Origin of the sequence: Trichocoleus sp. FACHB-40 (assembly GCF_014695915.1) — a bacterium.
Classification (GTDB): domain Bacteria; phylum Cyanobacteriota; class Cyanobacteriia; order Cyanobacteriales; family FACHB-T130; genus Funiculus; species Funiculus sociatus.
On sequence record NZ_JACJPF010000101.1, the window covers coordinates 114,041 to 171,711 of the forward strand.

The 57,671-nt window shown below is 43.9% G+C and carries 48 protein-coding genes (1 of these 48 cut by a window edge); 19 read left to right on the plus strand and 29 right to left on the minus strand.

The window, feature by feature from the left end; genetic code table 11:
- The first annotated feature begins 82 nt into the window (after positions 1–82).
- The gene (locus tag H6F63_RS23670; RefSeq protein WP_199298236.1) at positions 83–667 is read left to right on the plus strand and encodes a nucleoside monophosphate kinase; all 585 of its coding nucleotides are present in this window, start codon (positions 83–85) and stop codon (positions 665–667) included.
- A gap of 185 nt (positions 668–852) precedes the next feature.
- Positions 853–1,581 (plus strand): ribonuclease PH, encoded by a 729-nt coding sequence (gene rph / locus H6F63_RS23675; protein ID WP_190639822.1) that lies wholly within the window; start codon positions 853–855, stop codon positions 1,579–1,581.
- Position 1,582: 1 nt separating this feature from the next.
- Here rph and H6F63_RS23680 read toward each other — a convergent pair whose 3' ends face one another.
- A complete protein-coding gene (locus H6F63_RS23680; RefSeq protein ID WP_190639823.1) occupies positions 1,583–1,936 on the minus strand; it encodes a DUF29 domain-containing protein in 354 nt (117 codons plus the stop codon).
- A 213-nt stretch (positions 1,937–2,149) separates the two neighbouring features.
- Entirely contained in the window at positions 2,150–2,590 is a 441-nt protein-coding gene (locus tag H6F63_RS23685) for a DUF29 family protein (protein ID WP_190639824.1), read from the minus strand.
- 375 nt (positions 2,591–2,965) lie between these two features.
- Between H6F63_RS23685 and bchB the strand changes: the two genes are divergently transcribed.
- Together bchB and H6F63_RS23695 are read left to right on the plus strand one after the other, a co-directional pair.
- Positions 2,966–4,492, plus strand: a complete 1,527-nt coding sequence (gene bchB / locus H6F63_RS23690; RefSeq protein WP_190639825.1) for a ferredoxin:protochlorophyllide reductase (ATP-dependent) subunit B — start codon at positions 2,966–2,968, stop codon at positions 4,490–4,492.
- A 110-nt stretch (positions 4,493–4,602) separates the two neighbouring features.
- Positions 4,603–5,457, plus strand: coding sequence for a DUF4351 domain-containing protein (locus H6F63_RS23695; protein ID WP_190639826.1), 855 nt, complete (start codon positions 4,603–4,605; stop codon positions 5,455–5,457).
- Positions 5,458–5,626: 169 nt separating this feature from the next.
- Here the strand turns inward: H6F63_RS23695 and H6F63_RS23700 are convergent, their stop codons facing one another.
- Positions 5,627–6,013: a hypothetical protein gene (locus H6F63_RS23700; protein ID WP_190639827.1), complete on the minus strand. Its 387-nt coding sequence runs from the start codon at positions 6,011–6,013 to the stop codon at positions 5,627–5,629.
- A gap of 244 nt (positions 6,014–6,257) precedes the next feature.
- Here H6F63_RS23700 and H6F63_RS23705 point away from each other — a divergent pair, with 244 nt between their 5' ends.
- Genes H6F63_RS23705 through H6F63_RS23715 form a run of 3 tightly spaced genes read left to right on the plus strand, consistent with a single transcriptional unit; the run spans position 6,258 to position 7,299 of the window.
- Positions 6,258–6,659, plus strand: coding sequence for a helix-turn-helix domain-containing protein (locus H6F63_RS23705; RefSeq protein WP_190639828.1), 402 nt, complete (start codon positions 6,258–6,260; stop codon positions 6,657–6,659).
- A gap of 33 nt (positions 6,660–6,692) precedes the next feature.
- On the plus strand, positions 6,693–7,028 hold the full coding sequence (locus H6F63_RS23710; protein WP_190639829.1) for a DUF6883 domain-containing protein: 336 nt from the start codon (positions 6,693–6,695) through the stop codon (positions 7,026–7,028).
- A gap of 4 nt (positions 7,029–7,032) precedes the next feature.
- Positions 7,033–7,299: a DUF4926 domain-containing protein gene (locus H6F63_RS23715; protein WP_190639830.1), complete on the plus strand. Its 267-nt coding sequence runs from the start codon at positions 7,033–7,035 to the stop codon at positions 7,297–7,299.
- Positions 7,300–7,428: 129 nt separating this feature from the next.
- On the opposite strand, the gene H6F63_RS23720 is transcribed toward H6F63_RS23715, so the two are convergent.
- Entirely contained in the window at positions 7,429–8,211 is a 783-nt protein-coding gene (locus H6F63_RS23720) for a PRC-barrel domain-containing protein (protein WP_190639831.1), read from the minus strand.
- A 309-nt stretch (positions 8,212–8,520) separates the two neighbouring features.
- Positions 8,521–10,563: an AarF/ABC1/UbiB kinase family protein gene (locus H6F63_RS23725; RefSeq protein WP_190639832.1), complete on the minus strand. Its 2,043-nt coding sequence runs from the start codon at positions 10,561–10,563 to the stop codon at positions 8,521–8,523.
- A 273-nt stretch (positions 10,564–10,836) separates the two neighbouring features.
- Between H6F63_RS23725 and recN the strand changes: the two genes are divergently transcribed.
- Both recN and H6F63_RS23735 read left to right on the plus strand, forming a co-directional pair.
- Positions 10,837–12,621: a DNA repair protein RecN gene (recN, locus tag H6F63_RS23730; protein WP_190639932.1), complete on the plus strand. Its 1,785-nt coding sequence runs from the start codon at positions 10,837–10,839 to the stop codon at positions 12,619–12,621.
- Between the two features lie 240 nt (positions 12,622–12,861).
- Positions 12,862–15,381: an adenylate/guanylate cyclase domain-containing protein gene (locus H6F63_RS23735; RefSeq protein WP_190639933.1), complete on the plus strand. Its 2,520-nt coding sequence runs from the start codon at positions 12,862–12,864 to the stop codon at positions 15,379–15,381.
- A 439-nt stretch (positions 15,382–15,820) separates the two neighbouring features.
- Here the strand turns inward: H6F63_RS23735 and H6F63_RS23740 are convergent, their stop codons facing one another.
- Positions 15,821–16,222 carry a response regulator gene (locus H6F63_RS23740; RefSeq protein WP_190639833.1) on the minus strand — a complete coding sequence of 134 codons (402 nt, stop codon included), beginning with the start codon at positions 16,220–16,222 and terminating at the stop codon, positions 15,821–15,823.
- 821 nt (positions 16,223–17,043) lie between these two features.
- Here H6F63_RS23740 and H6F63_RS23745 point away from each other — a divergent pair.
- The 6 genes from H6F63_RS23745 (at position 17,044) to cheB (ending at position 29,268) form a co-directional block, all read left to right on the plus strand.
- Positions 17,044–20,892 carry a PAS domain S-box protein gene (locus H6F63_RS23745; protein WP_190639834.1) on the plus strand — a complete coding sequence of 1,283 codons (3,849 nt, stop codon included), beginning with the start codon at positions 17,044–17,046 and terminating at the stop codon, positions 20,890–20,892.
- 126 nt (positions 20,893–21,018) lie between these two features.
- Positions 21,019–22,626, plus strand: a complete 1,608-nt coding sequence (locus H6F63_RS23750; protein ID WP_190639835.1) for a CheR family methyltransferase — start codon at positions 21,019–21,021, stop codon at positions 22,624–22,626.
- Positions 22,627–22,631: 5 nt separating this feature from the next.
- Positions 22,632–23,690 carry a chemotaxis protein CheW gene (locus H6F63_RS23755; RefSeq protein ID WP_190639836.1) on the plus strand — a complete coding sequence of 353 codons (1,059 nt, stop codon included), beginning with the start codon at positions 22,632–22,634 and terminating at the stop codon, positions 23,688–23,690.
- A gap of 155 nt (positions 23,691–23,845) precedes the next feature.
- Entirely contained in the window at positions 23,846–25,426 is a 1,581-nt protein-coding gene (locus H6F63_RS23760; RefSeq protein ID WP_190639837.1) for a methyl-accepting chemotaxis protein, read from the plus strand.
- 229 nt (positions 25,427–25,655) lie between these two features.
- On the plus strand, positions 25,656–28,112 hold the full coding sequence (locus H6F63_RS23765) for a hybrid sensor histidine kinase/response regulator (protein ID WP_190639838.1): 2,457 nt from the start codon (positions 25,656–25,658) through the stop codon (positions 28,110–28,112).
- A gap of 46 nt (positions 28,113–28,158) precedes the next feature.
- Complete coding sequence (cheB, locus tag H6F63_RS23770) at positions 28,159–29,268, plus strand: chemotaxis-specific protein-glutamate methyltransferase CheB (protein WP_190639839.1); 1,110 nt, start codon at positions 28,159–28,161, stop codon at positions 29,266–29,268.
- A gap of 35 nt (positions 29,269–29,303) precedes the next feature.
- Here cheB and H6F63_RS23775 read toward each other — a convergent pair whose 3' ends face one another.
- The 20 genes from H6F63_RS23775 to H6F63_RS23870 form a co-directional block, all read right to left on the minus strand.
- Positions 29,304–30,512 (minus strand): glycosyltransferase, encoded by a 1,209-nt coding sequence (locus tag H6F63_RS23775; protein WP_190639840.1) that lies wholly within the window; start codon positions 30,510–30,512, stop codon positions 29,304–29,306.
- A 286-nt stretch (positions 30,513–30,798) separates the two neighbouring features.
- On the minus strand, positions 30,799–32,052 hold the full coding sequence (locus H6F63_RS23780) for a glycosyltransferase family 4 protein (RefSeq protein ID WP_190639841.1): 1,254 nt from the start codon (positions 32,050–32,052) through the stop codon (positions 30,799–30,801).
- A complete protein-coding gene (locus tag H6F63_RS23785) occupies positions 32,012–33,418 on the minus strand; it encodes a hypothetical protein (protein WP_190639842.1) in 1,407 nt (468 codons plus the stop codon). The genes H6F63_RS23780 and H6F63_RS23785 overlap by 41 nt, the downstream gene beginning before the upstream one ends.
- Positions 33,415–34,452: a glycosyltransferase family 4 protein gene (locus tag H6F63_RS23790; protein ID WP_190639843.1), complete on the minus strand. Its 1,038-nt coding sequence runs from the start codon at positions 34,450–34,452 to the stop codon at positions 33,415–33,417. Before H6F63_RS23790 ends, H6F63_RS23785 begins: the two co-directional genes overlap by 4 nt.
- Before the next feature lie 57 nt (positions 34,453–34,509).
- Positions 34,510–35,202 (minus strand): methyltransferase domain-containing protein, encoded by a 693-nt coding sequence (locus H6F63_RS23795; protein ID WP_190639844.1) that lies wholly within the window; start codon positions 35,200–35,202, stop codon positions 34,510–34,512.
- Positions 35,192–36,292: a glycosyltransferase family 1 protein gene (locus tag H6F63_RS23800; protein ID WP_190639845.1), complete on the minus strand. Its 1,101-nt coding sequence runs from the start codon at positions 36,290–36,292 to the stop codon at positions 35,192–35,194. The genes H6F63_RS23795 and H6F63_RS23800 overlap by 11 nt, the downstream gene beginning before the upstream one ends.
- A gap of 31 nt (positions 36,293–36,323) precedes the next feature.
- The gene (locus tag H6F63_RS23805) at positions 36,324–37,139 is read right to left on the minus strand and encodes a methyltransferase domain-containing protein (protein ID WP_190639846.1); all 816 of its coding nucleotides are present in this window, start codon (positions 37,137–37,139) and stop codon (positions 36,324–36,326) included.
- 40 nt (positions 37,140–37,179) lie between these two features.
- Positions 37,180–37,743, minus strand: a complete 564-nt coding sequence (locus H6F63_RS23810) for an acyltransferase (protein ID WP_190639847.1) — start codon at positions 37,741–37,743, stop codon at positions 37,180–37,182.
- Entirely contained in the window at positions 37,740–38,894 is a 1,155-nt protein-coding gene (locus H6F63_RS23815; RefSeq protein ID WP_190639848.1) for a glycosyltransferase family 4 protein, read from the minus strand. Before H6F63_RS23815 ends, H6F63_RS23810 begins: the two co-directional genes overlap by 4 nt.
- An 83-nt stretch (positions 38,895–38,977) precedes the next feature.
- Positions 38,978–40,069 (minus strand): glycosyltransferase family 4 protein, encoded by a 1,092-nt coding sequence (locus H6F63_RS23820; RefSeq protein ID WP_190639849.1) that lies wholly within the window; start codon positions 40,067–40,069, stop codon positions 38,978–38,980.
- Positions 40,066–40,605 carry a methyltransferase domain-containing protein gene (locus H6F63_RS23825; RefSeq protein ID WP_190639850.1) on the minus strand — a complete coding sequence of 180 codons (540 nt, stop codon included), beginning with the start codon at positions 40,603–40,605 and terminating at the stop codon, positions 40,066–40,068. Before H6F63_RS23825 ends, H6F63_RS23820 begins: the two co-directional genes overlap by 4 nt.
- Before the next feature lie 19 nt (positions 40,606–40,624).
- Positions 40,625–41,362, minus strand: a complete 738-nt coding sequence (locus H6F63_RS23830; protein WP_190639851.1) for a methyltransferase domain-containing protein — start codon at positions 41,360–41,362, stop codon at positions 40,625–40,627.
- Positions 41,363–41,367: 5 nt separating this feature from the next.
- Entirely contained in the window at positions 41,368–42,573 is a 1,206-nt protein-coding gene (locus H6F63_RS23835; RefSeq protein WP_199298238.1) for a hypothetical protein, read from the minus strand.
- Positions 42,574–42,765: 192 nt separating this feature from the next.
- A complete protein-coding gene (locus tag H6F63_RS23840; RefSeq protein ID WP_190639853.1) occupies positions 42,766–43,425 on the minus strand; it encodes a DUF4114 domain-containing protein in 660 nt (219 codons plus the stop codon).
- 16 nt (positions 43,426–43,441) lie between these two features.
- Positions 43,442–43,894 carry a hypothetical protein gene (locus tag H6F63_RS23845; protein WP_190639854.1) on the minus strand — a complete coding sequence of 151 codons (453 nt, stop codon included), beginning with the start codon at positions 43,892–43,894 and terminating at the stop codon, positions 43,442–43,444.
- 11 nt (positions 43,895–43,905) lie between these two features.
- Positions 43,906–45,258, minus strand: coding sequence for a hypothetical protein (locus H6F63_RS23850; RefSeq protein WP_190639855.1), 1,353 nt, complete (start codon positions 45,256–45,258; stop codon positions 43,906–43,908).
- Between the two features lie 177 nt (positions 45,259–45,435).
- Complete coding sequence (gene trpA, locus H6F63_RS23855; protein ID WP_190639856.1) at positions 45,436–46,230, minus strand: tryptophan synthase subunit alpha; 795 nt, start codon at positions 46,228–46,230, stop codon at positions 45,436–45,438.
- A gap of 145 nt (positions 46,231–46,375) precedes the next feature.
- Entirely contained in the window at positions 46,376–46,690 is a 315-nt protein-coding gene (locus tag H6F63_RS23860; RefSeq protein WP_190427434.1) for a DUF3007 family protein, read from the minus strand.
- Between the two features lie 63 nt (positions 46,691–46,753).
- Positions 46,754–46,960 (minus strand): NAD(P)H-quinone oxidoreductase subunit L, encoded by a 207-nt coding sequence (ndhL, locus tag H6F63_RS23865; RefSeq protein WP_190427431.1) that lies wholly within the window; start codon positions 46,958–46,960, stop codon positions 46,754–46,756.
- A 590-nt stretch (positions 46,961–47,550) separates the two neighbouring features.
- A complete protein-coding gene (locus H6F63_RS23870) occupies positions 47,551–48,096 on the minus strand; it encodes a TetR/AcrR family transcriptional regulator (RefSeq protein ID WP_190639857.1) in 546 nt (181 codons plus the stop codon).
- Between the two features lie 97 nt (positions 48,097–48,193).
- Here H6F63_RS23870 and H6F63_RS23875 point away from each other — a divergent pair, with 97 nt between their 5' ends.
- Together H6F63_RS23875 and H6F63_RS23880 are read left to right on the plus strand one after the other, a co-directional pair.
- Complete coding sequence (locus H6F63_RS23875; RefSeq protein ID WP_190639858.1) at positions 48,194–48,790, plus strand: glutathione S-transferase; 597 nt, start codon at positions 48,194–48,196, stop codon at positions 48,788–48,790.
- A gap of 11 nt (positions 48,791–48,801) precedes the next feature.
- Entirely contained in the window at positions 48,802–49,701 is a 900-nt protein-coding gene (locus H6F63_RS23880; protein ID WP_190639859.1) for a pyridoxamine 5'-phosphate oxidase family protein, read from the plus strand.
- A 299-nt stretch (positions 49,702–50,000) separates the two neighbouring features.
- Here the strand turns inward: H6F63_RS23880 and H6F63_RS23885 are convergent, their stop codons facing one another.
- From H6F63_RS23885 to pgl, 3 genes are all read right to left on the minus strand, one after another.
- A complete protein-coding gene (locus H6F63_RS23885) occupies positions 50,001–50,456 on the minus strand; it encodes an FHA domain-containing protein (RefSeq protein WP_190639934.1) in 456 nt (151 codons plus the stop codon).
- A gap of 454 nt (positions 50,457–50,910) precedes the next feature.
- Positions 50,911–51,678 (minus strand): FHA domain-containing protein, encoded by a 768-nt coding sequence (locus H6F63_RS23890; RefSeq protein WP_190639860.1) that lies wholly within the window; start codon positions 51,676–51,678, stop codon positions 50,911–50,913.
- Between the two features lie 81 nt (positions 51,679–51,759).
- The gene (pgl, locus tag H6F63_RS23895; RefSeq protein ID WP_190639861.1) at positions 51,760–52,479 is read right to left on the minus strand and encodes a 6-phosphogluconolactonase; all 720 of its coding nucleotides are present in this window, start codon (positions 52,477–52,479) and stop codon (positions 51,760–51,762) included.
- 184 nt (positions 52,480–52,663) lie between these two features.
- Here pgl and H6F63_RS23900 point away from each other — a divergent pair, with 184 nt between their 5' ends.
- The gene (locus H6F63_RS23900; RefSeq protein WP_190639862.1) at positions 52,664–53,998 is read left to right on the plus strand and encodes an N-acetylmuramoyl-L-alanine amidase; all 1,335 of its coding nucleotides are present in this window, start codon (positions 52,664–52,666) and stop codon (positions 53,996–53,998) included.
- A 536-nt stretch (positions 53,999–54,534) separates the two neighbouring features.
- Positions 54,535–57,671: the 5' portion of a PAS domain S-box protein gene (locus tag H6F63_RS23905; protein WP_190639863.1), read on the plus strand. The gene runs 337 nt beyond the window's last position; 3,137 of the gene's 3,474 nt are visible here — the first part of the coding sequence; its start codon is at positions 54,535–54,537; the stop codon falls past the right edge of the window.

Here is a 57,671-nt window from a genome sequence, read left to right on the forward strand (position 1 = left end):
CAATAGGTGGGTGTGATGTTGCTGCTTGCCAAAGCAGTCACGCTCGGTACGCGATAGATGGCAAAATAGCCAATACTTAAGCATGATTCCATCGCAGCAGGAGCAAGGTGCAGTGAGACTGGTAATTTTGGGAGGGCCAGGGGCAGGTAAGGGAACGCTGGCGGCAAGGTTATGCACCCAACTGAATATCCCTGGCATTGCTACTGGGGACATATTGCGACAAGCGATCGCTACTGCTACTCCACTAGGTCTAGAAGCCCAACCTTATGTGGACAAGGGTGAGCTAGTACCCGACCCAAATATGATTGAATTCATGCGCCAGCGCCTCCTACAACCGGATGTAACGGCTGGTTGGCTGTTGGATGGATATCCGCGTACCGCTTTCCAAGCAGAAGAGTTAGATTTTCTGTTGGACGATTTGGGGCAACATCTAGACTGGGCAATTTGGTTAGAGGTGCCAGAATCAGTGTTGATGAGCCGTTCCTTAGAGCGATCGCGTCCCGATGATTTACCAGAAATCGTACAGCGCCGCATCGATTTATTCCAAGAGCGCACTATCCCCATATTGGAATATTACGAACATCGTCAGCGCCTGTTAACCGTCAACGGCGACCAAACTCCAGAGCAAGTACAGCACGAGATTTTACAAAAACTTAATCTTAGTTAGCTTTCAGCAGAGAAGATTTTTAAACGCAGAGGTAGCGCTGTCGCGTCGCTTTGCTAACGCAAAGGTTCGCAGAGTCCTTTGCGTATCTTTGCGCTTAAAAAGTAATTTAAGCCTGCAAAGGATATAGTTACGCTAAACTGACCACTAACTGCTGTATTCTAATCAAGGATTTTGAGGCAAGTGCGATGTCTTGGCAACGTCCTGATGGTCGGCAACCTGATCAACTTCGTCCGATTCGTTTTGAGCGAATGTTCACCCGATTTGCCGCTGGTTCGGTTCTGACTAGCTGCGGCGATACCCATGTTCTGTGTAGCGTGACCATTCAAAAGGGTGTTCCCAAGTTTTTAGAAGGTAGCGGTAAAGGCTGGCTAACTGCTGAGTACCGAATGTTACCCAGCGCCACACCCCAACGCCAAGAACGGGAATTTCTCAAGCTGTCTGGACGCACTCAAGAGATTCAGCGATTGATTGGGCGCAGTCTCCGGGCATCTCTGGATTTGCAGGCGCTGGGAGAACGCACGGTGACTGTGGATGCGGATGTTTTACAGGCGGATGCGGGAACCCGTACAACGTCGATTACAGGCGGTTTTGTGGCGCTTGCAGATGCTTTGGATAAATTGGTGCAGATAGGAGAGTTGGAGCGATCGCCTATTCGTCATCAAATAGCTGCCGTGTCTGTCGGACTTTTAGAAGGTGAGCCATTTTTGGATTTGAACTACGTTGAAGATGTTGGCGCTGAGGTAGATTTCAACGTGGTGATGAACGAACATCTGGGCGTAATTGAAGTTCAAGGAACTGCGGAGGAAGGAACTTTTAACCGCACTCAGATGAATCAAATGTTGGACTTAGCAGAAAAGGGTATTCAAGAAATGCTAATAGCACAGCGCGAAGCTTTAAAAATTGTGTTTAGCTAAATTAATATTCTGCTAACAAGCTGTATTCTTCCTCAAATACCTCTTCCCAAGAAAGTGAAGTAATTTCGCACTTTATATTCATTTCATCCTTAGCATCTTTGACCGCTTTAATAAAGCATTTTTCCCAGATAGATTCAAGAAATTCTCGATTTAAGCTAGGTTTTGCCTCTTGAGTATCTTTAATTTCTCTACGAGCAGAAGTAATAGTGATAACCCAGCTAGAACTTCGACCTTCTGGTTGACATTTCCATTTTATAGTATGACTTATTAACCGAATTAATTGACTTTTGACAGCTCGTTTTTCTACTTTTCCCATTTCCTCGATTAGATTATATAAACTCTCGGTAACTTCCATATGGACTTTCCTCCTGTAAGAGTTTTTGTAGTGAGAGGAACCGCACCCCGCCATAGCCTACGGCTATGTGTGGCTTACGGGCTGGCTTGCTCTCTAAGGGCTGTTCTTGTGGGGTTCCGGGTTCTAGAGATTTGTGGGTAATCAACCGGATTTGATATAACGCCTAAAGTTTATAAGGGTAGATTTGCACGCAACGGGATGCTCCTAATATGTTCATCGTAATAAAGTGTACTCATCCTCAAACACTTCTTTCCAAGAAAGTGATGTAAATTGAGATTTATTACCCATTTCGATTTCAGCTTCTTTCAAAGCTGCATCAAAGCATTTATCCCAGATGGATTTAATAAAATCTTGATTTAAGCTAGGAACTTCCTCTTGACTGTCTTCAATTTCTGTACGCGCTGAACGAATAATAAGACTCCACTCTGAAACTCGACGTTCAGGTTGACATTTCCACTTAAGAATGTGACGCATCAGCAAGATTAGCTGGTTTTTTATTACCCGTTTTTCGACCCCTTCTAAAGCTTTTATTAACTCATCCAAACCCTCGCTTGATTCAATCAATTTTCCCTGATTCAAAAGTTGCTGAACAGCCACCGCAGTTTGATAGTGAGAACTAGCTGTTAACCATTCCCATTCATGTTTCGTTGACATTGCCACTTCCTATCTATAAATTAATGGTTAGCTATTGACTTTTTAATATATTTATGATTTTAAAGTTGCTTCCACTACCGATTATATAGATATCAGCCTATAGTTACTATGGAAATACTAGGTGGTAATTGAAACGGAATGTGGAAAAAAATTAAGATTAATTGCGATGACAGGGAAGCGCGATCGCGCTTTCCTAACCTTGCATCCTAGTCATCAAGCACATTACAACCTCTTTTCCATGTTGACGAGGTTAACAATTTCTCTAAAGCACAGCCGCATTGATGTTTGAGAGAATCTGAGACAATAAGCCTTTGCAATCAACTATTTCAGCCGCCTCCAGACACAAAATTAGGAATCACCATAAGGGAGAAATCTATGAAATTGGCTTACTGGATGTATGCAGGCCCAGCTCACATCGGCACCCTGCGCGTCTCTAGCTCCTTCAAGAACGTCCACGCCATCATGCACGCGCCGATTGGGGATGACTACTTCAACGTCATGCGATCGATGCTAGAGCGCGATCGCAACTTCACCCCAGTTACCATCAGTTCCGTTGACCGGAACGTTTTGGCGCGTGGCTCCCAGGAAAAGGTGGTGGACAACATCACCCGCAAAGACGCTGAGGAACACCCAGACCTGATTGTGCTGACTCCCACCTGCACTAGCAGCATTCTCCAAGAAGACCTGGAAAACTTTGTGGAACGAGCTTCCATAGAAACCAAGTCAGACGTGATGCTGGCGGATGTGAACCACTACCGCGTCAATGAACTGCAAGCAGCCGACATCACCCTGCGGCAAATTGTCCAGCTTTACATCGAAAAAGCCCGGAAAAAAGGCGATTTACCAGAAGGGAAAACGGAAAAGCCCTCAGTTAACATTCTCGGAATTTCCAGCCTCGGATTTCACAATCACCACGACTGCACCGAGTTGAAGCGGTTGATGGTTGATTTGGGAATTCAGGTAAACGAGGTAATTCCCGAAGGCGCATCAGTTCACAATCTCAAGAATTTGCCTAAAGCCTGGTTTAACCTGGTTCCTTACCGCGAAATCGGCCCAATGGCAGCTCGTTACCTAGAGCAAGAATTTGGGATGCCTTATGTAGATATTACGCCGATGGGTGTGGTAGAAACAGCGCGTTGCATCCGCAAAATTCAGGAAATAATTAACGCTCAAGGCGCAGATGTTGACTACACAGACTACATCAACGAGCAAACTTTGCACGTTTCACAAGCCGCTTGGTTCTCCCGTTCAATTGACTGCCAAAATTTGACTGGTAAGAAAGCTGTGGTGTTTGGCGACAGCACCCACGCCGCCGCTATCACCAAAATTCTGTCAAGAGAAATGGGGATTCACGTTGTTTGGGCAGGTACTTATTGTAAGTACGATGCTGAGTGGTTCAAAGAGCAGGTGGGCGAATACTGCGATGAAGTGATTGTCACCGAAGATCATGGTCAAATTGGGGATGCGATCGCTCGTGTGGAACCTTCTGCCATCTTCGGCACCCAAATGGAACGTCACGTCGGTAAGCGTCTAAATATTCCCTGCGGCGTAATTGCAGCACCGATTCACGTGCAGAATTTCCCCATCGGTTACAAGCCATTCTGCGGCTACGAAGGCACCAATCAAATTACAGATTTGATCTACAATTCCTTCACTTTGGGAATGGAAGATCACCTCTTGGAAATCTTCGGCGGACACGACACCAAAGAAGTGATTACCAAGGGAATTTCTGCTGATTCTGACCTCGGTTGGAACAAAGAAGCACAAGCAGAACTCAACAAAGTTCCTGGTTTCGTGCGCGGCAAAGTGAAGCGCAACACCGAGAAATTTGCACGCGATCGCGGCTTCAACGTCATCACCCTAGAAGTTATGTACGCAGCTAAAGAAGCAGTCGGCGCGTAATTCAGCAGTCAGCCATTAACAAATAGCAGCCAGTTTTTAGGGCTGGCTGCTATTTGTTAAAAAATTTACTATTAAATTTATTTCCTGTTTATTAATAAAAGGTAAATTATATGACTCAAACTCAAGTAGCAATTTCTAAAACATCCTACACTATCAAGTGGGAAAACTTACCCGATGACTTTCAATTACCTGACGATCCAGTGGAAAACATTTATCATCCTTTATTAGCATCGGCGCTGCGAGAAATTCTGGAAATCGCAGATTTTATTACTGCATCCATGATTATCGCTTCCAACTTTGGTATCTGCGCCACTGTGAACGAGAAAATAGTTGTAAAAGCACCTGATTGGGTTTACATTCCCAATGTGTCACCCGTCGCAGCAGGAGTCATTCGCCGCAGTTATACGCCTCATGCGGAGGGTGATATCCCAGCAGTTGTTATGGAGTTTCTATCAGATACCGAACAGGGTGAATATTCCGCTAAATCTACTTATCCCTATGGAAAATGGTACTTTTACGAGCGCATTTTACAAGTACCAATTTATGTAATTTTTGACCCTAATCATGGGACATTAGAAGTCCATGACTTAGTAGAGGGACACTATCAACTGCGACAACCCGATGCGAATGGACGTTACTTGATCGCATCAATAGGTTTATTTCTGGGAGTTTGGCAGGGAACAAAGGCAGAAGTAACTGCTAATTGGTTACGGTGGTGGGATGATGGAAATATGCTACCTTGGGGAGTCGAGCGAGTAGAACAGAGTTTACAGGAAGGAATTCAACAAGGAAAGTTGACAATTGTTAATCGTTTGCTGGCTCGAAGAATCGGCGCGATCGCTCCCGATTTACAATCAACAATAAACAGCTTATCTGCAACCGCTCTCGATGAATTGAGCGAAGCTTTATTAGACTTTTCAGATGAAACAGAACTAGCGACTTGGCTAGCGCAGCATCAAGCATAAACGTTTTGGAGTTTGAGAGCGATCGCCTCTTCAGCGTCATCACCGTTGAACAGATGTACGCCGCTAAGGAAGTTGTCAGTGCGTAGTTTAGTGGTTAGCAATAGCGGATAGTGTAGAGGAAAGCCTCTCGCTGGTGGTTTGGCGAGAGGCTTTCCTCTACAGCTTAGTTTTAAGGTTTAGATTTCCTCACTTCGTTTTCAAGAATCTCACAGAACACGCTTTCTGGGTACTTCCCTCCGCCTTTACCATAAACCTTGGTGTAGATGGCAATTGCGTCTCGCACCTTTTGAAACGGGGAATTATTGATCTTAATCGTTAATGTCGGAGTCAATTTGATTCCAGCGTCCTTTACTTCCTCAAGGATCTCAGCTACCGTAGGTGGCTGAGTAGCTAGCGGAGCACAAACACCGCTGAACTGCATTAGACGAATGACAGGTTCTACACCGATAGAGCCACCAGCAGCTTGGAACACTGTAGCCAGAAGCTTATGGAGTTCCTGGATAACTTCAAGACGCTGGGTATCCGATGGTGTAGAGTTTGAGCTAAAATTAGTCATGAAAGACCTCCTCCAGAGGTTGAAAACTGGAAAATCAAGTAAATTTTTCCCGGAAGCCGGCTGTCCTACCAGTCGGCTTTCTTTTGTCTATTTTATGGGTCTGCACAGTTTTCTGCAAGCAAAGCATTTTGTGCAGGGGAAGTATATCCATAAAATTAATCAAAATAATCTTTTATGGATATACTTCCCCTGCACGATATACTGGGGTTACTAACATAGATGCCTACTTAAAACAAATAAACTTATGGACACAGAGGAAAATCGTTCCAACCGAATGATTTTTGTCCACGCATACCTAGATTTGTACGGTCTGAGTCCTTACGAGTTCAGACTATATGCCCACATAGCCCGTAGGGGTAAGTGTTTCTCCAACCTAAACACGACAGCAAAAATCTGTAAAATGAGCGTCCGGAAAGCTCAGTATGCTCTAAAAACCCTAGAAAGCTGCGGATTAGTAGAGAAAACTACTCGTAAGGGTAAAACTGATATTTACGAGTTAACATCTCGAAGCAAATGGAAAGAGCCAGAGTACGATGAAGAATTGAAAGCAGAGCGCGAAAAGGTAACAGTGTCACTGCTGAAATTAAAAGGGTCAACAGACTCAACAGCAGACAGTGGAGGTAGTAAACATAAAGAAAAAATTTAAATTACTTCAAGATAAAAGGCCTAGACAAAATTAATGAGGCTACCTTCCAAGCTGGTGATTGAAGACCAGAAAATAACCAGCTACTTACTTGTTTACCAGCCCAAAAATGATAAATCAGAATATTTGGCTTTAGCAGGCTATAACCTTGAAAATTGGGAAATTCTGAAGAGAGATATACTAAACGCTGTAGATGGGTCTAAAGTTACAGAAATAACGTCCACAGATTGGGGTACTCGCTTAAAGGTCAAAAGCCAGTGGTATGGCCCTAATAGTAGGCTAGTTAGGGTAATGACTATCTGGCAGCAGGATGAGGAAGCAGATATTGTTAAATTTATAACTTTATATCCTGACAAGTCACAGGAAGGCTAAAACAATGACAACAGCAAGATTATTTCAGTGGGTGTTGCTTAATCAAGACGTTCCTGATAGCGCAGTTCAAAAAGGCGACAAAGGAGTTGTTTTAGATCATCTACTTCCTACCAAAAATCAGAAAGAGCCGGGATATACTCTGGAAGTCTTTAAAGATGGGGAAACTTTAGATGTGATTTCTGTACCTGTTTCTTGGGTAACGGAGTTACCTGAAATTTGGGGAAAAGCTGAACTTACCCCAAATGACCTAAATGTAAAGGCTTTGAATTAGCAAGAGAAGAGGTAGCGATCGCATTCTCTCCAGCCAAACGCGATCGCTTTATCATGAATGATAGTTTTGTGTATTGGCTTTGGATAAAGAGGAGGAGCAATCGCCTCTCTCCCTACCCTTACAATTAACTTATTTTGTATCTTCTGGTAACTGTGGAGGTTCGTTTGGTAAAGGCTGAGCTGTAGTATCAATCGTTTGCACTATCTCAGTCGGTTGAGAAGGATCTTGTCGTTGTGCTTTCGCCTCAGAAAGTTTTTCTTTAGCAATACCAGCCACAGTTTCAGTTGTGTCTTTGACTTGTTCGGCAATATTTTGAGCGCTGCGCTTTAGAGCTTCTAAATCATCCTGAGTTTTCTTATAGTCTTCTTTTATTAACTCTGCCGCTTGAGTCATTTTTTGATTTAGTCCCTCGGCATACTGTTGAGGAGTTTGAATAATTGCATCTGAGACAATTACTCGTTTACTTCCAGTGGAAGCGATCGCTTCTAACGGAAGTAGGTAAATCCCATCCAAAGCCCCACGCCAACCACTAGAAACAAATAAGTAATTAACAATAGCGCCAGTTTGAGGATTGAAGAGATAATCTACTATTTTGCCAACCTTGTTACCTGCGTCCGTCCACACTTCATGACCAATCAAAGAAATTTTCTGAATTGGTGTTTCAGGTTCAATAACTTCTAGAGTTTTGTTGACGATAATACTATCGGTGCCAATAGTAGTAATTTGCTCCCACCTAAACACCTGTTTCAGACTACCCAAAAATCCTGACTTGCAGTTAAAACCTACAACTTGGTGAGATTGAGGATTTAACCACAATTGATCTACACGACCGACTTCTTCTGCTGTACTGCGATCCAGCACCAGCCGATTGAGTAACTCACTTTGTCTAATAATCTGTGGTTGTGCGTTCATAACCAAAATCCTTAAAGATTTATCCAGTTGGCAAGCTATGCTGCTTTAGGTTAGCAAGCGTAGGGAAGCGATCGCCTAAAACTAAGCTGGATCGTAAATTTCTATTAATCAAACTTGAAGTGAATAGAACAACGGGTTAACTGCTGAGGATTGCTTGCCAAATGTAGCCTCACAGACAAATGCTATTACTAATCAAAAAAAATTAGCTGGGTCATAGAGGAGCGAAGATACGCTCTTCAATGACCCAGCCTTTTTTACAATTACCCTTTATAGAGGCGCGCAGCCGCGTCCCCTAGGGTCTATACAGCCTTATCTAAGGGCAGCAGGAGGCAAAGCTAAGCGCGGAGGTGTTTGAGGATATTGGCGGGGCTTTTGACCGTTCCGAGAGGCTTCTGGAGGCGTATCCTGAAGTAAAACGTCCCGAATCAGTCGCGCCGCTACCCGCTGCACCAAACCGCCAGCAATTTTTTGTCCCATCCGCTGAGTTTCTGGCTTCATCAGCAACTGGGGAATCACAGGCAGCAGTTGCATCGCGTCAAAGCCCTTCGTTTCTTGAAGAATGTCCCAAATCCGTTTGATATGATCCAGACTCTGGGATGCCTCTACCGTTGGCGGTGCCTCATTAACCGTCATTCCCACCCGTTCGCGTAACGAGTATGTGAAATTTTGGAAAGACCGCCGTCCGAGCGTGTCTACACCCTTGACAATTTCATCAATCAGGTTTTCCCGGATAAACGCGCCCCGTTCCGAGAAAAGAAAATCAAGCGTTTGATTCAACACCTGATTCAGGTCGTAATCGTCGCTGTTACGGGCATTTTTTAACAGATTTTCCAGACGATTCCAGCGGAAACTGCCGTCTTTAAACAGCAGGTCGCGCAGAGATGTCCGTAGCTCTGGAGAGGGGTCTGTCAAGAGGCGTTTGGCAACGTAGGGGTAGGCTTTACTGAGAACTTTGAAGTTGGGGTCAACATTAATGGCAATCCCTTCTAGCGTGACCAGAGAGCGGATAATCAGCGCGTAGTAAGCTGGGACGCGGAAAGGATACTCATACATCAAAGCCGACATATCATCGGTGATGCTCTTGAAGTTCATCTCCGCAACGCTAGCGCCCAGTGCGTTGTTAAAGACTTTGGTAAGCGCTGGCATGATGGGAGTCAGGTCAGTATCCGGGGTTAAAAACTCTAGCTTCACGTAGTCGCGGGCGAGTCCTTCAAAGTCGCGGTTGACCATGTGAACGACTGCTTCTATCAAGCCGTATCGCTGATAAGGCTTGACCTCGCTCATCATGCCAAAGTCTAGATAAGCCAGCTGGCCGTCATGAGTTGCTAACAGGTTGCCTGGATGGGGGTCAGCGTGGAAAAAGCCATGTTCCAACAACTGCCGCAGCGAACACTGGACACCGACTTCAATTAAATGAACGGCATCAATTCCTTGAGCGCGGAGTGTCTCTGGCTGAGTTAACTTGGTGCCATTGATCCACTCCATCGTCAGGACGCGACGCTGGGTGTATTCCCAGTAAATCTTGGGGATGTAAATATCTTGTAAATGACCGTATAGAGAAGCAAAGCGCTCGGCGTTGTGTCCCTCGTGGGTGTAGTCCATTTCTTCATAGATGCGGGTGCCAAATTCATCCATGATGGCTACCAGGTCACTCTGCACCTGTTTGAGATTGTTTTGCGCCCACCCAGCAAGACCGCGCAGAATGTAAATATCTAGGGCGATGCGTTCTTTCAAACCGGGGCGCTGTACTTTTACGGCAACGGTTTCGCCTGTTTTGAGCTTGCCTTTGTAAACTTGTCCCAGTGACGCTGCTGCTACTGGATCTGGGGTAAGTTCAGCGTAAATGTTTTCCGGGCGATCGCCTAATTCTTCCTCAATAAATCTATATGCCACTTCGTTCGGAAATGGTGGCAGCTGGTCTTGCAGCTGTGTCAGTTCATCTAAATATACCGGAGGAACTAAATCAGGTCGCGTCGAGAGCGCTTGTCCTACCTTGATGTAAGCTGGCCCCAGTCTGGCGATCATTTGGCGCAACGCAATTGCCCGTTTCCGTTCATTTTGGGCAACCTTTCCCGTTTGCTTGTCCAACCACAAACTGAAGGCAAAGCGCAGCAATGGCACTAGAATGCTGATCAGTCGCCCCCATACTTGGAATGGTTGGTGCCGATAAATCTCGTTAATGGTGACGGGATTGTAGCGCAGTCCTTCTGGTTGGATATAGCTTGTAGTAGGTACTGAAGACGGGATATACCGCGTCTCTACATCAACCTCAACAGGCGCTGAACCATTTGTCTTTTCGATGACAACTGTGCCTGTCTGGTAGGGGGCAGAGGAGACTGTTTTTACATTCATAAGCTTAGGAAGCGACTTCAGGGCGATGTAAAGTATTGTAACAATAACTGTTGTTAGGATAATGAAGCGCTAACGCGCCAAAGCTCGAAGCAATAGCGGGAAAGTCAATCTCCCGGTTTGGCGAAAAGTTTCGAGACTTGGAAGTAGACACTAAACTAAATTTGGTAGCTCAGTACCCGTTTTCTTTTCATTAATCTATTACGTATGTGGCACTTGCCATTGTTCACTGGGTTGCCAGTGCCTGACCTCTCCCCTCAAGGTGAACTTTGCTCCATGCTCCTGTCTCTACGGATTGAAAATTTTGCCTTGATAGACCAGCTAGAACTGGAATTCGGCGTTGGTTTGAATGTTCTTACTGGCGAAACTGGTGCCGGAAAATCGATTATTCTGGATGCGATTGATGCTGCTTTAGGCGGGAAAGTATCTAAATGGTCGATTAGAACTGGTGCTGAACGCGCGATGGTGGAAGCTACTTTTAAAGTAGACCCATTGATGAGTGATTGGCTGTTGGAGCAGGAGATTGAACTGCTCGACGACAATGCTATAGTTTGTTGTCGGGAAATTGCCTGCTCTCAAGGAAGTCTCCGCAGTCGATCTCGCCTGAATGGGGTTCTGGTGAACCGACAGATGATGGATCGTCTGCGCGATCGCTTGGTGGAAATTACCGCTCAAGGTCAAACTGTACAACTTATGGCACCAGCCATCCAGCGCGAGTTGCTGGATGTCTACGCTGGCGAAGCCGTACTTAGACAGCGAGATGTCGTTCAAACTGCTTATCTTATCTGTCAACAAGCACAAGCTTTGCTTGATAACCGCCGCCACTCTGAACAGCAACGTTTACAAAGGCTTGACTTGTTAGAATATCAAGCTAAAGAATTAAACACCGCTTCTTTAAACGAACCGGACGAACAAGAACAGCTAGAACAAGAACTCCAGCGCCTCAGTCATGTGGTGGATTTACAAAAGCTGAGTTATCAGGTTTATCAAGCTCTCTACCAAAATGACTCCGGCGAGTCAGCGGGTGCTGACTTGTTAGGGCAAGCCGAGGCAACACTTAGTGATATGGTGACATATGATGCTAGCCTGCAACCAGTGTTGGAAATGGTAAGTACCGCACTGGCGCAGGTAGTGGAAGCCGGACAGCAAATTAACGCCTACGGTGATAATTTGGAGGCAGATCCCCAGCGACTAACTGAGGTTGAGGAGCGGATCAGGGAACTTAAGCAGATTTGCCGCAAGTATGGCCCGACTTTAGCGGATGCGATCGCATACCATACTCGCATCGGCGCAGAACTGGCAGAACTTCAGGGAGAAGGACAGTCTCTCGAAGAACTGGAAAAAAATTATCAAGCGTGTCAGGAAACCTTAACCGAAGTTTCTAGCAAACTCACAACTCTCCGCCGCGTTGCTGCTGGGGAACTAGAAACGCGACTGATAGCAGAACTCAAGCCTTTAGCAATGGAAAAGGTGCAGTTTCAAGTTAAAATTTCGCCTATTTCCCCAACTGCAACTGGTGCAGACGCGATCGCCTTTTTCTTCAGTCCCAACCCCGGAGAACCACTGCAACCGCTGGCTGCAACTGCTTCTGGAGGAGAAATGAGCCGCTTTTTGCTGGCTTTGAAAGCTTGCTTCTCGGCAGGAACGCACGGTGATGCTACCCTTAACGCTCCGGGTACGCTAATCTTTGATGAAATAGATGTGGGAGTGTCTGGAAGAGTAGCGCAAGCGATCGCAGATAAACTTCACCAACTTTCCCAACGACAGCAAGTTTTGTGCGTTACTCACCAACCCCTGGTTGCAGCAATGGCAGATCGACATTTTCGCGTCGATAAACAAGTCATCGAAACCAATGGTAACGATAAATCACTTCATCCTTCATCCTTTATCCTTCCTCCCTCCGAACGCACTGTCGTTAGGGTAAGCGTTCTAGACAATCATCAAACTCGCCGCCAAGAACTAGCAACCCTAGCTGGCGGACACTCCGCCAAAGATGCGATCGCCTTTGCCGAGTCTCTTCTTACTCAAGCTGCCACGGTCAAACACACCTACCCTGGATAAAAGCAGATGTCTAATTCCCAAAGAGAGATTAAACTGTTGAGTAGTATAATCTTTGCTCACTAGACAAAAAAAATGTCTCCTTAAAATTTATAGGATACTTGCAAAGCCTCCTCCCTTTCTCAACATCAGGCACCTGTAAAATATATGACATCTTCATCTACCACAATCAATGGTTGGAATAACACCGATCAGGTAATTGACGTTGTTCCCCACCAAGATGAAAATTACTCAGGGCATAAAATGCCGCAAAATCATCCACATCAATCGAATCGTGGTGGCTCATTAGCTACAAAAACTGGAAGTTTTACAGCGCTGCTCGCGCCACTAAAAAAGGAAAGTTTTAAAGAAGTCGTCACAGGTGTTGAAGATAAACTTCGGGTAGTAAATCACACCCTGTCAATGCTGACCGACAGTCAGGGTTTTGAAGCCATTTTGCAAGAAATGCTGAATGCTATTACCTTGAAGACGGGAGAATTATTAGGTGCAGACCGCACTACGATTTTTTTACTCGATGAAGAGAAGAACCAACTATGGTCAATTCTTGCCGAAGGCGATCAAGGAAAACCTTTAGAGTTGCGGATTCCTGCTGATAAAGGCATCGCCGGAGATGTAGCAACACGCAAGAAAAGCATTAATATACAGTTTGATTTCTATAATGATCCTCGGTCAGCGTTTGCCAAGCAAACCGACGAAAAAACCGGATACCGTACCTACACAATGTTAACTCTGCCTTTGCTCAACGAGCAGGGAGATTTGGTGGCGGTAGTCCAATTAATTAATAAGTTAAAATTACCGCACGAACCAGAAAAAAAATTAGCAGAAAGAATCGATCTGCAAGGATTTTCTAAAGAAGACGAAACAGTTTTTGAAGAATTTGCCCCCTCAATTCGCCTAATTCTGGAAAGTTCCCGGTCGTTTTACGCGGCGACGCAGAAGCAAAGGGCCAGTGATGCGCTAATGAAGGCGACGCGCTCCTTAAGCCATTGTAATTTGGACTTAGAAGACACCCTGGAACGGGTGATGGATGAAGCGAAAAATTTAATGAACGCGGATCGCAGTACCTTGTGGCTGTTAGATAGCGATCGCCATGATTTATGGACAAAAATATCTCTGGCTGATGGTTCCATGAGAGAACTCAGAGTACCACAAGGCAAAGGTTATGTTGGTAAAGTTGCCGAATCTGGTCAACCTTTAAATATTTCCTTTGACTTATACGACGATCCCGACTCTGGAGTTTCTAAACAACTCGATCAAGCTAATGGTTATCGCACCTGTAGTTTATTATGTATGCCAATCTTTAATGCAGATAGAGAATTGATTGGTGTCACCCAACTTGTAAACAAGAAAAAGCAAGGAGAACTTCCGCCATATAATCCTCAAAACTGGCCGGAACCACCTGAATGCTGGAAGGCAAGCTTTAACCAAAGTGATGAAGCTTTCATGGAAGCATTTAATATTCAAGCCGGAGTAGCGTTGCAAAATGCCAAGTTGTTTGCGACAGTCAAGCAGCAAGAACAAATGCAGCGAGATATTCTCCGCAGCCTTTCTAATGGAGTTGTTTCTACTGATAAATCTGGTTATATTATTGCTGCTAATGAAAGTGCTAAGAAGCTTTTAGGATTTAGCGAACAAGACCATCTAGAAGGTAGAAAAATTGATGAACTTATTCGCATCAAAGAAGGCGATTTTTCCAAATGGTTTGGCGCGGCTATAAAAGCAGCTGATGAAAAATGCCGTCGGCAATATTACCCGGATCAAACTTTATTGTCTACCGGGGAGGAACAGCATAGCGTTCACCTATCGATTAACTCGATTGCTGATGCCAGCGACGCTAGCAATGTCTACGGTGCGCTGGTGGTGATGGATGATATTTCTCAAGAGAAACGCCTCAAGAGTACGATGTATCGCTACATGACGCAGGAACTGGCAGAACAGCTAATCAATAGCGGTGAGGCTAAATTAGGAGGCGATCGCAAGGAAGTTTCTGTCTTATTCTCAGATATTCGCAGCTACACCAGCTTGACCGAAAGAATGGAGGCGGAAGAAGTGGTGCAACTGCTTAACGAATATTTTGAGTCAATGGTAGATGCTGTATTTAAGCACAAAGGCACCCTCGATAAATACATTGGTGATGCGATCATGGCGGTGTTTGGTTCACCCTTACCTCTAGACGATCACGCTTGGATGTCCGTGCAAACAGCAGTCGAAATGCGCCATCGTTTGGAAGATTTCAATGAACGTCGTCTAGCATCCAAAAAGCAAGAAATCAAAATTGGTATTGGCATTAACTCCGACACCGTAATTAGTGGCAATATCGGTTCTAGTCGCCGTATGGAATTTACAGCAATTGGTGATGGTGTTAACCTGGGATCTCGCTTAGAAAGTGCCAGTAAGCAGTACGGTTGCGATATCATTATCAGCGAAAGCACCTATCGACCCTGCAATGACAGAGTATGGGCGAGAGAACTTGACCGTATTCGAGTTAAGGGCAAGAACCAACCAGTTAGTATTTATGAATTGGTGGGGTTACGTTCTGAGTCAATTCCCGATCAGAAGCAGCATACGATCGAGCTTTACCACAAAGCTCGCGAACTTTACCTCAATCGTGAATTTGCCTTCGCTATCGGCGAGTTTGCAAAAGTTATGGCACTTGATCCCCAGGATAAGGCAGCTTCCCTACACCTAGATCGTTGTAAATATTGGCTCACCAACCCCGTCCCCAGCGACTGGGATGGCGTTTGGACGATGACGGAGAAGTAATTTTAATAATTAATAGATTTCTCGTTCCCAGGCTCCCTCTTGGGAACGCAAGTTTTGGAGGCTCTCGCCTCCCCCAATGGCACTACGATTCGGTTAGTGCAATCAAACCGCCAAGATCCTCCAACCCCAAGGCTAAATGAAGGGGCTAAGAAAATCAAGGCTTTGCCTACCTTTTTAAAGGGGGATAAAATCCAATACAGTTGACTTAAAACTAAATAGGACTTACGCACTAGGAACCAGGAAATCAATTTCCTGGCTGAAAGCCCAAGTCAGTTGAAACTGACTAAAAAACCCGAACCAACCCATTTCAATGGGTTTGGGCTTTGAGCCGGAACTTTAGTTCACGGTAAGTGCGTAAGTCCTGACTAAAAAACCAAACCCTAAGTAGCACGCCTGTTCTTAAGTGAACCGTATTGCACTATTAACAACGAGAACTTTTTCAAATTTCAGTGGCACAATTAGACTTAACAAAACTGCCAACAACCTGACGCAATTGCTCCACATCGAAGGGTTTTGTCAAATATTCTGTGGCACCAGCAATCCGTCCTTGTACCTTGTCAAACACTCCATCTCTTGCTGTTAACATGATGATGGGTAGATGATGAAATTGTGGTAAGCTGCGAATGGTGCGGCAAAGTTCTAATCCATCGACTCCTGGCATTGAAACATCCAGTAACAAAATTTCAATCTGCTGGTGGTATATTGCTGATAAGGCATCCACTGCGTTATCAGCTAATAAAACTTTGTATTTTTTCTCTAGCGCCTTTTTGAGCAGAGTTTGCATTACGGGGCTATCATCGACTACTAGGATAGCGGGTAGATCATTCAAGGTTGAAGGCATTTTTTCCCCCAGTTTTTAGGTTAGTAAAAGTTTAAAACTGCAAATAATATTCCCAGGCTATTACTAGCTAAACAAAAATAAGTTTGTTCTGGCATCAACCTTAGTAAGTAAAAGAGAACTGCATTTTTGTATAGAATTATTTGATAACACTGTATATAACATTACCATTTTAATCCCCTTTGTTAACAATTATTCTTAACATACTCACCGTGTAAATTAATTTACAACAGTTGATATATTTCGAGACGTAGATCATACATACGCACTTTATCTCGATTGCGAGTGAGCGGTTAACAGCAAAATTACTGAACTATATATAAATTATTGTAACAAAAATCTGAGAGCTGATCTTCATTTGAGTTGGTGGAAGATTGAGCTGGGCCTAGGAAACGGCTTGGCGACTTTACGTTGATTTTTACCACTATACTAAAAACAAAAAATCCAAAATATATCGATGGGTGATAGAAATATATGCTCTATGGGAACCCTAGATTAAGCAAGGTTGGGCTAAGTGGCTCATAGCGATCGCGTTAGCTCTTCTCTTGCGACAAGAGTGAGTTGAGGCGAGGATTGCTGTTTGTTGCTTGCGTATCTGTGTAAAAAATATTTTTGCTAGATGCAAATGTTACATTTTTATTTATCTCACTTACTCGGTCTAACTCCAAAGTGTCAAGCGATCGCCTGCGGCTTAAAGCCTTCAAGCGCGGCTTCCGTAGATTTTTGAAGGATATTATTAAACAGCGCATCTAGAATATGTAAAAAAGTGTTTTTTTATACTTAAATTGCTCGAAGGCTGATTTTAGAGGAGAGGGCGCTTAAAGATGAACCCATTTTTACCTAGAAACGAAGGTATCAAATTTGACGAGCTGCGCCAATGCCCGCTGTTAGACTCTTCTTTGAAAGCAGGTTTTGACAATCTGACTCGTCTAATGGCTGACATTTGCCAGACACCAGTAGCTTACTTGAGCTTCATGGATGACGAACAACAATGGCTAGTTTCAAAACTGGGTATTACCACCACCGAAGCAGACAAGTATCTAGCTTTCTGCGCTAGCGCCATCTCGCACCCTCAAGAATCTGATTTGATAATCGTTCGAGATGCCCTTTGCGATGGCACTTTGGCGAACCATCCCAGCGTGAAATCTGCCCCAAATATTCGATTTTTTGCAGGTGTCCCCTTAGTCACCCCCTCCGGATTGATGATTGGAGTGCTATCTACAATCGATTATGTGCCGCGAGATTTAAGCGAGAAAGAGCAGGAAGCAATTAGGGCATTAAGGCAAGTAGCGATCGCGCTTTTGTCCCCATACGAAAACTTAATAACAGCAGAACAAATTATTATGACTCATCAGCAGACAAACTTAGGGATGAGAGAAAGCGAATTTCAACTAGAAACTATAATTGAAAATAGCAAAGATACCCAGGCAGTACAAGAGTGCCAGCGGACAGAGTTAGAAGTTTCTGACTTAGTTAAACAAGTAACAGATATCAAGTTTGCATTAGATCAATCTTCAATTGTGGCGATTACCGATCGCACCGGAACTATCACCTATGTAAACGATAAATTTTGCGAAATTTCTGAATACTCTAAAGAAGAACTGCTCGGACAGAACCACCGCATAATCAATTCCGGGTACCATTCAAAGGAATTTTTTAAACAGATGTGGGCAACCATTAGCAGTGGCAACGTCTGGAAAGGGGAAATCAAAAACCGAGCTAAAAACGGAACTTATTACTGGGTATATACCACCATTGTTCCAGTATTGAATTGTGAAGGAAAACCACATCAGTATGTGGCGATTCGCCAAGATATCACCGAGCGCAAACAAACCGAAGAATCGCTACGGCAGAACGAACACCGTTTTCGCGCCCTAACGGAAATCATTCCCCAGCAGGTATGGACTGCCGAGCCAAATGGCGCACTCGATTATGTCAACCAGCGCATTCTAGAGTATTTTCAACGCACATATGAGGAAATGGTGGGTTGGGGATGGCAAAATGTACTGCATCCAGATGATGTGCAACACTGCATTGAACGTTGGTCGCATTCTCTGACAACAGGAGATGCTTACGAAGTTGAATTTCGCCTGCGGTATGCGCCTGATGGCAGCTATCGCTGGCACTTGGGACGAGCGCTACCTGTGCGCGATGACAAGGGGCAGATTGTCAGTTGGTTTGGGACGAACACTGACATCGATGAACACAAGCAAGCCGAGAAAGAGCGCATCCAACTTTTAGCACGAGAACAGGCGGCGCGAGAGGCGGCGGTTAGAAGTGAAAATAGAACCAGAAATATTTTGGAAAGTATCGCCGATGCTTTCTTTAGCGTGGACAACGAGTGGCGATTTACTTACCTGAACTCGCGGGCAGAGCAACTTTTGTTTAAAACAAAAGAGGAATTAATTGGTAAGTGTATATGGGATGAGTTCCCAGAAACAGTCGGTTCTACTTTCAAAAGCGAATCTTACCGAGCAGTTTCCTGTCAGGTAACGGTTCACTTTGAGGAATTTTATCAACCTCTGGAAACGTGGCTGGAGGTACGATCCTATCCTTATCAAGATGGTTTGTCGGTTTTTCTCCGCGATGTTACAACTCGTAAACAGTCAGAGGCAGCACTGCTAGAGCGATCGCGTCTGTATACTTTAGAAGCAGAAATTGGCACCGCCTTGGGCGCTGGCGGCACATTATCAGAAAGGCTCAACCGCTGTACAGAAGGGATGTTGCAGCATCTGGAAGCGAATTTTGTCAGTATCTGGACATTTAACGAACAGAGTGTTGCAGAAGCTTCTGCTTCAGAGGCTTTTCTGGAACCGCAAGCAATTGCCTTTGCAAATTCTCTTAGCCAAGTGTATTGGCAAGATTTATTGGCTGAGCGTCGCGTCTCTCTGGAAGGTTCCGTAATTGGCTTCGTTGCCCAAACCCGTCAACCCTACCTAAGTCAAGATAGCAGCCTGCGGTCGGCTGGGATGGAAGCGCGTCTTTATAACGGTGAGTTGGCCGAAAGCTGTTTGCTAATCGCCAACAGTTATTTTGCAGGATATCCCTTGATTGTGGAAGATCGGCTAGTGGGCGTGATCGCTGTGGGCAGTCATTCGCGCTTTACTGAAGCAGTTAATCATATGTTGGGGTGGGTAGCCAATGCCCTTGCACTCGCCATCGATCGAAATTGGGCAAAAGAAGCACTCTTGGCGCGTCGGGAAGCTTTGCTTTTTGGCTTAGCAAGTCAGATTCGGGACTCTCTGGATCTAGATACCATTCTGGGAACCGCTGTTAAGGAGATTCGGAGTTTGTTGCAAGTTGACCGCTGCCAGTATTTGTGGTGCTGGTCGCTTCCCAATCAGCCTAGCTTGACAGTAACTCACGAAGCCCTGGCTAAGCCCAATCAACCGAGTTTGCTCGGAGACTGTCCGCCTCAAGAACTTTCCCAGCTGAGTGAAAAAATTCGCCAACTCCAGATCCTGCGAGTTGATGATGTCAAGAATGACAACAGCCTGGATGCCCAAACGAAAGAGCTGTTAACGCCTATGGGGATTACTTCCCTGTTGCTTTTGCCGCTAAAAACCCACGCCGGACATCTAGGAGCAATTGTTTGCAGTCATTGCAGTGGTGCTAAACCTTGGAGTAATAGCGAAGTGGAGTTGTTGCAAGCTGTGGTGGATCAGCTAGCGATCGCAATTGACCAAGCAGAACTCTACGCCCAAACTCGCGCCGCCGCCCTAGCCGCGCAAACCCAAGCTCAACAGCTGGCGACTGCTTTGAACAACCTCAAACAAGCCCAATCTCAACTAATTCAAACCGAAAAAATGTCCAGCCTGGGGCAAATGGTTGCAGGTATCGCCCACGAAATCAATAACCCAGTCAATTTCATCACCGGAAATCTTAGCCACACCAGCGACTACATCCAAGAACTACTCGATTTAATATGCCTTTATCAACAGCATTACCCCAATACTCACCCGGAAATTCTCCTCCGACAGGAAGAAATTGACATAGACTTCATCATTAATGACCTGCCAAAAATGCTGTCTTCAATGGAGATTGGTGCAGAACGTATCCGTCAGATTGTCCTGTCTTTGCGGAACTTCTCCCGACTCGATGAAGCAGAAATGAAGCCAGTAAATATCCATGAGGGAATAGAGAATACTTTACTGATTCTGCATCACCGCTTGAAACCGCACCCTAACCACACCGGGATTCAAGTTATTAAGGAGTACGGCGAACTTCCTTTGGTAGAATGCTACGCCGGACAGCTTAATCAAGTGTTTATGAACATCTTAAGCAATTCTATTGAGGCTTTGGAAATAGGAACTGTTGACTGGGGACTCCGGGAAAATGCCTCTTCTGCCCCTAATCCCCAATCCTCAATTTACCCTTCCCCAGTCACCAGTCAAGAGTCTCCAATCGCTACAATTTCGATTTCTACCGAAGTGCGAAACAATAGAGTGGTGATTAAGATTGCAGACAACGGAGCAGGAATGACGGAGGACGTGAGAAAGCGCTTATTTGACCCCTTTTTCACCACCAAACCTGTAGGTAAAGGCACTGGTTTAGGTCTATCAATTAGCTATCAAATTGTAGTAGAGAAACATGGCGGGGTACTGAAGTGTTTCTCAGAACCTGGAAAGGGTGCAGAATTTTTGATTGAGATTCCTCTAGGACAGAGATTTTAATAAGTAGGGGGATTTATAAAGTATCCCGTGATAGATTGCCCATCCTTAAGCGATCGCATGGGCATGAGCTGACAAACGATGCCAATCCGCGTTATTATGTACAACTTCAAATAAAAGGAGATCAAGGTGTCATTTACTGGAGAATTTAATCAGGCTTTACTAGAGCGTTTTATTCAACTTATTGCCACTCATACAGGCTTGCACATTCGCCCAGAAGAAAGAGAAGCTTTAACCCAAAAAATTCGCTTACGGATGAAGTTATTCAATATATCTGTACCAGAAATATATTATTTACTATTAAAAGATTCCTCCCCCCAAAGTGATGATGAATGGCAAGAATTGGCAATTTCGTTGACCGTTTGCGAAAGTTACTTTTTTCGAGATAAAGGACAGTTTTCTCTGCTGCGACATAAAATATTACCGGAATTAATAGCCGCTCAAAAGTACACAAAAACTCTGCGGATTTGGAGCGCCGGTTGCTCAACTGGCGAAGAACCATATTCTCTGGCTATTCTTCTCAATGAGTTAATTCCAGATTGTGACAGATGGAACATCTTTATTTTAGGAACAGATATTAATCAAAATGCGATTGAGCAAGCCCGGCAAGGAGTTTATAGTTCTTGGTCATTTCGTTTACTAGAGTCTCAACTAAAAGACCGCTATTTTTTCCTGAAAGGGGACAAATGGCACCTTAATAAAGATATACGCGAACGAGTAATATTTAGAAATATAAATTTGGTAAAAGAGCAATTTGATAATTCAGCTTATGGTATTAAAACAATCGATTTAATTATTTGCCGTAATGTTTTTGTTTATTTTGAAAAGCCAGCAATTTCCTTGGTTTTAAATAAATTTAACAACACGCTTAAGCTTGGTGGATATCTCCTGACGGCTCATAGTGAACTTCAGGGACAAGATATAGGTTTATTGGAGGCAAAATTGTTTCCAGAATCAGTTATCTATCAACGGCGTGAAAATTTGGAATTAGGGGCAGGCCTTTGGGAAAGCAAACCAAGCATATATCCCGAAACTAGAGAACCAATACTTTGTTCCTCCGCTCCCGCAAATAATTTGGGAATGAACTTTGAACAATCCATAGGTAACACTTCTCAGTTGATGAAACCAGAAATATTATTGCAGGAAGCAGCGGAAAAAATTAATAATACAGCCAAAGATTTGAGCAATTTATCTGTTTCTAAACTAAAGGAAGAAAAAATTAATGATGCAGCGGTTACTACACTTCTGTTAGAAGCAGAAGCTCTTTTTAAAAAGAAATTTTATGCTTTAGCTATTGAGAAAGCAGAACAAGCGCTCGCTTTGGCTTTGGAATCTAAGCAATTTTATCCCTACCATCTCCAAGCAGAAATCTATGCGAATTTAGGTAAATATGATAAAGCAATTCACTATTGCCAGATGGCTCTTAAAGTAAATCCTCTAGCAGAAGAGCCACTATACCTGCTAGCTCATATTGCAGATGAAAGAGGAGATATTAATGCAGCGAAATCTTTTTTAAAGAAAATTATTTATTTGGTTCCTTACTGTATCTACGCTTATTTAGAATTAGGCTATATTTATGATAAAGAAGGAGAGGCAATCAAAGCTACAAAAATGCGAACAGTTGCTCTAGAAATATTACAAAAATTACCTTTCAAAGCTACCTTAGAAAAACTAGATAACCTGACCGTTGAGGAACTTATAGCAAAAATTAATAAAATGTTACCAAGGCAGCTATAAATTATATGGAATCCAAACAATATATTCTCTTCAGGTTGAATGCTGCCCTTTATGGAGTAGAAGCACTTTCAGTACAAGAAATATTTTTTCTTCCTGAGTTAACGCCAATAGTGGAAGCACCGCCTGCTATAGTCGGTGCGCTGAATCTTCGAGGCGAAATTTTGCCAATCATGGATCTCCAGCTTCGGTTTGGTTATGAGTTGGAAGAATACCGCCTCACCGATAGCATCATCGTACTGCAATGCCAGAGATTTCGGTTTGGCATCATCGTCAATCAAGTTCTGGAAGTACAGACTATCTCCATAAATAAAATTACAGCAGAACTATCTTATGGGCAAGAAGGCACCAATTCCTCTCATTTTGTTGCTGGTTTCGCCACAGTAGGGACAGATATTGTAAGATTGATAAATCCTGAAAACCTAATTCAATTCTTCGATAGAGTTGAAGCTTTAACCTTAGAAGGAACGGTAGAAGGTAAAAGTAAAGAACTATATACTTCTCGTAATTTTTTTAAAGAAAATCGGGTATTTTGCCCCAATGCCACCCCTGAAGAAAGAGCAATATTTCAGGAACGGGTAGCAAATTTGATGCGGCAAGCTGAAATTCAAAATGTTATCGGAAGTCGCCCGATTGCAGTTATTGGTTTAAATAATGAGTATTTTGGACTAGACTTAGCTGCGGTGCGGGAGTTTACTGATATTCGTCACTTACAGCGGATTCCCTGCTGCCCAGCTCATATTCTAGGTAATATGAACTTGCGTGGTGAAATATTAACATTAATTGATATTCGTATGGTCTTGAATTTACCAATTTCTAATGTAGTTACTGCATCTAAAGCAATGGTTGTTTACATCGACGATTTAGTGGTTGGTGTCATGATTGATGCTGTATTTGACGTAATATACCTAAACCCATCCCAGATGATGCCAGTACCTGCTGCCGCCCATTCTATGAATGATGAATATCTCCAAGGAACAGCTCTTTACGGGGAAACAATGATGTGTATTTTAAATTTACCTAAAATCTTATTACAAGGCGGACTGATGGTTGATGAACAAGTGTAATTATTTATTGTTTACAGCTCACATTTACTAGCTACTTGCTCAAGGAGAAATGATCCAATGGCATTACTAAAAATAAAGTAGACATCCAGAATACGAGTTAAATTTCCTAAATTTAAAATTCACCGTGTATTTCAGCATTAAGCAGGGTAAATACAATGTTTAAAAACTTAAATTTACAGTCTAGATTGGTCGGCTCATTTCTATTAATGGGTTTGATTGTATTAGTAGTTGGGATAGCGGGTTGGATCGGAAACTCCAGCTTGAGCAAGCATATTAATACCCTTAATAATAATACACTGCCAAGTGTTGTTGGATTGTGGAAAATTAACGAAGGGCAAACTCAAGTCCAGTCATCAGAGAGAGCCTTACTCAATACACTTCTTAGCCAACAAAATCAGCAAGTTGAATTAACCAGAATCAAGCAGGGTTGGGAGCAGATTGAGGAGGGGTTTAAACAATACGAGTCAGCTCCACAGACCGAAGAGGAAAAAAATCTATATAAACAATTCCTTATAGACTGGGACAGGTGGAAGCAAGACCAAGAAAAATTTCTGCGACTTTATCAAAAGTTTGATGATATAGGGATCCATAATCCTAGAGAAGTACAAATTGAACTTCTCAACCAAAATAGGGTAAATTCCCCCCAATTTGCAGCAGCAAAAGTTGCTGTGAATCTATTAAATGAGCTGAGCAAACTATCAGCAAATGAAGAGAGGACATCTTTTGACAAAGCAACAGAATCGATTATATCAGTTATGAATTACAGCGAACAATTTGGAGCAGCCGCCAAAAAAGCAGCTGACACAGATGTAGCTCAAACCACATTGTGGATCGTCCTGGGTATGATTCTCGGCCCCCTCACTGCCATTATCTTTGGCATTTTCTTCAGCATCACGATCGCCAAGCCGCTTAGTTCCAAAATAAGCGGAATCGTCAGCACTATTGTCTCTTCTTCATCAGAAATAGCTGCCACGGCAGAGCAGCAAGAACGCACGGCTGCTCAACAGGCGGCGGCAGTTAGCCAAACAACTACCACGATGGATGAACTCGGTGCTTCCTCAAGGGCTACAGCAGAGCAAGCCGAGTCAGCAGCAACGGGAGCACGGCAGGCTATGGCTCTCACAGAGTCGGGGAGCCTAGCGGTAAACAGAACCCTCGAAGAGATGGCAATGCTCAAAGAGAGGGTGGGAGCGATCGCTTCTCAGATTTTGCGTCTTTCGGATCAAACAAATCAGATTGGCAATATCTCTAGTTTGGTGAGTGATGTAGCCAACCAAACCAATATGCTGGCACTAAATGCAGCAGTAGAAGCCGTGCGGGCTGGCGATCATGGCAAAGGATTTGCTGTTGTTGCGGCAGAAATTCGCAAACTAGCAGATCAAAGTAAGACATCAGCTCAAAAGATTAGCACCCTAGTTGCCGATATCCAAAATTCCATTAATTTAACCGTAATGGTTACAGATGAAGGAACGAAAACTGTGCAGGAAGGGGCGAAAACTGCACAAGGCACAGCAGATGCTTTCGCCGGGGTTGCGGATTCTATCCACAATATCGCTGTGAACAGTCAACAAATCTCGTTGAGTGCCAAACAACAAGCGATCGCTATTCAACAAGTCGTCCAAGCGATGAATGCTCTCAATGTGGCAGCAACAGAAACTGCTAGTGGCATCAGTCAAACCAAAGTAGGCATCCAAAGACTAAACGAAGCTGCCTTAAATCTGAAAGTAGTTGTGTAAAGAATACAAAAATTAAAATTGATTGGCAGAAGGCAATTCTTATAGTTCGCAAAATCGTCCAACCAATTAATCAGGTAGCTAATACAATTATCAGCTCTTTACCCTACTAAACAACTTAACAAAACCGCTTGGAATCTTAAAACAGTGGTATAGCTAAAATCTATTAGCTTTTAGCTATAAAAAAAACACCAACACGTAATCGCCAATAAAGTATAACTAAAAGCTAGCCATGATCGTAGAAGACGAAGAACTACGCAATCTTTTTAAAACGGCAAGTGAAGAACATTTACAGAAACTAAATGACGGTTTACTGCATTTAGAAAAGCACCCGGAAGACCAAGCCAGATTAGAAGAATTACTAAGAGAAGCTCACAGCCTCAAAGGGGATTCTCGAATGCTGGGCGTGCGCGATGTAGAAACCCTTACCCATCAACTAGAACATATTTTGGGATGTGTTAAACGCGGTGAGGCACAACTGACAGCCCAAACGTGCGATCGCTTGTATCAAGGCTTAGATGCTATGTGCAAGCTGGTACATGAAGCCGTCACAGGCGAACCAGCAGGCATCAATACCTTTGGCGTCCTTGCCCACATGATGGGAGCTGATTCTATCAATCCAGCCAAGCAAAACAATCACAACGATCGAGTTCAGGAAGAAGTTGAAGCAAATACCGTCACAATAGCCACAACTTCCGAAGCGCCCCCACCACAAATAGATTTAGAGATATCGCCTGCACCATCACCATTAGAGACACTACTAGCACCTTCCTCACCACCCGCACCAGTAGAGGCGGCACCATTAGAAGCGGAGCCTCCCCGCCCTACTCCTGCCGACATTAAAGCCGAAGAGACCTTCTCCAAGAGTAGAACCCCCACCGTACCACCCCCAGCAGCAAACGAACCCTACCGCATCGAAACAATTCGCGTCGAAACCCGCAATCTCGATGCCTTGCTCACCCAAGCAGGCGAACTAACCGTCACCAAAATCCGTATTGCTCATCGACTGGCGGAAATTGAGGAAATTGTTGCCCTGTGCGAAGAGTGGAACCGCCCAACACTCCTGAGAACTTCAGCGCTGAATGTCCAGAAGGAAAAGCTAAAACCTGAGAGGCAATTAAATCCCTCTACCACTCAGCACTCAGATATAGGGGCGTACAGCAGTGCGTCCTTAGAAACTAAAGCCTTCGGGGAGCGCATGGGAGTTCTAGTCAACCAGTTAAGAAATGCCATCTACGAAGACACCACCAGACTGGATACGATTGCTAGTGACTTAGAAGAGGGAATACGTACCCTACGCCTTTTGCCCCTATCGACTATTTTTCAGATGCTTCCCCGGATGGTACGGGATCTAGCTAAACAGCAAAATAAAGAAATTGAACTAGCGATCGCAGGCGACCAAACCAAAGCCGACAAGCGCATCCTAGAAGAAATGAAAGATCCATTGATCCACATGATTCGCAATTGCGTAGATCATGGTATCGAAACACCAGCAGAGCGAGAAGCTGTAGGCAAGCCACCTACCGCTACAATTCGCGTCAGAGGCTACCAAACCGCCACGAATATTGTGATAGAAGTCGCGGACGATGGCCGAGGTTTAGATACTGCAAAGATTAAGCAGACAGCACTTAAGCGCGGAATCTGTCGGGAAGAAGAACTCGCCGCCATGACAACAACTCAAATTCACTCCTTGATTTTTGCCCCCGGCTTCTCCACCCGCACCTTTGTCACCGAAGTTTCTGGCAGAGGCGTAGGGCTGGATGTAGTTCGCACCAACGTCGAACGCCTGAAAGGAACTATACAAGTAGAATCTACCCCCGAAAGAGGATGCACGCTCCGAGTACAGCTGGGTATAAACCTAGCAACTGTGTCAGTGTTGATTGTGGAAGTGGGCGGCAGAGTTTATGCCCTGCCAGTGGAGTTTGTGCAACAAACGCGGTTGGTGTCTTCTGATGAAATTTTTTCTATTCAAGGCAGAGAAACTATTATTCAGGACAATCACCCTGTATCAGTAGCGCAACTGGTAGATTTGCTGGAATTGTCAGTAGTCAATGGCAAAACGACTGACAAGGGACAACTGCTGTGCATTATTTTGCAGGTGGGAGAGGAGAGACTGGGATTATTGGTAGATGCCTGTATAGATCAACAGGATGTCATACTCAAACCTCAGAGTAAGTTACTCAAGCGGGTTCGCAATGTTGCTGGCGCAACTATTCTCGGAACTGGGGAAGTTTGCATGGTTTTAAATCCCCTAGATTTGATTAAATCTGTGCAAAAACGAACCGCAGCGATGACCCTGACAAGAGTATTTGCCCAGGAGGAAAAAAGAAGATCAATTTTATTAGCGGAAGATTCTATCGCCATTCGCACTCAAGAAAAGCGCATTTTGGAGAATGCAGGTTATGAAGTGGTGACAGCTGTTGATGGATTGGATGCCTACAACAAACTGAGAACTCGTTCCTTTGATGCGGTGATATCCGATGTGCAAATGCCAAATTTGGATGGTTTGGGGTTTACTGCTAAGATTCGTCAGCATCAGGAATATAACGAATTGCCAATAATTCTGGTGACATCTTTGGCATCAGATGAAGATAAACGTAGGGGTGCCGAAGCTGGTGCCAATGCTTATATCACCAAGGGTAATTTTAATCAGGAAGTGCTTTTAGAAACCTTAAGAAGGTTTATTTAGCTTATGGCTAATAGTAAGCGCAATTCTTAAACTAGCATTTGACAAAATGGCAATAAAAGTTTTATTAGTAGACGATTCTCCTATTGCTATGACAATGCTGAAACGAATTCTGGCATTCTCTCCTGAAATTCAAGTGGTGGGAACAGCCGGAACTGGTAAAGAGGCATTGGCGCTGATTCCCAGTTGTTTGCCAGATGTGATTTGCACAGACCTCCACATGCCACAGATGGATGGTCTGGAATTTATATCTGAAGTTATGGCAACGTATCCAAAACCAATTCTTGTGATTAGCACTTCAGTACAAAAAGAGGATAAACACAATGTTTTTCGGTTGTTGGAAGCAGGCGCGGTGGATATCTTCCCTAAGCCGCGTGGTGGAAATGGTTCGGATTATGAGTTGGTAAAACAGGAGTTAATTTGTAAGATAAAAATCCTTTCTGGGGTTACAGTTTTTACTCATTATCGAAAGAAACCTACAGTTGATACTATTGTTAATAATCGAGAGACTGAGCTTTCCAACATTCGTTACAAAGCTGAGCCTGGTAACAAGAAATATTCGATTTTAAATGGTCAATCCAAAATCCGAAATTCAAAAGATAAAATTGTCACAATTGGTGCGTCTACAGGTGGCCCGCAAGCTTTGTACGCAATTCTCACTCAGCTGCCGATTAATTTCCCGGTGCCAGTGATTTGTATTCAGCACATCAGCGAAGGTTTTTTGCAAGGAATGGTAGATTGGTTGGCGGCTGAGTGTCAAATGCCTATCAAAATTGCTCGTGCTGGGGAGGTTCCAAAACCGGGAACTATTTATTTTCCCCTGGAGCGATCGCATTTGGAGTTTGATGCACAAGGTAGATTTTTGTATTCTTCCTCACCACCCCTGGAAGGGCATCGCCCTTCTGTAACGGTTACTTTTAAATCGGTGGCCAGTGTCTATGGTCAGGCTGCTGTGGGGATATTATTGACGGGGATGGGTAGAGATGGTGCGGAGGGAATGCAGGCGATCGCGTCGGCTGGTGGTGTGACCATTGCTCAGGATGAGGCGAGTTGTGTGGTGTTCGGAATGCCAAAAGAAGCGATCGCGCTTGGTGCAGTCCAGCATATCTTACCCATCACTAAAATAGCGTCGATGCTCACAAGAGTTATTAGTCCTTAGTCATTTCCAACTTTCCAAGGCTTACGGACAACTGACTAATCGCTAATAGCTAATCGCTCATTAGTAGGGATTGGTTGTTCTTTGAGAATGGCGCTATAGGCAGAAGCAAGATTTTGCGCGACGCAAGGCCAAGAGTATCGACGACTTACCAAGCGCCTACCATTTTCACCCAATTGCGATCGCTGTTTTGGAGAGTTGAGGAGGGAAGCGATCGCACCTGCTAAAGGCTCGACTTCTCCTTTAATCACCAGTCCAGCTTTTTCTCCGGCAATTTCTGGCGAAATTTGTACATCTGGAGTCACAATTACTGGTAACCCCGCCGCCATTGCTTCTGCTACAGCTACTCCAAAATTTTCCGAAAACGATGGCAAGACAAACATATCTGAACCTTGCAGCAGCAAATCTTTATCTTCACCAGTGACAAAGCCTGTCATAGATGTGCGAGAAGCTAAGCCAAGCGATGAAACTAAATTTGTTAAGTGTGTAATATAATTTGACTCTCCTGAACCCGCTAATATTAGGTGAAAATCATCTTTTTGGGCGGCAAGTCTGCTTAGCGCGTACACCAGCAAATCTGGGCGCTTTTTATAATGAAGGCGAGACAGAAATAGCACCACTGGCGTAGTTGATGGTATGCCGTAAATTTGGCGTAGTTTTTGTTTAGCTTCAGCGGAAATAGTAGGTTTATCGACTCCTAAAGGTAGCGTAATTGTGGGAGTTTTAATTCCAAATTTACGGACATCCTCTGCTTCGCCAGTACAAGTACAATGGATTGCAGCTGCACAATTCAAATTGTGTCGCTCAATTAAAAAGGTGTAGATTTGTTTTTTCAGCTGACTTTGTGCCAATGCCCAAGGAGCCATCTGGCCTATAGTACGAACTATGTAGGGGACGCCTTGCCATCTAGCGATCGCGCCAGCACAAGTAGAAGCATAGGAAAAAAGATAGTGAGTTTCTATGATGTCATAGTCGCGGATGTGTAACATGAGCCAGCGAGTGAGAGCCGCAGAAAAAATAAATTCTTTCATCGGTGGCGAAAACCGAGGCAAGAACCAAATAGGAACTTGCTCGTATTCAACCCGTTGATTTAAAGGTACATCTAACAGTGCTGAACCATTATCATTTGTCGTAGCAATTTCCGCGTCAATACCGCAGTCTCGTAAAGCTTTTACCAAATTTAAAACAACGTGACTTGGCCCTCCCAAAGCTGGACTTACGGAGGGAATAACGTGTAAAACTTTCACAATTGCCTCTATCAGAATTGCTACCTACTGATACAGACTTTTGTTATGCCATCAGGACGAATGGTTCCGGAGGTGTTTATAAATTATGAGGCGAATATAACAATATTTAATTATTAAATTTGGACGTAGTGGGTGTACAGGAATATGTATGTGTTGGGACAATTCAGAAATTGCCCTAACTTATACCATTTCACTTTATACCTGCAACAGCAAAAAATCTAACCCCAACATAGAAAGAACTATTCTTAAGTTAACCGTATTAGGTATTATAGCGATATATCACAGTTTAACTATTCAAAAGCTCTTGCACCCGACTTGCCAATCTTTGCCGATATAAATCCCAATTTAATTGCTCAGCTTTCCGACGGGCTGCTCGTCCCATCTCTGCTAATTCTTGCGGGTGGCAGTAGCACCACTCTAGTTTTTCCTTAATAGCTTCTACATCACGAATTGGCACAATAAACCCTTCCACGCCATCTGCGACAATATCATAACCAGCCGTATTAGGGGTTGTAATAACGGGAATTCCACAAGCCATTGCCTCTAAAAGCACTAAACCAAATCCTTCAACTAAAGAAGGAAAAACTAGAACATTTGCCGAACTATAGTATTGATTCAATAAGGTATGAGGTACAGAGGAGACATACCGAAAAATATCGGTATATTGAGCTAACCAGCTAGCCGGAAACTCATTAATTCCTACTAATAATAATTCCGCTTCTCTAAGTCGCATTTTTTGCCAAGCTTGTAATAAGTAATGCACACCTTTACGCGGTCCTACCCGACCCACAAATAAAGCTCGAAAAAGTTTATCGCTTTTGGGTTGTGGATGAAAATAGTCAATGGGCGAACCGTAGGGAATGACGCTGATTTTTTCCGGTTTCACGCCAATATCTAACAAAGATTTTTTTGTGATAGAAGATGCTACAAAAATATGGTCTGATAACTCGACTTCCTGCTGTTTGCGTTCGATTTTCCAAGCAGGTTCTTTAACTGCCTGTAATGCTGGTGCTAAATCCGGAAATCGTTCAGATTCTTCTACTTGAATATCGCGACTCATGCGATAAAAAATAATTGGTAAATCGTATAAACAGAGAACGCCTTGCTGTTTGGCTGTTTCAAAGGTGACAGCGGCTCCATCTTCATAGGCATAAACTGCATGAATATTTCTAAGATGATGCTTAGCAACGTGGCAATCTAATGAAGAATAGACCCAATTAATAGGCCCCTGATTTCCTAAACCTAATCGATGGCTTAAACTCGTTTTTACTAGCGCCAACCGCATCGCTTCTTGCCAGGGATGGGTTCGCATTGGTATACCAGTGGGGGTAATCCATGTCCGTCGCCCTAATTCATGAGCAACACGATTTCTAATTTGTTTGGGTAATAGACTTAAGTAGCGTGATATAGAACCTTTTGGGTTATAGGCAATGGTAGTGATTACTTCGTGGAGTAAGTCGGCTTCCCATAAAGCGATCGCAGCATTGCGAGAAAATGGACTACTGGTAGGGTGAATCAGGGAAATACGTGGATGAGACATCTTCTTGCAATAGTTGTTGTTCTCGATGCCAATTTTCTACTTGCTCTAATCGAGGTAAGAGAAAAATAAAACTACTGAGAAACCAGTAGTAAATTGAGAAAGTATGATTAAAAACCAGTTGACCATTAATCTGAATTACTTGAATGATAAAAGCTGCAAGTGCTAAGTGGCGCAAAAATGCTCGTTGCAATTTCCAAAATACCAGCCAAAGAGCGATAATGATACTAACCCTTAATCCATACCAAAGAAAAAAACCAACAGGCCCTAATTCCAAGATTACTCTGCCCATTTCCGATTCATAATAAGTGGGAATAACTTCACCGGATGGCAAACCTAATGCTTTTTTGAGGGCTGGAGCTGCTTGGTGTGTTGCACCAGTACCATATCCGTCAAGTTCTTTGTATTTAATAAACTCAAAAGGTTGTGTAAAACTGCCCACAATGCGACCGGATACATCTTGGTTAGAAGTTGTACGCAGCCAAAAAGCATTGATTGCTGGACGAAACCAGATAGGAGCAATAATAGCAACAACAATAGCCAATGGTAACAACTGTCTAAGGAAGCGCACCGTACTTATAGGACGGGTAAATGCGAGTAAGAATAAATAACCAAACAAAAATAAAACTTCACCAATTATAAGACCGCGAGCGCCAGTCATAAATGAGTTAACGGTTAGCAAAAAGATTTCTATAACAGATGCTAACTTCCACCATTTGTACTGGGATGATGCCAGTACGGGTATTAGTAAACTGAAGCATACTAGCAGGTAGACGGAGTAGCCACTTATGTAGGAGAAAGTTCCTGTAACCCTGACAGAAGATGTCACCCCAAATGTGGCTGCTGATGTCACTTCGCCAGGAGCATAAACATTAAGAGGACTGGAAGCAGGAGCGAAGAATTGGGCAATACCTAAGAGGCAAACTGGGATTAAGAATAAAAGATGCGATCGCAAAAACTTATATAGCTCTTCTTCTGACTGAAATAAGGTAGGAATTATCCACATTAAAGGAAGATAAAATAAATAGCCTCTCATTCCAAAAAATCCTACCATAGGCGACCCTAAACTAGGATTAAAAGCCTGAAACAAGCACCAGGCGGCAACTAAAAATATTATGATAGTGATCGGGTCATTTTTAATCGGCAATCTTCTCGCAGAAGCTGAGGAGCCATAGTAGGAAATATAAGCGCCTAAAAGAACAAAGTCTTTCAAAAAATAAATCAGATCGCTAGCTTGGGGTAAAACCCATTTTCGCACTGCACCCTCAATAATTAAGAGCCCAAATAGAGCTTTAAGAGTGCGCCGCCAGTTGAGGGATGAAATATAAATTATGACTAAAATAGCTACCAGACCAATTAGCAGGTTCACTTTTTTGCTGCCTCAATAACCTGTAAATATGCCTTGGCAACTTCTGCTTTTTTATGGCGTAATAAATGTGATTCGGCGTTTCTCCTGCAAGTCGATAATTTATCAGGATTAGTCAACAAGTCGAATAGCGCTTTCGTCAGTGCTTTAACATCTCCATTAGGAAAAGTCACTCCACAAGAACCAATGGCATCTTTTAGTCCGCCTCCCTCTGAACCAACGATTGCACAACCACAGGCAATACCTTCTAGTGCAACTACGCCAAAAGGCTCATCCCACAGTGAAGGAATTACCATAATTTGATGTTCATTTAGTATCTGTACTAATTCTTCTCCGATTTTTGAACCCAGAAAAACAACTTGTTCTGCCAGTGCTAAATCGTTAGTTTTTTGGCGCAGTTTTGGCTCCTCCACCCCAGAACCAATGATGGATAACTGAGGCATCATTCCCTGATGTTTCAATTCTGCCAATGCTTCAAGCAGCATCTCTACACCTTTGTCTGAAACTAGCCGTCCCAGAAATACAAATTCTTTGGTTTTAGCAATTTCAGGAATTACGCGGAATAAATTATCGCGGTATGGATTGGGGATAATTGTAGAAAAATGTGGCAAATGTCCAGCTATAGATTTGCTAATTGAAATTGATGTAGAAAATTTTACCAATACTTCTTTTAAATTCGCCTTCCAACCAGAAAAGTTACCACCAATATCATGTGGTAATTTAATCCAGGTCTGGTGCCTAATTATCCAGGGTTTTCGGCATATCAGAAGCGGCCAAGCATCTTTCAAAATAATACCATTGTGGAAATATACATCGCACCATTTTACGAGTTGGAAAAGCTTGGCAGGGCTTGGTTGCCTAATCACATCAAATGGAAACTTTAAACCATCAGCATCAATATGACTACCTGGAGTTTGAGTAACAACTTTAATTACGTGTCCAAACCGGGTAAATTCATGTGCCAAAACTTCTATATCTGTTTCACTGCCCCCAATGCTCGGATAAAATAGGCGAGATGACATGAGAATTTTTACCATAATGCTTATCACTTTGCCGAAATATTGGGTGATTAATATAGTTATGCGTAGGCTGAGTTATGACATTGGTTTATGAGCGATCACTAGTAAGTTATCGCTGTAACGAATACCCTTAAGCAGTCCTCCAGAAAATGTTTGCCATTGCAGCTTGGGAAAGTTGGGAATACCACCAACATTAGTAAAAACAAACTTTGGTGGAGAAAAGTTAGCTTCACTTAGAATGCGCTGAATGTCCTTGCGTAGAAGTGCGGTGATATGTGCCGGGTAACAAGTATCGCTGAAGGCGACAAAATGCCCTCGCAATAGAAGCGCTATCAAAGAACGCCAGCTTTCGTTATTAGGTGTGCTAAAAATAAGTGTTCCACCAGGACGGAGTAATTGAAACCATTCCCTTGCTACGGCTCTAGGATTTTCCAGATGCTCGATGACTTCAGCGGATACAATCACATCAAATGATTGATTGGGAAGATGAATTTTATCGTTCAGATCCCAAGTGATCCATCTAATAGAATTATCTATGTCAACTGGACACTGCATGATGTCAATGCCAGTGATGGAACTAAATCGATTTAATGTTTGAAGGCGCTTAGTTAGATTGCCTGTACCAGCACCAAAATCTAGAAGATCGCCTTTGAGATCGAGCTGCGCCAACACCTGCTCAAATGCTGTGTAGATTGATTGACTACTCCTACCACCGCTGACATCTGAAGCAAATTGACGCTGGGCTTTGAGACTTTGATTAATGCTCAACAATTGTTTTCTCTAAGTGTGCCGCAAAAGTTTTTGCGTGTACCAACAAGTTATGGGTTTGATACCAAGTACGGGCATTGTCTGCGATCGCTTGCACCTCCACCCAATTTTTACAGTCTGTAGTCTCCTTATCCGGAACCCAGTAATGTTTTCCTGCTTCTATGCCATCAGTTGGCAGACTACATCGAGAACTGGCGGGAAGCACTCCATAAGCGCAGTAAGTAGCAAAAATGGTTGATTTCGCTAAGAATTCAGGGTGATAGTTAAAGAAACCCGTCAGGGAATTTAACAGGATGCTGCTGATTTCTGTAGCGGGTAACTGTCCCATCTCAACTATCGGTACGCGATTAACGGAAGATAAAGTTAGGCCTGTTGATGGCCCAATATCGAAGATTTCTTTAATTCCTAGCAGCTGACAGGCTAGCTCTAGTTCTGCCAGAGATTCTCGATAAACCTGTAGCCTTTTAGCGCGTCCTCCAAACACCACTAGGCATCGGTTACGTTCTAGTAAAGGTGGCACCTGTTCTGGCTCCCCTATGTTGGAAAATACGGGGAGGGTGGAGATTTGGGTTTGTTTGCCTTGACTCAATTGATATAGTATTTCGGCATAGTGTTGTTTGCTGGTGACACAGCGATCGCTAACTCTTGCCAGACGCGCCGCCAAATTTTTCTGTAGCGGCGATAACCAAAAGGAGCTGTTCCAAATTGCACCAGAAGCATAAACTTCATGGAACATTGTTACTAAATACGTGTTATTTCCCGTACTCTTCCAACGTTCCAAGCCTTCAACTAACCAAGATGGACAGCCTCGTTTTGCATAGCCATAACCCACATAATGTAGCAAAACTGTGCCTGTATCGCTAGGCATTAAAGATAACAGCTCGCTAGCCGAATGCACCTTTATTCGGCTGACAGGAAATCCCTCAATTTGTGGGGAAACGATGCTAGAGCGATCGCCTACAATAAAATGCGTTTTAGTTCCGTAATCTTTACGCAGTTGCAAAGCTAGATTTAAAGCATAATCACCCACTCCATCAATTGCTGGAGGCAGGCGGGGAACGATACAGATAATTGGTGATGAGGTGTGCATTCCCTAAAATTTTAAACAAGAATCGGTACTATTAGCTAGTAATATCAGAGGAGCGTGATAGTAAACAAATCATGCCAGTGTGTAGTTTTTTTCGCCAGTGAAGAGGTAGCGAGCGAGTAAAGCTTTCGCAAGCATCAACCCAGGTACGCGGCACAAGCTTGAGTACAGTCCCTAATTTTAAATGCCCATTGGTGAGAGTATTGGTAAAAAGTCGGGTTTCTACAACAGTTAACCCCGCTTTTTTAGCCAGTAATTCAACTTCATCAAGATGTAATAAAAAAATATGTCCATCTGCATTAGGCTGAAATTGGATTTCTTCAAACTGACTTGGATCGGGACAATCCGAAAACTTAGGTAAACGGTTCTGAAAATATTCACCATTAGGCGTACTCATAACAATGTATCCGCCCACTTTAACCAATTGAGCAATTCTATATAAAAAATCATCAGGATGGGCAACGTGTTCGATAATTTCTGTAATTAAGATTACATCGAAACACCCTTCAAAACCAAGAGAAAAAATGTCTCCAGGTGCATAATGAATTACGCCGCGTTCCCACTTAAGCTTGACATAATCAACTAACTCTTCACGTAAATCATTCCAAGTAACTTCATAGCCGAGTTCTGCTAAAGACAATGTAAAATTTCCCTGTCCGGCTGCTACATCCAATACTTTCGCTCCCGGTCGGGCAATTTTTTGAACTAATTCCAAAGTATGTTGGCGGCGATTTGCGTAAGCATAAGCATATCCGCGATAACTCATCTCGCCATAAATTTCCAGCAAATCATATGGATAGCTATATTTCCAACTCTCACGCCAACTATCTTGCGGTTGAACTTTTTTCATAAGCCTGTTGAATATCAAGTAGATTAACTTTAAAAAATAGCTAAAAAAATAACCGATGGTAACTAGCGCTATACTTTAGCTCATCAGGTCGGCTACCTATGGGCTTGGCAGGAACACCTGCAACAATTGTGAAAGGGGCAACATCTTTAGTGACTACTGCACCAGCTGCTATAGCTGAGCCTTTACCTAAAGTAACTCCAGGTAAAACCATCGCTCGCGTTCCAATGAAGACATAATTTTCAATATTTACTGGACGATGGCGGCCTTTAAAATTACTACTTTGTAAATCATGATCTGCTGTCAGAATACATACCTCGGCAGAAATCGAAACATTGTCACCAATAGTGATACCGCCACGGTTATCCAATCGACATTTTTGATTAATTACGCTACTTTTACCCATTTTAAAGTTGCTTCTTGTATCAAACCAAGCATCCATAAAGATAAGACTATCTGAACCAATTTCAAACCCCAGACAAAAGCGGTAAAAAGACAATCGGATAAAATGGAAGGGAATATGAGCTACAAATCGATTAGTAAAATATAGAATACCCTCAAATAAAACTCTCTTTAGCGCCCTAATAGAAAGGGTGAATATTTTCATAAACCAACCTTAACTTGCATAGCCAGTTTATACAGTTGATTCAGTACATGCAGATGTTTATGCATTGAAAATTGGGTTGGCACCATTTCCCTTCCTTCCTCTCCCAAATGTTTTGCTAAAGTCCAGTCGAGAGCTAAACGTTCAATAGTTTGTGCCAATCCAGAAATATCATTTGGTTTTACAAGTAGGGTATGTTGTTGTTGGGCGATATACTCAGGTATTCCTCCTACTCGACTGGCGATGATAGGTCTACCAGTGGCGGCAGCTTCTATACTGACTATTCCTGCTGGTTCGTGCCACACTGACGGAAAAATGAGCGCCCTTGCTGCCTGGAGTAATTTAAAGATTTCCGCTTCATTTGCCCATCCATGAAATGTGACTTTTTTAGTAATTCCTAGACGCTCTGATAAAGCTTGTATTTCTGTTTTTTGATAGCCATCTCCAGCAATATCTAAGTGAACTGGGACGTTGACTTGTTGTATTGCTCGTAACAGCCAGTCGAGTCCTTTTTGTGGCACAATGCGTCCCATAAAAAGGAAATGTGGGACGTCTTCTTGAGGCGGGGGGAAGTATTCCGGAAGTTTGGGAGCAGGGTAATAAAGGACATGAATCAGGTTCTCGGCGTAACCTAAACGAACCATTTGATCTTTGAGAAACTGGCTGTTTGCGATCGCATGAATATCAGACAAAACGCGCATCTCGTCCCAGGTACTCTGAAAGTCAGCGTACAACTTATGCGGTCTAGCACTACCACAGCGATCCACGAGATGTCCCCAGAGACACCCAGTGAGGCTGTAGATGCGATCGCACGGCTGACTAGAGCGTTTTAGATACTTGCCACCACTGGGACAGTAAGGTTTATGTCCGTGAATGGTGCGGATGGTTGCAATACGCTCGTCTGGAAGTGTACTAATGTCAGTGTGCAAATGCAAAATATCCAGCCTCAGTGCCTTTGCCTGAGTAAATAAATCCCTGTCATCGCGCACAAATATCGGTAGTTCGGTTCCACTATTTGGCACACTGGTAATTGGCTGATTATCCAGAAAATAAACAGCGTCACCTGCTGCAATTTGGGCGGCACTTAGACGGCGGATATAGGACGCAACTCCGCCTGGTTCCCAAATGCCGTACATATAATGTCCTATCCGCATAGTATTATTTTCTAACAAATGGATTTAGACTATACAAAAAACTCTTTGTTTATCAATGAAAATCTGTGGAGCTTGAAGTAAGCTTATAAAGACTTGTTGTACAGCTCTAAATGCTTCTTGACTACTGTTGACCAAGTTAAGGCTTTTATCCACTCGTAGCAGCGATTTTGATACTCTAAATATTCGGATGGGGATAAGGTAATAATTTGACGAAGAGCAGTAGCAATCGCTTCCCCAGAATTCTGTTTCACTACAAATCCCGTACTACCATCATCAACAAATTCAGACATTGCGCCCGCATCGGTACAAATCGCAGGAGTGCCGCAAGCTTGAGATTCTAGCAACGTGAAACCCATTAATTCTGGAACAGGGGTATAGCCACCATAACAGTTAGTATGAACAGAAGGTAAAACGGTAGCGATCGCTGTACGATATTCATGCAGTAACCTCCTATCATCTGCATCGTGAACGAATTCTACAGGTAAACCAACTGCCAATTTTTTCAAGTCTTCGTAAAATTCTTCGTTATAGACTCTTCCAAGAATTGTTAACTTGTAATCTGGAAGATTTAAGAGGCGGAAAGCTTCAATTAAATAATTAATGCCTTTGTGGGGTAAAATCCGACCCACATACAAAATCTTTTTCTGTTTTTCTAAAGATATATCCGGATAAAATCGCTTTGTGTTCATGCCACCTTTAATTAGAACTCCTTTTTTTTGTAGCTCAGCCGGAAGAAAATTCAAGCCAAAGCGGGAATATGCGATCGCATTACAATAACCTTGAAACACAGGAATTTTCTGATTAATTACAAAATTACCACCCCCACCGTAATCAGTCACAAAAACCCGCTTCCCCAGCCAAGATGCTGTCAAACATCCTAAATCGGAAATAAGTGTATTTATATGGTGGATGTGAACTACGTCAGCATCCCAAATTGAAGCGAGATATCGAAAAGTTAGGGGATTGACCTTGTTATTATGAATAAAATAGTTAACCGGGTAAATCTCAATTTTGAGGTTGCCTTGGCAATAAGATTGGCGTTTTGAAGAAAAACTCACCAGCGTAGTATCTACAACCTCTGCCATAAAAGCAGCTAATTCTGTTGTATAGCGCTCACCACCACCAATGATTGATAAGTCGTCGAAGTAAGTAGGGGTAATGTGAACAACTTTCATAAATTAAAATTAACTTCTTTGATAGCTTCTAATTCCAAATAAAGATACCAAGCTGGAAAAATCCAAGCCCATCTTTGCTCATAGGTATGGGGAAATTTATTAGCTAACCGACTGACAATGGATCTATTAAATCTACCTCCTTGAAACTGCATATGACGGTGCTTAATAATATATTTCGCATCTGAGTAGTAGGACAACTTGTGTTCTTGGCAAAAGTAATCAAACGAAAAGTAGCTTAAATGCCACTTATGGGTAGGATCTACAAATGAATTAGCGCAAGAAAAATGAGGCGTTGTTATTTTCAAAATTCCCTGCGGTTTCAATATTCGATAAAATTCCTCCAAGGTTTTGGGAATATTTTGTAAATGCTCTATCACATCAAAGCACTCAATCTCCGAGAACCTGGAGTCATCAAATGGATAGGGAAATTTATCTAAATCCCAAACTATATCTGGTTTTACTTCAGAAGATTTATCCAGTCTTATTACATCAGATTCTGATGATTTACGACCACACCCAACTGATAATATATTCATTGCTTCATCCTGAAAAGCCTTATACAGAGAAACTACGTGCAATCTTCTTCAAACCTCGATTTACCTGGTTATTTACCCATTTCATAACAAACCGATAGTGAGGGTAATTATACCTCTGTGCTACAAACTGATGCAGATGAGCATGGATATTATCTACTCCATGAATTTGTGTCTCGACAACCTCAAAACTATCTTCCCAAAAAAGGTAAGAGATAGTTTCTGAGGGAGATAGTTTTTTAGCAAATGAAGGGGGAAATGATAGCTGAAAATCTCCGTTTATCATGTGGTACTTCATAGTAAATTTCACGCAATTATCGGTAATATCAACTAGCCATCTGTGATGTGACAGTCCAACTATTCTGCTACTTTCTATTCCTCGACAAGATTCCACTAATCTTGACGGAACTTCTATATAGCCACGCTTCGACACTCTAATTAGTTCAGAGCAGACATATAGTGGATCTCTGATGTCTTCCAGAGTATGCGAACAGATAGAAAAGTCAAAAAAATTGTCTTTAAAGGGCCAAGGCTCCTTATCACAAATATCTCTTTGAACCCAAGTATCTTGATTAAAATATTCTTTTTCTCCCCCCTGAGCTTTGCCCATTCCATTTCTTGCGTAGAAACCTCTGGTTTCATAAGGTTCAGCATCAATTACCCAGTTTGCCCGGTTAAATGGGCAAGCCCAACCGCCTACATCAAGAACAAGGTCATTAGGCTTTATGCGTGATAAAACTTCTTCTACATTTCCTAACATTTTAATTACTCTTTTGCTACAACCGACCAACGCAATAAGTTAATATAAGTAATCGCACCACTACATATTAACCCTGGAATCACTGATACCATTGCCAGTAATAAAACTCCATAAGTGGTAGATAAATCTAGAAAGTAAGCCATAACAGCCTCAATCAAGATCATACACGGAATATTAAGCCAGTAATATTGTAACCATCCTTTTGAAGTATTAATTAATAACATAATTGCTGAAAGACCATTTAGAACATTTATAACAACTATTAACAGCAATTCTTGTCTTAAGTGAGCATATTTTTGCCCTAATATAAACAATAGTTCTTTAGGGAAAAAGTTAGTGATTGCTATTAAACACGCCCCAAAAATACAAAAACTTACCAGAACCTGCCAGTAGCGATCGCGAAATTTAATAACTGACTGACAACGCGAGAAGCTTGGCAAAATAATACTTTGCATAACCGCATAAATTAAGGAAAATATAACCCCTAACCGTCCTAAAGCTCCTACTTCAGCAATACTTTTCGTATCCCCAAAAATGCTGATCAACCAGATAGTAAGCTGTCCGTGAATGCAGAAGAATAAGGCATTGGGTGCTTGACTTTTGACAATTTGCAAAATCTCTAATTTGTCTGTTTCATAAACGGGTGCTTTTATATCAATGCTATGAATAACCCAACGGCTCAAAAACAATTGCTGCAACCCCAAGGCAATTGATGCTGTCAAAATAGCTATGGCAGCATTCAAAAAAGTAAAGTAAGCAACAACTAAAATTGCTAGTCGAACAATAGCAGAAATAAAATCTAACCTTTGGACATAATTAAGCTGTGAATGTAATCGCGGAACTACACCTAATATAACAGTACTCAACTGGAAATTTAGCCCTGCCAGGACAGTAATAGTAATTAAAATTGCATATAAAAGCGATGTTCCGTTATTGAATAATAGCCACAGCAGAAGAGGCGTAACTAAAGCGATCGCAATTGTTGCCAGCTTGCGTCTCAACTGCATTGCAGTGTTGATCAATTGACCAAAACGATACCGGTCCTGCCAAACCTTTCCTCCAATTGCCAACAGACCACTGCTAATACCCATGTCAGCTAATAAATTCATTGTCCCTTGCATAGTATTAGCAATAGTGAAATAGGCATACTCCTGTTTATCCAGTGTGCGAACCAGAAAAATTCCACTAGCCATACCTATTGCTTGAATCACCAGTTGTATCGAGACAAACTTACTCAGAATCTGGAGCCGATTGATGAGGACGGGTGGTAAAAAAGGCAAAGGCATCTAAAGGTTATTTAATATTTTTGCACCTATTTGTGCTTGGAAATTATCAGACTATCTAACAATAAGCTTGAGTTATAGGTTGGATTTAGCGAAAGCAAAACTTAACCTATAACTATCCTAATTTTGTGTGAGACATTTGGCACTAGCCAAAACATTACTAGAAGATGGACAGGTTTGATGACCGCCAACTCTGACAATAAAATCATCAAAATCTCTTTCTTGTTGAGCCTTTACTATGCCAGTATCGTCCCAACGGATGAGATTACCACCCTTAGCAAGACTGTCTATCCCACCATTAAACTCAGTTTGTTGCCTGGTGTTAGGATTTTCAGTATTTGTTGAGTAGATGATGCCTACAGGTTTGCCATTATAAAAAGATTCTAAGTAAAAGGCATATCTTGTATTTGCCTGAAACTTAAACTCAGCTAACGGTTGCGGAACTGCATCACCAGGAGTTCCTAAAAAATCATTTTGGTTGCTTACGCCTGTGTCGTCCTGAAAATCGGATGGACGGGAGATATCCTGTGGTTTATTCGAGGGCTTGGCTTCACTAATTAGAGGGGTTTTCTCACCTGTATCTAAATTAATAACGCCAAACGTTGACTGAAATGCTCCGTTTGATTCAACAAATTCAAATTCAATAATAGTGTCTAGGTCAAATTGAATGCCCTCATTACCAAAAGTTTCTAGGGCTTGGAGTGGGGTGGTAATGATGCTAAATAGTCCTAGCGCGATCGCGCTGATTAAAGCCGGTGAAATCATCTGATTAAGTTTCATATTGTTTCCCCATTAATTACCAAATTTCCAAAGCTCCACTAGCCCTCAATCTTTCGGCTTCCAAACTGTCCAAACTGCTGATAAATCTCTTGGTTTCTTCTAACAAGCTATTTAGTTGCTGACACTCCGGAGTGTTACAATCTACTGGAGAAATCGCTGCTCCTCTGGCAAATCTTCGCGGCAACTTAGCAACTGCCTCGGCAGAAGCAACACAAGCAGCATACGCATCATCTAAATCTTTGGAAAGTCTTCTGGCAGTATTAATAATTTCAGGATCAAGCTTGCTACCTGAACCAAAGCGGGGCGCTGTATTATTCCAGATGTTAGTTCCCGTATTATCTGATTGGTTGGGAGGATTGGCTTTAACAGGCAAAGACTGAAGAAGCAAAAAAGTAAAAGGCAAAAGATAGAGAAAGATATTTGAATTTTTGATTTTTGAATGTTGCTCTTTAGTTATCCAAAAGTTCATAATATCACCACCTAAAACTTGAAAGAAAACCCAGTACCCAATACAAACCGCGTTCCATCTCCTGCGCCAGTAATGTCACGCAGTGCAGGGGTAATTACTAGAGGAATATTTTTGAATGGAACAATTGAAACTCCCACTCCTAAATCTTGTCCCGTCCATTCCGCAATCAAACTAACAGGACGAGCCACCCGCACTGCGACACTTCCAAAAACATTGATTCCACCTCTATCATCGTCAACAGCGCTTTCAGTGCGGAATTGTCCGTTTCCCACACCAGCTGTTACAGCGACTCGGCTAAAAGGCTGGTTGATATCGTCGCAGGTTCGGAAAATTTTAGTAACAACGCCATAGACTGAGTTCTCAAAGTCGTTGTCATCGCCAATATTTAAAAATCCATTCCAGCCAGCAGCAATAGATAAATCTTCTGCTAACCGACGATGCACTTTGGCGTTAAATCCGCCACTACCAAAATCTCGATTGCTGCCAAAACTAGCGATCGCATACGATAACTCTACACCCACCGACTTCCGAGCATCGCCTAAGCCGACTCCAAAACCTAACCCTCCATCACTTACATCGGCGAATCGCGTCCGGGATTGATAAGTGGCGCTGATAAAACCAGTGTTATTATCTGCACCAAAACCCGTAGGAGTAACGATGGTAAGCGACGGTGAACCTTGATAAACATCGCCAAACTCAGCAGTTTTTTCAACCTCTCCAAGCTGCGATTGCAATCTGCGAATTTCCTCTAGAGAGGGTACATTTATGGTTGGGTTATCTGGCAATTGTGCCAGCTGATTTGTTGAATCGGGTGAAATTTCTTCGCTTTTACTAACTGACCATTCTGGCGCTACTTGCGGAGTTATCTGCAACGCCGCAGCTCGTCGTAATGAGCCGCTGAGAGTCCCTTGATCCGCTTCCTCATATCTGTCACCAGTACCGAACCCCTCTGTATTTTGCTTCCTAAGCTCAGCCTCGGAACGAGGACTGGGAGGTGCGTCCTCCCCAGCGTCGAGAGAAATAATTTTTTTAGAGCGTAAAGCCTCCGCTTCCCTGTCAATTAAAGGAGATTCAGCTAAAGACTTTGTACCAGAGATGTTAGAGTCGTCAAGCTCTTCTGAAACCATAACAGTTTTTAGAAAGTCTTGACTTTTGACTCCTGACTCTAGCTGTTGTGCTACTATTTCTGGCGCTGCAATCGAGTCAGACGGGTTTATTTCAACAGTCTTAACTGGAACAACAAAATTGTCGGTTTCTGGTTCCTTGATCGGCAGGTTGGAACTAGGATTGGCATTAGCTTCCTGGGTGAGTTCCCTAGCAGTCAAAGCCGCTAAGGTACAAATAGCAACAGTCGAGACGCGCATGAATGTAGCTGTGATGTGCTAGCTACTCATACTGATTTGAGTACGTCTATCAGGAAAAATTCTGTTTTGTCTGATAAATTTGCCAATTCTGCAAACTTTCAATACAAAATCTCGTTCTCAGACATATATCTGAGAACGAGCAAATCCTTATGGCTGATAGCTTTAAAGGTGCTACGCTTACAAAATCGCAGTTTTCAAACTTTGGCAAAACTGAGCGATCGCATCCAATCCTTCTGCTGGAGTTCCTTCTGCTAACCGTTTCACAAAGGCACTACCCACAATTACTGCATCTGCTCCCCAATCTTTCACCTGACGGGCGTGTTTTGGTTCGGAGATGCCAAATCCGACACCAATGGGTTTATCAGTTGCAGCCCGTAGATGCTTGAGTAAATCTTGCGCCCGTAAGTCCATTTCTGAGCGTATTCCTGTCACTCCAGTTACGCTGACTAAGTAAATAAATCCCTGAGACTGATGCGCGATCGCTTTTATTCTCTCCTCAGAACTGGTGGGAGCTACCAACAAAATTACTTCAACTCCCAGACTAGCAGCCGTTTTAAGCAGCACCTCCGATTCCTCCAAAGGCAAATCGGGAACCACCAAACCCTTTACCCCAGCACGACTCACCTGCTTTAAGTAAGTTTCAATTCCCCGGTTGAGAATTGGGTTGTAGTAGTTAAAAAGAACAATAGGCGATCGCAGCTGGTGGCTAACACCCGACACCATCTCCAACACCTGATCCAAACGAGTTCCCCGTTGCAAAGCTCTCGTAGCAGCTGCCTGAATCGTCGGCCCATCTGCCAACGGATCTGAGTAGGGAACACCCAGCTCAATCATATCCGCACCAGCGGCATCAAGGACTCGTAAAGCCGATTCCGTTGTCTCCAGATCCGGATCGCCAGCCGTGATAAACGGAATCAAAGCGCACTGGTGGCGATCGCGCAGAGACTCAAAACACTCTCGAATTGAAGTCATTTTTCAGTAGCCAATAGTCATTAATCATTAGTCATTAGACTTCTTGCAAAAGTCCTTTTCACCCTCCCCGCTTTCCAAGGAGGGGAAAATTTCTTCCTCCCTCCCCGCTTGTCAAGGAGGGGTTCTAAATATTCTTGCAAGAGGTCTATTGCCTTTTCAGTTTCTTCTCTTGTTCAATTTCAGCTTGCAGTTTAGCCAATTCTTCCGGAGTCAACTCTTCCAGCCGCTTTTGTAACACTGCGTCCTCATAGTCCTTCAGCTGCTGGTTATAAGTCATGTTTTTCGTCCCGACTCGGAACAGGTAAGTCAGCAGCCAGCCGACTAACCCTCCCACCAGCAGCAGCTGACTCCAGATACCCGCCTCCAGGCTATCTAGCCCCGCCAACTGCAAAACCAAATACGCTAACCCACCAGCAACAAAGATGCCAATGCCAATCCCAATGATGTCAATTCGTCGCATTTTAAAGATATTTGCTTTCAGCTTTACAGCCTTCGCTGAGTATCAAAAGCTCTTATGTTAGCTCTACACCAGGCGACGCTTCGGCCGAAAATTCAAAAATGGGCTGAGCAGCAACAAACCAGGGAAGAAAAAGAAAACCATAAAATACATGAACCCGCGCTCAAACGAGCTGGCAACATACCACCGCTTTTGCAGGTAGGCATACAGGGCGAAGGGAACAACTATCAGGTAGGTTCCACTCAGAACTAGATACAATATCGCAACCAACATATTTTTTCTTGCAGTAGAAGAACCAGACAGTAGCAGTACCAGCGTCCGTGTGGGGACACCACAAACAGCCGCTTATATGCCCGACTAACTCTAAATATTTTACCCTTTGTTGGAAGCCGCTTAACCACCTTGCCAAAAAGATAGTTGCATTTATTAGCCAGTTAGAGTGTAAGATATAAAATCGTACTAAATAAGAGATTACATCTCTCCCAACACGGGGGCATGGCGGAATGGCAGACGCTACGGACTTAGAAAACTGAGCCTTGATGAAGAAATTTGTCAAGTGACCGCTCTCAAATTCAGGGAAACCTAAATCTGGCAACAGATATGGCAATCCTGAGCCAAGCCAAATAATTTTAGATTTTAGATTGGGATAAATCCAAAACCAATCCAAAATCGAAAATAATTTCGGAAGGTGCAGAGACTCGACGGGAGCTACCCTAACGTCAAGCCGAGGGTAAAGAGAGAGTCCAATTCTCAAAGCCTATTGGCAGTAGCGAAAGCTGCGAGAGAATGAAAATCCGTTGACCCGAAAAGGTCGTGAGGGTTCAAGTCCCTCTGCCCCCATTTCCAAATTTTTAAACTGCAACTTAAGCGTTTAGCAGATATTCTGGTAGGCGCTTGATGACACGCTTGAAGGGCGCAGTGTCATTAAGACCTCGCGCCAGCACGAGAGATCCCTGGATCTGCAAAATAGCATCTTCGGCTTTTTGCCGTGCTGCGTCCGAATTAAATCCCGCCTCAATCAAAACCTGCGCCAAGGTATCGATCCAAAGGTTAAGGGCGCATCCGATCTGGGTCTGAAAAAGGTTATGGGATTCCCCAATTGCCAGTACCGCTAAAAGACAGCTTTGTTGACCGCAATTGTAAAACTCATCCACCTTTATACTCATCAGGCGAATTCGCTCTCTCGGTTCGCCACTGTCGCGCAGGGGTGCGAGGATACTTTGTTCTAAACAGTGGTTAAGCGAATTGAGAACAGCAGCCGCCATTTCTTCTTTTCCTTTGGGGAAATGGTGATAAAGGCTGGCTTTGCCTAAACCCGTAGCTTTTGAAAGTCGCGTTAGCGTCGCTCCCTCATAGCCGTACTGCTGAAAAACTTTTACTATTCGGGCGATCGCTTCCTCTTTTTCCATCTACAACACTCTGATTGTCTTCTTGACATTATACCGAACGCTCGGTACATTTTTTATAACCGAGCGTTCGGTACAAAGACACATCTAGGAGCAGTTAATGATCCAGTTGTACAATCACGAACTATCCGGGAATTGTCATAAAGCACGGCTGATGCTGTCGCTGCTTGGTTTGGAGCATGAGCTTGTACCTGTCGATCTGATGAGCGGAGAGCAAAAATCTCCACAGTTTCTCAAGCTCAACCCACTGGGACAAGTCCCAGTCCTAAGTGATGGCGATGTGGTGATTCGGGATGCTCAGGCAATTCTGGTTTATCTAGCGCGGCGCTACGGGGGTGAAGATTGGCTACCAGAGTCTGCTGAATTGATGAGTAAAGTCGTGCAGTGGTTGTCTATGGCGGCGAACGAGATTCAACAAGGTCTAGCTACAGCCAGATTACATTTCCTGTTCAACGTGGAGACAGACCTGGGTCTAGCTCAGAAAAAAGCACATCAGGTTCTCCAGATTTTAGACGAACACTTAGCACAGCGTCCTTGGCTGGAATGCGATCGCCCAACTATTGCAGATGTCGCCTGCTACCCTTATGTCGGCTTAGCAGGGGATGGCAAAGTTTCTCTCGAAGCTTATCCCCATGCGCTAACTTGGATTAACCGGATTAAGCAACTACCAGGTTACGTTGGAATGCCCGGTTTGTAAGAGAGCAAGCAATGACATCTATATATCATTCCGGAGAAGTGGCGATTCAACAACGTGCGGGTGTCCAAGAAGCAGCTAAAGCTTTGAGTCACAATATTAGCCAGATTGTTAAGCCAGCCGCAGTTGACTTTCTGCGTACTCAACGACTTGCGATCGCCAGCACCGTCGATACAAGCGATCGCGTATGGGCATCTCTATTGACTGGTGAACCTGGATTCATGCAGGTAGTAACAGGAACGGTGCGGATCAAAGCAGCACCAGTTAATAGCGATCCGTTCAACGAAAACTTACGGGTGAGAGATGATATTGGTATCCTGGCGATCGATCTGGCAACTCGCAGGCGCTTAAGGTTAAACGGTAAAGCTCAAGTTCAGCCTGATGGCAGCATTTATGTACATCCTAAGCAGGTGTATTTCAACTGTCCCCAGTACATCCAAATACGCCACTTAGAGAGCGATTTCGTCCAACCAAGTGTGCCTAGTATTCAAGACAGACAGACTCTCAGCGACGAACAGCAGCAAAAGATTGCCCAGGTAGACACTTTCTTCATTGCCAGCTTCCACCCGGACGCTGGTGCTGACGCATCTCATCGTGGCGGAAACCCAGGTTTTGTCAAGGTGTTGAGTGCCAACAAGCTTGTGTTTCCTGATTATTCCGGTAATAATATGTTCCAAACTCTGGGTAATATTTCGCTGAATCCCAATACTGGCTTATTGTTCGTTGACTTTGATCGTGGCAGCACCTTACAACTAACCGGAAAAGCTAAGGTAGTATGGGACGCTGATCGCCTAGCAGAATTTACTGGTGCCTTGCGTGTAGTGGAATTTGAAATCGATCGGGTAATAGCGATCGCTGGTGCTACCCCTCTGCGCTGGCGGTTTGGACAATACTCCCCCTTTAATCCCAGATGAACCAGAGAGTAGAAAACATTGCATCATCAGCGAGTGAAACTTTCCTTTCACTTCCTCTCTATCGCGGACATCGGTAGTTGAGAGCAGTGTCACTCAACCCTTATACGGATGAGAATAGACTTACTAATTTGTTCCACTATATTGATGCTTTGAAGAACTGAGAAGTCCTCAAAGTACCACTTTACTTGCACCTAAAAAGAGCTGAGGGCATTCCCTGCAACATTGGCATCATCCACGTAGAGTTCCCGGATCGCCAAAGGCAACTAAATACAATCTGAAAAATTAAATTTTTCCAGATTTTATAACTTATTTAGTAGCTTCTCCTTAGATTGACTCGTGTCTTTTCCCTCGTAGAAACTCGGATCTATAAAAGTATCTTTATCTTTAGATTGACCCTCTGTTTTGGGGGATGATTGCTTACCCGCAACCGTGTTTTGCCTGGACTTTGACTCTGTTGCTCCCATGCGAATCTGAATTTGAGGGCCAGAACTGGCTAAGCGAATAATCATCCCGTCCACCACTGGTGCTTGGGTGATACGTTTTCCTTCTAAATAAGTGCCATTAGCACCTAAACTAACAACTTCCCATTCATCACCATGACGGCGTAGCTCGACATGGTGACGAGAAACAACGGCGCTATAGAGGATGACATTATTCTCAGTTGAGCGTCCGATCCGAATAACTGATTCGGAGGCAAAAGTCCAGTTTTGGACTGGGATAGATTGGACAGGATGCAGCAGTGTCAGGGTAATCACCGATGTCACATAATTCTAAATATTTCCGCCTCTAGGCTTGGGAATTGTAACAGTCTGAACAGATGTAACATCCTTCAATCAATAAATTGAGATTTATCTCTCAACTACTGGAGTCAGACTGCGAATTGGTACGACGTGAGCAGATGGAATAGACAAGCTTTTAACATCATTCCACCAGTTTTTTGTGTCCTTAGTTTAGGATACCCACGGGCGTTACAATCGCATCGTACCATGACGGTGTTGAGTCCGTGTAACCTCTGAATTGATTCAGTAAGATTACCGCTCTCATACTTTTTAGGTTTAGGGGTGGAATTTACACAAACCTGATAGCGATGCTTATTTATTTCCTCAAGCCTATCACTTAAAAAAACTGTCTGCAATTGCCATGACCCCTCACCCCAAAGGCTTGCACCGCGTACATTTTGGCGCTTTTATGAGCAATTTGAAGACAGCCTTAAGAAACTTGGAACAAGAATGTCACCTTGTCACCTTTGCCTAAGCTAATGCGATCGCCTGTTCTCAGACGGTGCCGATTACCACTAGGCAGGGGATTATGGTTAACATATGTGCCGTTAGAACTGCCAACGTCTTCAATGTAGTAGGCATCACCCTCTACACGGATGTCGGCATGAATCCGCGAAACAATCTCTGAATTCGGAAAACCCGAAACATCGATATCAGGCGGAATCTGGTCATTTGGCTTGCCTATGTGAATTACCGACAATTGCGAGGGCAATTCTATCATCGTATCCGTTTGGGTATGCAGCAGGCGGGCGCTCTGCTGCTGTAGCTGAGTTTGAGAACTACCAGGCATTGCCGCCCCACTCGCCCCTGTGCTGCGAGAAGAAGGCTCCGATGAGGATTCACCGCTGCTCCCTGAGGCTGGGGGTTCATTGACCACAGTAGCTGGAACTGGTACTGGATCTGGTATGTCTGGACTGGGGATAGATGGTGGAGTAACCTCTAAGGGATCGGGTGCTACCAACGGATCGGGGTTCATTAAGTCCGGTATGCTGGGCAGGGGGCCTGGTGCTGCTGATGCTACCTCTAAAGGGTTACTGGGTTTGAGGTTAGTGCCACACTGACCGCAGAAAGTGGCATCGGTTTGAACAGGTGCGCCACAGTTGGGACACGCTGTAGTAGCGGGTAAGGGAGTGTAGCAAGCCTCGCACGCTTGCGCTCCATCAGGATTTTGGTGATTACAATTGGGGCAGACAATCATAAAATCTCCTTGCGGACGGTATCCCTCCTGATTAGTGGAGTGGGAGGTCAGATTCAAATATATTCCGAATTGCCAGGGATTTTAACTTTTTAGCTCAAGACCAGCAGCTTCGTCCAAAAGCCACCAAAGTTCCCCTTGGGGCTGGATTAATCGGCTGGGATATTCCATGTCATCAGCAGTAGAGGCAAAAACTTGAGCTAAGGCAGGGCGTTTACTAGCACCAGCAACAACAAATACCACACAACGGGCATGATTAATCAGTGGCGCTGTAAAGGTGATGCGGGGCTGAGTGTCTTTGTCACCCACAGTTATCAGTTTTTCGCGTACTTGTAATGCTTCTGTGTGGGGAAACAAAGAAGCTGTATGTCCATCATCTCCCATCCCCAACAAAATCAGATCGAATGCCGGAAATCCTGGTTGAACTTGAAAAAATTCCCGGAGGTGTTGAGAGTGTTTCTCGGCTGCTACTGCTGGGTCGGCTTCGTCGGTGGGTATGGGGTGGATATTGGCAGATGGGATATTAACTTTGTCAAGCCAAGCGCTACGCGCCATGCGTTGATTGCTATCGGGATGATCTGGCGGTACGTAGCGTTCATCACCCCAAAATATGTGAATTTTGTCCCAAGGAAGATTTTGCGAAGCGATCGCTTCATACAGAGGCTTGGGAGTGGTACCACCGGATAAAGCTATAGTACAAAGCGATCGCTCGTTTATCGCCTTGTGAATTTGTTCTAGACATATTTCCAGCGATCGCTCTATCAGCGCTGTCCGATCCGGTAAAACTTCAACAATTTTATTCATCTGGATGTTTATTATTGGGTCACACCATACCGAAAATATTACTGTTTCTTGTCTAACTGCACCCATTGATACCTATATCATCATTGAGAGCTTGGAATTAGGAGCGATACTAGCCGTTACATCAAAAAATCCTTATTCTGGTTGATTGACATAAATAACTTTTACAGCAGGGAGAATATGTGAAATGGGAAGAATTTTTATTTCAGCAGGTCACGGTGCTGGAGAGCCGGGCGCGAGAGTTGCTGGCACTACAGAAGCCCAGGAGATGATTTTACTGCGCGACCTAATTTTACAAGAATTGCGATCGCGCAATTTTGAAGTTCTTTCTGTCCCCGACGACCAAACAATGGAGCAGACAATTTCTTGGATAAACGCCCGCGCTCGTAGTGGTGATGTATCACTCGAAATTCATGCCGATGCCATGTCCAACCCAACGACTAGAGGCGCTAGCGTCTACTACATTGCCAACAACGACGAGCGCAAGAAAAATGCTGAACTGCTACTTCTGGCACTACTGCGCCGCGTTCCCCAATTGCCTAGTCGGGGAGTTAAACCAGACACAGCCACAGGCGTAGGTCGTTTAGAATTTTGCCGCAACATCACTATTCCCTCCCTGCTGATGGAAGTTGGGTTTCTCACCAACCCAGACGACCGCTTTTTAATTCAAAATCGTCGCCGCGACCTAGCACTAGGAATAGCAGACGGACTTGCCTCATGGAGCCGAGGTGATGGTGGTACCGTTCCTGGCACTGATCCTACCTATGCTCCCATAAATATCAACATTAACAACCAGTTGTACGGGGAAAAAGGCATCCTGATCAATAGCAACGCCTACATCCCAATTGACTTGGTAGACAGGCTCTCAATTGACTTGACAAATAACACCTCAGTCCGTCGCGTACCCTATCGGGGTGTAGTCTATGTTAAAGCTGTCGAACTGCGGAGCTTTAATATTTCTGTGAGCTGGGATAGCGCCACCCGTACCCTGTTTTTGCGCTCGATTTTACCAATTTGTCCCGGTCAGTTTGACCGAATTATGGGACATGGTAATACATCTGAGGTGCAGCTGATTATGTTCCTCAAAGCTAACAATGAGAACGCCCTCGCCCTGTTTCCCGACTTACCTAAACTATACCGGGAAGAAGCAACCATCGAAGGCGTAAACTATGACATTGCCTTCTCGCAAATGTGTGTAGAAACAGGCTTTTTGCGCTTCGGTAGCGATATCAGACCTAGCCAAAACAACTTTGCAGGTTTGGGAGCTGTCGGGGGTGCTTCCGAAAGCGCATCGTTTCCCAGCGCCAGAATTGGTGTCAGAGCGCATATCCAACATTTAAAAGCTTATGCTAGTCTGGAGCCTTTGGTACAAGAACAGGTAGACCCCCGCTTTCGCTTTGTCACACGAGGGATTGCGCCTCTGATCCAGCAGCTAAGCGGACGTTGGGCGGCAGATCCACAGTACGGCGCTAGAATTGAGGCAACTCTCAGACGGCTTTATGAGTCAGCAGGCTTACTGTAAGATTTTAGATTTTGGATTTATTGCTAATCCAAAATCGTCAAGCTATTTTGAAAAAGCGAATAATTTCCCGAACGTGGTAGAGAAATTGGCTTTCTGCACCATTGCTTTACCCAACATTTTAGGTTAGAGGTGCTACTACAAGGTGTAGTTACAAAATTCCCAATCGTGTAAGGGTTAAGGGGTGCTTCTGGGAATTTAAACCCTGTAGAGACGTTCTATCTTAACGCCTCTAGCACCATTATCGCTTTAGCTTTCTTCCTTTAACCGAACAGTATTGCGGCTATTCTTTGCACCCCCTTAAAAACGGGGTCGCCGCAGGCGGGGAAGCAAAACCTTATCCGAGATGTATCGACAGCATTCCCTTGTAGCAGCAACGCCACCTCCAGACGAGCTACATCAAATTAAGCCGGATCTTTAGCATTTTCACACTGGACGATAGACGATAGAGGATGGACGATGGACTATAGACAATAATGTCGTCTATAGTCCTGTGCCTAAATAGAACTGTAATCACCCTAACCTTGTCAGCCCTACAAATGAGACTGCGAACGAAGACACTACTCGTCATTGGCGCGACCCTCGTAGGTCTAGTTGGGGTTCTGTATGCCACCTCCTCGACCATCTTGTTGCGTAGCCTCACCAGAGCAGAGGAACACAATGCCCGCCAAGTGGTTAAGGGAACAATTAATATTTTTGCCGAAACCGGAAACGACTTAAGCGTTACTGCTGTTGATTGGGCTAAGTGGGATGACACTTACAACTTTATCGAAAACCCAAACCAAGCCTATATAGAATCAAATCTCATTCCAGAATCCCTCACCAACTTACGGGTTAACTTGGTGCTGTACATCGACAAAAACTCAAAAATTGTCTTTGGTACAGGTTTTGATTTAAAAAACCAGAAAAAAACCCCGATTCCAGCGCTGATTCGAGAACGCATTTCCCCCAAAGATCCGCTTTTACAACGTCCCCTATCTAATCGCAGTTTGGCGGGACTGCTGCTGCTTCCTGAAGGGGTAATGCTGATTAATTCGCAGCCTATTTTACCTACCAATGGCAAAGGAGCGAATCGCGGAGCCTTAATCTTTGGGCGCTACCTAGATGCTGCCGCTTTGGAAAAGATAAGTCGGATCAACCGTTTCCCCGTCACCATACACAGCCTAAATGATGCCAAGATGCCTGCCGACTTTCAAGCACCACAAAAAGCTTTGTTGCAGAAAGGACAGATTGCAGTCAACGCCACAAGCGATCGCACAGCCGGATACACCATACTAAAAGACATCTACGGCAAGCCTGCGCTGCTGTTGCGGGTGGATATCCCCAGAGAAATTTACCGGCAAGGCAAAATCCGCCTGCGCTATCTCATCGCATCCCTGCTAGTGGTGGGAGCAGTTTTTGGTGGCATAACCTTGCTGCTTCTGGAGCGATTAGTTTTGTCGCGGTTGGCTTCTTTGAACGCTGGGGTAAAGAAAATTGGCAACAGCAACGACCTTTCTATGCGCCTTGAAAGCCAGGGAAAAGATGAATTGTCCAGCTTGAGTGACAACATCAACTTGATGCTGGCAGCCTTAGAACATCAAGTGCGTCAGCGACAAGAAAGCGAAGAACGTCACCGCGCCGTAGTTGAGCAAGCCTCGGAAGGAATTTTTCTGGTTGATGTTGATACCAGACGCATTTTGGAAGCTAATACCGCCTTTGCTCAACTGGTGGGTTACACCTCCACGGCGTTGCTAGAACTGACAATTTATGATGTAATAGCCTCGCGTCGTGAAACCATTGACCAAAATATTCAGCGTATCCTGACAGAAAAACATCACGTCCTGGGAGAACGGCGCTACCAGCGACAAGATGGAACTCTTGTGGATGTGGAAGTCTCTGCCAACCCGATTTCCTATGGTGGTAGAGAGGTGTTGTGTATCGTAGTTCGGGATATCACCCAGCGCAAACAAGCCGAAGTAGAAATTCGCCAGAAAGAAGCGACACTCCAAGAAAGCGAGACTCGGCTACGCAAACAGCAGACAGCGCTGTTGGATATGGCTAGGTGTCAGCCCATCTACGCCGGAGATTTGAGCGCTGCATGGCGGGAGATTACCGAGACAGCAACTAACACTCTAGACGTGGAACGCGCCAGTGTGTGGCTCTACAATTGGAGGCTCTCGACTGGCGACTGGGGAGAGAGTGAGAGTGGGAACAGGGCAGAGGAAACAAACCAAAATCTAAAATTGGTTTGCGTTGACTTGTATGAATTGCGTAACCAGCAGCATACCAGTGGCGCAGAACTGGCAGATGTTGACTATCCAGGTTATTTCCAAGCGTTGGAAGCGGATCGTGTAATTGCAGCTGACGATGCTCACACCGATCCTCGAACTCAGGAGTTTTCCGCATCTTACCTCGCTCCTTTGGGGATTGCTTCTATGTTGGATGCGCCAATTCGGGTTGGTGGGCGAACAGTGGGGGTGCTTTGTCTGGAACACATCGGTACAGTTCGACGCTGGGCGCTGGAGGAGCAGAATTTTGCTAGTTATTTGGCGTATATGGCAGCTTTGGCGATGGAAGCAAGCGACGCACGCCTTGCTGAAGCCGCACTCGCTACCAGTGAAGCTAAATTCCGCTCTCTGATTCTCAACAGTTCGGATTTAATCACTATTTTTGGAGCTGATGGCATTACCCGCTATCAAAGTCCTTCGGTTTTCAACATTTTGGGATACCAGAAGGAGGACTTAATCGGCATAAATACCTTGTTCATGGTTCACCCACATGATATTTCTCGCGTTGCAGATACTTTCCAAAAATCTCTTGACAACCCTCATATTGTTTTTTCTTGTGAATATCGTTTTCCGCGAAAGGATGGCTCGTGGTGTTTTCTCGAATCAACTGGTAGCAATCTACTGGACGATCCATCAATAGCAGGTATGGTAGTTAACTCCCGCGATATCACCGAACGCAAGCAAGCTGAAGCAGCACTGCGCCAAGCCGAAGAGAGATATCGCAGCATCTTTGAAAACGCGGTTGAAGGCATTTTCCAAACCACTCTTGAAGGAAGCTATATCAGCGTGAATCCTGCATTAGCACGCATATATGGTTACTCTTCAGCCGAAGAAATGATGGCGAAGATTACCAATATTGAGCAGCAAGTTTACGTTGACCCTAACCGACGTGCGGAATTTATTGCTGCTATGCAGAAGGATAATTCGGTGTCCCGGTTTGAATCTCAAGTTTATCGTCACGATGGTAGTATTATTTGGATTTCTGAAAGCGCACGCAGCGTTAGAAATTCTCAAGGGCAAGTTTTGTATTACGAAGGCACTGTTCAAGATATTACTGAGCGCAAACTAGCAGAAGAAGCACTGCGCTATCAACAGGAACAATCGGAATTACTGTTGCTCAATATTTTACCGAAGTTAATTGCTGAGCGACTGAAAGGAGATGAAAGTACCATTGCTGACAGTTTTGCCGAAGTGACAGTTTTATTTGCCGATATTGTTGGTTTTACAGAACTTTCTGCTGATACACCGCCAACTAAACTCGTCGAGTTGCTTAACGAGATATTTTCAGCTTTTGACCTACTAGCTGAAAAACACGGATTGGAGAAAATTAAAACTATCGGCGATGCCTATATGGTAGTAGGTGGTTTGCCGACACCCAGAGCCGATCACGCCGAAGCGATCGCAGC

Bases quoted from the DNA above. Each gene is read 5' to 3' on its own strand.
- H6F63_RS23670 (WP_199298236.1), top strand. From the start codon at position 83: ATGATTCCATCGCAGCAGGAGCAAGGTGCAGTGAGACTGGTAATTTTG.
- rph (WP_190639822.1), top strand. From the start codon at position 853: ATGTCTTGGCAACGTCCTGATGGTCGGCAACCTGATCAACTTCGTCCG.
- H6F63_RS23680 (WP_190639823.1), bottom strand. From the start codon at position 1,936: ATGGAAGTTACCGAGAGTTTATATAATCTAATCGAGGAAATGGGAAAA.
- H6F63_RS23685 (WP_190639824.1), bottom strand. From the start codon at position 2,590: ATGTCAACGAAACATGAATGGGAATGGTTAACAGCTAGTTCTCACTAT.
- bchB (WP_190639825.1), top strand. From the start codon at position 2,966: ATGAAATTGGCTTACTGGATGTATGCAGGCCCAGCTCACATCGGCACC.
- H6F63_RS23695 (WP_190639826.1), top strand. From the start codon at position 4,603: ATGACTCAAACTCAAGTAGCAATTTCTAAAACATCCTACACTATCAAG.
- H6F63_RS23700 (WP_190639827.1), bottom strand. From the start codon at position 6,013: ATGACTAATTTTAGCTCAAACTCTACACCATCGGATACCCAGCGTCTT.
- H6F63_RS23705 (WP_190639828.1), top strand. From the start codon at position 6,258: ATGGACACAGAGGAAAATCGTTCCAACCGAATGATTTTTGTCCACGCA.
- H6F63_RS23710 (WP_190639829.1), top strand. From the start codon at position 6,693: ATGAGGCTACCTTCCAAGCTGGTGATTGAAGACCAGAAAATAACCAGC.
- H6F63_RS23715 (WP_190639830.1), top strand. From the start codon at position 7,033: ATGACAACAGCAAGATTATTTCAGTGGGTGTTGCTTAATCAAGACGTT.
- H6F63_RS23720 (WP_190639831.1), bottom strand. From the start codon at position 8,211: ATGAACGCACAACCACAGATTATTAGACAAAGTGAGTTACTCAATCGG.
- H6F63_RS23725 (WP_190639832.1), bottom strand. From the start codon at position 10,563: ATGAATGTAAAAACAGTCTCCTCTGCCCCCTACCAGACAGGCACAGTT.
- recN (WP_190639932.1), top strand. From the start codon at position 10,837: ATGCTCCTGTCTCTACGGATTGAAAATTTTGCCTTGATAGACCAGCTA.
- H6F63_RS23735 (WP_190639933.1), top strand. From the start codon at position 12,862: ATGCCGCAAAATCATCCACATCAATCGAATCGTGGTGGCTCATTAGCT.
- H6F63_RS23740 (WP_190639833.1), bottom strand. From the start codon at position 16,222: ATGCCTTCAACCTTGAATGATCTACCCGCTATCCTAGTAGTCGATGAT.
- H6F63_RS23745 (WP_190639834.1), top strand. From the start codon at position 17,044: ATGAACCCATTTTTACCTAGAAACGAAGGTATCAAATTTGACGAGCTG.
- H6F63_RS23755 (WP_190639836.1), top strand. From the start codon at position 22,632: ATGGAATCCAAACAATATATTCTCTTCAGGTTGAATGCTGCCCTTTAT.
- H6F63_RS23760 (WP_190639837.1), top strand. From the start codon at position 23,846: ATGTTTAAAAACTTAAATTTACAGTCTAGATTGGTCGGCTCATTTCTA.
- H6F63_RS23765 (WP_190639838.1), top strand. From the start codon at position 25,656: ATGATCGTAGAAGACGAAGAACTACGCAATCTTTTTAAAACGGCAAGT.
- cheB (WP_190639839.1), top strand. From the start codon at position 28,159: ATGGCAATAAAAGTTTTATTAGTAGACGATTCTCCTATTGCTATGACA.
- H6F63_RS23780 (WP_190639841.1), bottom strand. From the start codon at position 32,052: ATGTCTCATCCACGTATTTCCCTGATTCACCCTACCAGTAGTCCATTT.
- H6F63_RS23790 (WP_190639843.1), bottom strand. From the start codon at position 34,452: ATGGTAAAAATTCTCATGTCATCTCGCCTATTTTATCCGAGCATTGGG.
- H6F63_RS23800 (WP_190639845.1), bottom strand. From the start codon at position 36,292: ATGCACACCTCATCACCAATTATCTGTATCGTTCCCCGCCTGCCTCCA.
- H6F63_RS23805 (WP_190639846.1), bottom strand. From the start codon at position 37,139: ATGAAAAAAGTTCAACCGCAAGATAGTTGGCGTGAGAGTTGGAAATAT.
- H6F63_RS23810 (WP_190639847.1), bottom strand. From the start codon at position 37,743: ATGAAAATATTCACCCTTTCTATTAGGGCGCTAAAGAGAGTTTTATTT.
- H6F63_RS23815 (WP_190639848.1), bottom strand. From the start codon at position 38,894: ATGCGGATAGGACATTATATGTACGGCATTTGGGAACCAGGCGGAGTT.
- H6F63_RS23820 (WP_190639849.1), bottom strand. From the start codon at position 40,069: ATGAAAGTTGTTCACATTACCCCTACTTACTTCGACGACTTATCAATC.
- H6F63_RS23825 (WP_190639850.1), bottom strand. From the start codon at position 40,605: ATGAATATATTATCAGTTGGGTGTGGTCGTAAATCATCAGAATCTGAT.
- H6F63_RS23830 (WP_190639851.1), bottom strand. From the start codon at position 41,362: ATGTTAGGAAATGTAGAAGAAGTTTTATCACGCATAAAGCCTAATGAC.
- H6F63_RS23840 (WP_190639853.1), bottom strand. From the start codon at position 43,425: ATGAAACTTAATCAGATGATTTCACCGGCTTTAATCAGCGCGATCGCG.
- H6F63_RS23845 (WP_190639854.1), bottom strand. From the start codon at position 43,894: ATGAACTTTTGGATAACTAAAGAGCAACATTCAAAAATCAAAAATTCA.
- H6F63_RS23850 (WP_190639855.1), bottom strand. From the start codon at position 45,258: ATGCGCGTCTCGACTGTTGCTATTTGTACCTTAGCGGCTTTGACTGCT.
- trpA (WP_190639856.1), bottom strand. From the start codon at position 46,230: ATGACTTCAATTCGAGAGTGTTTTGAGTCTCTGCGCGATCGCCACCAG.
- H6F63_RS23860 (WP_190427434.1), bottom strand. From the start codon at position 46,690: ATGCGACGAATTGACATCATTGGGATTGGCATTGGCATCTTTGTTGCT.
- ndhL (WP_190427431.1), bottom strand. From the start codon at position 46,960: ATGTTGGTTGCGATATTGTATCTAGTTCTGAGTGGAACCTACCTGATA.
- H6F63_RS23870 (WP_190639857.1), bottom strand. From the start codon at position 48,096: ATGGAAAAAGAGGAAGCGATCGCCCGAATAGTAAAAGTTTTTCAGCAG.
- H6F63_RS23875 (WP_190639858.1), top strand. From the start codon at position 48,194: ATGATCCAGTTGTACAATCACGAACTATCCGGGAATTGTCATAAAGCA.
- H6F63_RS23880 (WP_190639859.1), top strand. From the start codon at position 48,802: ATGACATCTATATATCATTCCGGAGAAGTGGCGATTCAACAACGTGCG.
- H6F63_RS23890 (WP_190639860.1), bottom strand. From the start codon at position 51,678: ATGATTGTCTGCCCCAATTGTAATCACCAAAATCCTGATGGAGCGCAA.
- pgl (WP_190639861.1), bottom strand. From the start codon at position 52,479: ATGAATAAAATTGTTGAAGTTTTACCGGATCGGACAGCGCTGATAGAG.
- H6F63_RS23900 (WP_190639862.1), top strand. From the start codon at position 52,664: ATGGGAAGAATTTTTATTTCAGCAGGTCACGGTGCTGGAGAGCCGGGC.